Here is a 54174-nt window from a genome sequence, read left to right as displayed (position 1 = left end):
CGCATCCTGTTCCTCGAGGGCCTGCCCAATCTGCAGGATCTGCACAAGCTGAAGATCGGCGAGACGATCCCCGAGTGCCTGGCCTCGGACCTGTCGGTCGAGATCGGTGGCCGCGAGACCCTGATCCCCGGCATCATCCAGTGCGAACAGGCCCGCGACTATGTCAGCCGCGAACTGCTGCGCGAGATCCTGACCGACACCGAGGAGCACATCGACTTCCTCGAAATGCAGCTGGGTCTGGTCAGGGCGCTGGGCGAACAGAACTACCTGCAGAGCGCCGTAGGCGAACTGCCGGCGTAGTTCCTCCGCGCGGAGAGCCCTATCGCCGGCCATCTGGAACCAAGGTGCAGCTGAAAGGGTTACAGCCATGTTTCGCGAGGAGTCCCGGCATGCACATCCCGAACGGTAGATCCCACGGGAGGCGGGCCCACGCCGGCCGCGAGTCGTTCGAGATCGACATGAAAGACGATACCCCGACCTCGGCGGGCGCCCAGCTGGCCCTCGGCCTGGCCTTGGCTGGCGGGGCGATCCTGGTGTCCACCCTGCTGGGGCGCCGTCACGAGCGGATGATCGACGACGAGGAATACGCCGTCGGCTACGCCGAAATGCACGAGCCGGTGGCGCACCAGCCCAAGAAGCTGACCAGCCTGATCCTCCCGCCGCTGTTCATCGCCATGACCCTGTCGGGCCTGCGGATCTGGAACGCGCCGTCCAGTCCTACCCGCACTCGGGCGCTGACCCTGTGGAGCCTGGTCCAGGGCTTCAACGCTCTGTGGCTGGCCCTGGGGGCCAAGCGTCTCGGCGGGCAACTGGGCGCCGCGGCGGCGTCGCTGGCGGCCTCGGGGGCCTATGCGATCCAGGCGCGCAAGCTGGTCGTCCCGGCCTCGGGCTTTTCCAGCCCCTATCTCGGCTGGCTAGGCTTCGCCAACGCTCTGACCGAAGAGCTCTGGAAGCGCCCACGCGTTACGGTGCATTAAAATAACACGGTTCATCGACCGTTCATGCGGTCAAGCTTTAGCTTCCTCCAACATCGTTTGGGGGGAGGGTTTCCATGCGTCCTTTGTTGCTGATCTTGATCCTGGCCGGCACGCTGCTGCTGGCCAGTTGTGAAACCATGAGCAAGGACGCCTGCCTGCAGGGCGACTGGGCTGGCGTGGGCTTCAAGGACGGCGAGGCGGGGCGTCCGCAGAGCCGGCTGGACGACCACGCCAAGGCCTGCGCCAAGGCGGGCGTCGCCCCCGATCCCGCCCCCTATTTCGCGGCCCGCGACCAGGGCCTGAAACTTTATTGCACGCCGCCGCGCGGCTTTCAGGAAGGTCGCCAGGGCAATGGTTATGCCGGGGTCTGTCCGGAACGGATCGAAGGCGACTTCCTGGCGGCCTATGCCGACGGCAAGCTGGTCCACGCGGCCGCCTCGCGGCTCAACCAGGCGATGTCCGACCGCGACAGCGCCGATCGCCGGGCAGAGAAGCGCGACCGTGACGCGAGGGGCGTCGAGGACGAACTGCGCAATCCCAAGCTCAACGACGAGCAGAAGCACGAACTGCGCGACCGCCTGAACCGCCTGCGCAGCGAACAGCGCTCCGCCGTCGAGGACGGCCGCCGGGCGGAGTGGGCGCGCCGCGACGCCGAACGCGAGGTCGATGCCCTGGAGCACCGGTTCGGGCCGGTTTACGGCGGCTGGTGAAGTCCAGAAGCGGCCTTGCCGTTCCGCCCCGGTCAAGGGCGATCAAAAATATCCGAAGCCGACCTGGAGGCGCTGATGCTGCTGGGCCTGGACGGCGACGCCCCGGCCTATCGGTTGTTGCTGTCGCAGCTTGGTGGTCGTCTGCGCGCCTATTTCGAGCGCCGCATGCGCGACGCGCCCGGCGATGTGGAGGACCTGGTGCAAGAGACCCTGATGGCGGTGCATACGCGGCGCGCGACCTATGATCGCGCCCAGCCGTTCACCCCCTGGGCCTTCGCCCTGGCGCGCTACAAGCTGATCGATTACTGGCGCCGCCGCCGCATTCGCCTGACCGTGCCGCTCGACGACGATGTTGAGATCCTGGCCGCCTATGCTCCCGACCCCGGCTCGACGCTGGACCTGGGTCGGGCGTTGGACACCCTGCCCGAACGCCAGCGCGACCTGGTGCGCGGCGTCAAGATCGACGGCCTCAGCCTTGCGGAAGCTGGCGCACGCGCCGGGGTTTCGGAAGGCGGGGCCAAGGTCGCCCTGCACCGGGCGCTCAAGTCTCTTCGCGAAAGGATGCGTGGTCGTGCGGACGGATGATCTGATCGATCAGCTGGCCACCGCCCCGCGCGCCATTCCGGGCCGCGCGGTGCAGCGCCGCCTCGTGGGGGTCGCGGGGGCTGGCGCCCTGGCGGCCCTGGTGCTGGCCTGGCTGCACACCCGCGCCGACCTGGCGCAGGCGATGACCGGCCGGATGTTCTGGATGAAGGCCAGCTACACGGCGCTGTTGGCGATCGCTGGCTTCTGGGCGCTGGAGCGCCTGGCCCGGCCGGACGGCGCGCCTCGCCGGGCCCTGACCTTCGGGGCGGCGGTGCTGACGCTGTTCCTGGTCGCCGGCTTGACACAGGGTGTGCTCAGCGAGCCCGACCAGAGAATGGCCATGTTGCGCGGCGACTCTTGGACGGTCTGCGCCCGCAATATCCTGATGCTGGCCTTGCCCGGCCTGGCGGCGACCCTGCTGGTCTTGCGCGGCATGGCCCCGACCCGGCCCACCTTGACCGGCTTCGCGGCGGGAGCCTTCGCCGGCGGCGTGGCGGCCACGGTCTACGGCCTGCACTGCGGCGAGAGCACCATGGTGTTCGTGGGGGTCTGGTACACGCTCGGCGTGCTGGGAACCGGGGCGCTGGGGGCGTTGCTCGGGCGGTGGGTGCTGAAGTGGTAGCAGCTCACGCACTTGCCCCCACCTGAGCGCTTCGCGGTCTGTCCGCCCCCATAGGGGGCGGAGCTCGCCCGGTTGGGCTCCGCTCCCTATGGGGGCGGACAGGAGACGAAGTCGCCAGGTGGGGGCAAGTATTCGCCGCCCTCCGGTCTGACGATTAGTCCTTCGCCCGTTCCTGATACGAGCCGTCTTCCGTCAGGATGACCACTCGCGTGCCGGCGGCGATATAGGGCGGCACCATCGTGCGCACGCCGTTGCTCAGGATCGCCGGCTTGTACGACGACGACGCCGTCTGGCCCTTCACCGAGGGTTCGGTCTCGACGATTTCCAGGGTCACGGTGCGCGGCAGTTCCAGCGAGATCGGCAGGTCGTTGTGGGTCGACAGCTGAACGACCATGCCCTCCTGCAGATAGGCGCCCAGGTCGCCGATCACTTCAGGCGTGGCCACCAGTTGGTCGAAGCTTTCCGGGTTCATGAAGTGATAGCCCTCGCCGTCCTGATACAGGAAGGTGTGGTCGCGCTGGTCGACGAAGGCGCGCTCGACGGTCTCGGTCGTGCGGTAACGTTCCGACACCTTCACGCCGTCGGAGATGCGGCGCATGTTCAGCTGGGTCACCGGGGTGCCCTTGCCTGGGTGAATGTTTTCGACGTTGAGAACGACGTAGAGCTTGCCGTTCATATCGACGACGAAACCCTTCCTGAGCGAGCTGGCGGCGACTTTCACTTATCTTGTCCTTAGGTCTCGCGCCGGCCCGAGAGCGCGCGAATTGCGTTAGATATCGCCCTCCTATAGCGATCCCCGCCAAGTTCGCCACCCCGCCCGAGGGACTTTCCAGTGCCGCTTGCCTCCGCCTCGCCCTGGTGGCGCCCAGAAAGCCACGCCGACCGGCGGCCGTTCCTGTTGGTCCGCAACCGGATCAAGGCCGCGTTCCGCGCCTGGTTCGAGGGTCAGGACTTCATCGAGGTCGAGACCGCCGCCCTGCAGGTGTCGCCCGGCAACGAGGCCCATCTTCACGCCTTCGAGACCGCCGCCGTGACCCTTTCGGGGGAGGCCGCGCCGCTTTACCTGCACACCTCGCCGGAGTTTTCCTGCAAGAAGCTGCTGGCGGCGGGCGAGCGGCGGATCTTCGATTTCGGCAAGGTCTGGCGCAATCGCGAGCGCGGGGCGCTGCACCATCCCGAGTTCACCATGCTGGAATGGTACCGGGTGGACGCGCCGTACCAGACGCTGATGGACGACTGCGCCGCGCTGGTGGCCTTGGCGGCCGAAACCGCCGGAACGCGGGAATTTCGCTTCCGGAGCAAGATCTGCGATCCTTTCGCCGCGCCCGAGCAGGTGACGGTGGCGGAGGCCTTCGCGCGCCACGCGGGGGTCGATCTGCTGGCCTCGATCGGCGCGGACGGTTCTACGGACCGCGACGCTCTGGCCGCTTCGGCGACCGCCGTCGGGATCCGCGTTGCAGGAGATGATAGTTGGGCCGATGTGTTCAGCCGGGTGATCGTCGAGAAGGTCGAGCCTAATCTCGGCGTCGGCCGCGCGACGATCCTCTGCGAATACCCCGTCGCCGAGGCCGCCCTCGCTAGGCCCAAGCCCGGCGACCCCCGCGTGGCCGAACGGTTCGAGCTCTATGCCTGCGGCGTCGAGCTGGCCAATGCGTTTGGCGAACTGACCGACGCCGCCGAACAGCGCCGCAGGTTCGAGGCCGAGATGAACGAGAAGGCCCGGGTCTATGGCGAGCGTTACCCGCTGGACGAGGACTTCCTGGCGGCCCTGGCGATCATGCCCAACGCCTCCGGCTCGGCCCTAGGCTTCGACCGGCTGGTGATGCTGGCGGCCGGGGCGAGCCGGGTGGATCAGGTGATGTGGACGCCGGTGGCGGGCGGCTAGGTGCTAGCACCTCCAACTGACGGGGACACGCCCAAGGGCATGTCCCCGAGTTCAGGCGTGATGTCGGGGATGCGACTGGGGACACGCCCAAGGGCATGTCCCCGTCAGTGGGCCGCATTGCGTCAGTCGCTTCAATCCGCCATACCGCCGGCCTCATGACCCCCGCCCGCACCCTCCGCAGCGCCCAGGCGCTGGCCGACGCCGGCCTGATCGCTCCGGAGCGACTGCCCGCGCTCGAGCAGGTGGCGGCCCGGTACGCGGTGGCGATCACGCCGGCCATGGTCGAGCTGATCGACCCGGCCAACGAGAGCGATCCCATCGCCCGCCAGTTCCTGCCGCACGAGGCCGAACTGATCCAGACACCGGCCGAGACCGCTGACCCCATCGGCGACCTGACCCACAGCCCGGTCGAGGGGATCGTCCACCGCTATCGCGATCGGGTGCTGCTGAAGCCCACCCACACCTGCGCGGTCTATTGCCGGTTCTGCTTTCGCCGCGAAATGGTCGGGCCGGAAGGCTTGCGAAGCCTGACGCCCGCCCAGCTGGACGACGCCTTCGCCTATATCGCCGACCGCCCGGACATATGGGAGGTCATCGTCACCGGCGGCGACCCGCTGGTGCTGTCGCCGCGCCGGCTGCGCGACATCGGCGAGCGGCTGGCGGCCATCGACCATGTCAAGGTCGTACGTTTTCACACCCGCGTGCCGGCGGTCGATCCGGCGGCGATCACCGCTGAGATGGTCGCAGCCCTCAAGGTCCCCGGCAAGGCGGTCTATGTCGCCCTGCACGCCAACCATGCGCGGGAGCTGACGCCGGCGGCGCGAGCGGCCTGCGCGAGGATCATCGACGCCGGGATCCCCATGCTGAGCCAGACCGTGCTGCTGCGCGGCGTCAATGACGACCCCGAGACGCTGGGCCTGCTGATGCGTGCGTTCGTGGAGGCGCGCATCCGACCCTACTATCTTCACCATGGCGACCACGCGCCGGGCACCGGCCATCTGCGAACCACCGTGGACGAGGGCCGCGCCCTGATGCGCCAGATCCGGGGCCGGTTCTCGGGCCTGTGTCAGCCGACCTATGTGCTCGACATCCCCGACGGTCACGGCAAGGTCCCGATCGGGCCCGACTACCTGGCCGCCCCGGGCGCGGTCGAAGACCCCAACGGCGGGGCGCATGCCTATCCTCCGCTTTAAATCCGCCTTCCCGGCGAAGGCCGGGGTCCAGATGGAATGGCGGCGGGGCTGACGCCAGAAGCTCTGAGCTCTTGCAACCCACCACACCGCTCCGGGATCTGGGCCCCGGCCTTCGCCGGGCAAGCGGATTTTAGTCAGGCCAACGCCTCTCCATCCTTGTGCGGATCGCGTCAAGCACGGTGGCTTCGGCGCCCGTCAGCGACAGGTCTGCTGGGATGGCGAAGGCGGTGACGCCATGGGCGGCGGAAAGCTCGGCGGCCAGGGCCTCCAGCCGGGTGGGCCGGCGGGCGACCAGCGCCAGGTCGTGGCTTCGCGCCGCCAGGGCCCGGGCGAAGGCCTCGCCGATCCCCGACGAGGCCCTGGTGACCAAGGCCAGGGAGGCCTTGGCCGGCGCGCCGGGAAAAGTGGTTTGAACCTCGGCCATAACCCGTCCCAATCCCTGCGGCGTCGCCGACTAGAGCATTTCCCGACCTGACTGCGTCAGGCCGTGAGCTCTAATCTTTTGTTTTGACGCATTTTTCTTCACGCGAAGCGGAACCACTTCGCTCGAAAAATGCTCTAGAACGCGGCCGCCCAGCCCGCAGAGCACTTCAAATCCAGGCGAGAAAAAGGCCTCCCAGATTGCTCTGGGAGGCCTTTTTGCCGGGCGCAGGCGCCGGTCAGGCGTGGGCGATGGCCGTGGCGATCGCGTCGGCGGATTGGCCGGTCAGGTCCTTGGCGAGTTCGCCGACCAGCTTGGCTTCCAGCGCCTTGTGCCAATGCTTGCGCAACTCGCCGAGCGTCTTGGGGGCGGCGACGACGAACAGGTGCTCGAACTGGTTGGTCAGGGCCTGCTTGTTCAGCGCGGCGGCGACGCCGGCGGCGTAGCCATCCTCCGACTTGGTGCTTTCGTCGGGATTGGCCGAGCTGGAGGCGTGGCCGCCCGTACCGCCGCCGTCGCCGTCGATATCGGGGGTGGGCAGGGCCGTCAGTTCGGGCGTCTGGTCGCCGGTGTTCTTGAACATCACCAGTTTCTCGCCATCGACGACGGCCACGAGGGCGCCCTTGGGAAGTATCATCGTGCGTATCCTTGAAACCAATGGGGAAAGGTAACGGCCGGCGAGGGTGGGGGTTGCCTTGAGGCGCACGGAAAAGGCCTCCCCGGTCGCCCGAGGAGGCCTGATTGTTCACCCCGATCTCCGCTCGGGGTTTTTGGGCGGGTTTGAACCCTAAGCCCTACTCTGCCGCCGCCTTCTTGGCCGCCTCGCCGAACTTGGCGTGCAGTTCGCCGGACGCATAGCGCTTGGCCATGGTCGCGGTGGACAGGGCCTTGACCTTGTCGGCATGGCCGGCCGAGCCGAACTCGACGAACCGGGCCTGGCAGACCTTGCGCATGGCTTCCTTGGCGGGCTTCAGATAGGCGCGCGGGTCGAACTCGTGCGGGTGCTCGGCCAGGATCTTGCGGATCGCGCCGGTGATCGCCAGGCGGTTGTCGGTGTCGACATTGACCTTGCGAACCCCGTGGCGGATGCCGCGCTGGATCTCTTCCACGGGCACGCCCCAGGTCTGGGGAATGGCGCCGCCGTACTGGTTGATGATGTCCTGCAGGTCCTGCGGAACGCTGGAGCTGCCGTGCATCACCAGGTGGGTGTTGGGCAGGCGGTGGTGGATGTCCTCGATCACGTTCATCGCCAGGACGTCGCCGTCGGGCTTGCGCGTGAACTTGTAGGCCCCGTGGCTGGTGCCCATGGCGATGGCCAGGGCGTCGACGCCGGTCTGCTGCACGAAGTCGACCGCCTGGTCGGGGTCGGTCAGCAGCTCGTCGTGGCTGAGCTTGCCCTCGAAGCCGTGGCCGTCCTCGGCCTCGCCCATGCCGCTTTCCAGCGAGCCCAGGACCCCCAGCTCGCCCTCGACCGAGACGCCGCAGCTGTGGGCCATCTGGACCACCTTGCGGGTGACCTCGACATTGTACTCGTAGGTGGCGGGAGTCTTGGCGTCCTCCAGCAGCGAGCCGTCCATCATCACCGAGGTGAAGCCGTACTGGATCGCCGTGGCGCAGGTGGCCGGGCCGTTGCCGTGGTCCTGGTGCATGCACACCGGGATGTTGGGGTAGATCTCGGCCAGGGCGTCGATCATCCGGGCCAGCATGATGTCGTTGGCGTAGTTCCGCGCGCCGCGCGAGGCCTGGATGATGACCGGGGAATTGACAGCTTCCGCCGCCTCCATGATCGCCAGGCCCTGTTCCATGTTGTTGATATTGAAGGCGGGCAGGGCGTAGCTGTGCTCCGCCGCATGGTCCAATAGCTGTCTTAGCGTGATCCTCGCCACGTGGTGTCTCCTGCAAGCGTGAAGTGGTTGGGCCGTTTCTTGTTTTTGGGGCTTTTGACGCTTTGCGTTCTTCGCCCATCTATCATCCGCTCATCCCGGCGCATGCCGGGACCCAGGTGAAGCCCGCGAGCCGCTCCAGATGAATCTGGGTCCCGGCATTCGCCGGGATGAGCGGTCCGTGGGGGACCCGGTAAGTCTTTTTCCTGCCTATGCCTCCAAGACCGAGACACCCGGAAGCGTCTTGCCTTCCATCCATTCAAGAAACGCGCCGCCGGCCGTCGAGACGAAAGTGAAATCGCTCGACACGCCCGCGTGGTTCAAGGCCGCCACGGTATCACCGCCACCGGCCACGGCGACGATCTTACCCGATTTCGCGAGTTTGGCGGCGTGTTTTGCCGCCGAAACAGTCGCTTCGTCGAAAGGTGGCACTTCAAACACGCCTAGCGGGCCGTTCCAGATCAGGGTGTTGGAGGCGTCCATAGCCTCGATCAGGCGCTGGGCGCTCTTGGGACCGGCGTCCAGGATCAGGTCGTCGGGCTGGACATCGGCCAAGTCGCGGGTCTCGGCGTCGACGCCGGGGGCGACCTTCTTGGCCACCACCACGTCGACCGGCAGCAGCAGTTCGCAGCCCGACTTTTCAGCGGTGGCGATGATCTGGCGGGCGGTGTCGGCCAGGTCCTTCTCGCAGAGCGACTTGCCGACATCGTGGCCCTGGGCGAACAGGAAGGTGTTGGCCATGCCGCCGCCGATCGCCAGGCGGTCCAGCTTGGCGACCAGGTTGTTGAGCAGATCCAGCTTGGTCGAGACCTTGGAGCCACCGACGATGCCCAGCACCGGCTTCTTGGGATTGCCCAGGGCGGCGTCCAGGGCGTCCAGCTCGCGCTGCATGGCCAGGCCCGGATAGGACGGCAGGAGGCGGGCCAGGGCCACGGTGGAAGCATGCGCGCGGTGGGCGGCGCTGAAGGCGTCATTGACATAGAGGTCGCCGTTTTCCGCCAGCAGGGCGGCGAAGTCGGCGTCGTTCTTCTCCTCGCCGGCGTGGAAGCGGACGTTTTCGAACAAAGCCACGCCGCCGTTTTCCATGGCGTCGACCACGGCCTTGGCCTTGGGACCCACGCAGTCGGCGGCGAAGGCCACCTCCTGCTCCAGCAGCTTGCCCAGCGGCTCGGCCACGAAGGCCAGGCTCATCTCCGGCACGACCTTGCCCTTGGGGCGGTCGAAGTGGGCCAGCAGGATCACCTTGGCGCCCTTGGTCGACAGATAGTGGATCGTGGGCAGGGCCGCGCGGAGGCGGGTGTCGTCGGTGATCTTGCCGCCATCGACAGGCACGTTGAAGTCCACCCGGACCAGGGCGCGCTTGCCGGCGAGATCGGCGGTGTCGAGGGTGCGGAACTTAGTCAAAACGGCTTTCCTCGCGTGTTGCATGCATTTTTGAGAGCTGCGAAGAATACGACGTGTTCGTATTCGTCTAATCTCTCTGGATGCTCTGATATAAATTTATTGAAAATCAGCATGATTTGTTCGTCAGTCATTCCGACGACACAATGCTGAAGATTTGTTACGTTCTGCTCTGGGGATCCGAGTAAGCCGGATAGGAGCATTCCCTCGACCAAGCCCATAACGCGCGATCGCTGGACGTTTGGAGCCTGCCCACGAAAATCCAGGGCGGTCGAAAATCCGTCGGGGACAAGAACCCCTCTGGAAAGCGGCTTAGGTGGCGTGGCCGCCCAGACTGAAAGGCTAAAGGTGCTCGCCGCGAATGCGGCGAGCACCGAGATCGAAATCGCTAGGGAATGCCTTCGCGAATTCATCAGTTTTTACAGGAACTTCGCCATCACCAGGGCGGTGTCGGCCATCCGGGTCGCGAAGCCCCATTCGTTGTCGTACCAGCTGAGCACGCGGACCAGCTTGCCCTCGATGACCTGGGTCTGGGGCAGGGCGGCGGTCGAGCTGGCGGCGATGTGATTGAGGTCCGACGAGACCAGCGGCTCGGTGGTGGTGAACAGCACGCCGTTCATCTCGCCGTCGGCGGCGGCCTGCAGGGCGGCGTTGACCTCGTCCACCGTGGTGTCGCGCGACGGCACGACCTTCAGGTCGATGACCGAGACGTTGGGGGTCGGCACGCGGATCGACGAGCCGTCCAGCTTGCCCTTCAGGGCTGGCAGCACCAGGCCCAGGGCCTTGGCGGCGCCGGTCGAGGTGGGGATCATGCTCAGACCGGCGGCGCGGGCCCGGTAGAGGTCCTTGTGCATGGTGTCCAGCGTCGGCTGGTCGCCGGTGTAGCTGTGGATCGTGGTCATGTAGCCACGCTCGATGCCCAGCAGGTCGTTGAGCACCTTGGCCACCGGGGCCAGGGCGTTGGTGGTGCAGGAGCCGTTCGACACGACGATGTCGTCGGCGGTCAGGACCTCGTGATTGACCTTGTAGACGATGGTCTTGTCGGCGCCGTCGGCGGGGGCCGAGACCAGCACGCGCTTGGCGCCGGCTTCCAGGTGCAGGGCGGCCTTGTCGCGGGCGGTGAAGATGCCGGTGCACTCGAAGGCGATGTCGACGTTCAGCTCTTTGTGCGGCAGGTCCTTGGGGTCGCGGATCGCCGTGACCTTGATCTTGCCCATGCCCACGTCGATCCAGTCCTCGCCCGAGGTGACGACGCCGGGAAAGCGGCCGTGAACGCTGTCATAGCGCAGCAGGTGGGCGTTGGTCTCGACCGGGCCCAGGTCGTTGATCGCGACGACCTCGATGTCGCGGCGCGCGTGCTCGGCGATGGAGCGCAGGACGAGACGTCCGATCCGGCCGAAACCGTTGATGGCGACGCGAAGAGCCATGAGGTCTTTCTCCTAACGAGCGTTCGGCCGGGTCGACCGACGTTACCTTGATTTTACGGGGCGTTTTGCGACGCGGGGCGGGGAAGTCAACCCCAGGAACGCAGCCTCGTCGTTTGGTAATGTGATGAACACCGTTTCGTCGCCCAATTGTCGCCATGGCGGGTGGCGAAGCGGGCGCTGATCTATATGTTGCGCCGGATGATTGGACCCTCTCGATGACCCCTGGCGAAGGCAACGCCCTGGAGCTCGCCGCGCGCCGCCTCGAGCGCGCCGTGGCCCAGCTGGAACAGAAGCTGGCCGCCGACCGCGCTGCGCGTCCGACCGCGCCAGTCGAGGCGTCCGCCGGCCTGTTCGACGCCAACGCCGAGTTGAAGGCCGAGGCGCTGGCCGCCGAGCTGGAAACCGCCCGCGCTCGCGAAAGGGCTCTGGAAGAAGCCGGCGAACAGGCGTCCGAAGCCCTCGGCCGCGCCATCGCCGAGATCCGCGCCGCCCTGGGCGACGAGAGCCTGATCACCGAGGGCGTCCATGACGACGACGAGGAGGCGCTCGAAGACCAGAGCGACGACCTGTTCGGCGGCCATCTGGACCGGCCGGAAAAGGAGGCCTGAGCATGGCGCAACTGACCGTCCAGGTGAACGGCCGCCCCTACAACGTCGGCTGCGAAGACGGGCAGGAAGCCCACCTGCTGGAGATCGCCCGCCTGTTTGACCGCCAGGTCCGCCAGGTCAGCCAGGATGTCGGCCAGCTGGGCGAGACCCGGCTGTTCCTGATGGGCGCCCTGCTGCTGGCCGACGAGCTGTCGGATTTGAAGCTGCGCCTGGCCCACGCCCAGTCCGAACTGGCCCGCCTGCAGACCGAACAGACGCGGGTGGAGATCCGGGCGGTCAAGGCGCTGGACGCGGCGTCCGAGCGCATCGAGGCGCTGGCGCAGGGGTAGGGAGCAGTCCTCCCCCCGTGGGGGAGGCGGCGCGAAGCGCCGGTGGGGGGAGGCTTAGGATCGTCGATCCTGACTTTGGCCATCTCCCAAACACTCCCCTCTCCGTCGGCTGCGCCGACACCTCCCCCACAGGGGGAGGATTTACGTCTCCGCGTCACAGCGCGCACTGGCTATCCACCCTGTGAACGCCTATATCCCTCAACGGCGGGTCTGCTGTGGCCCTCGTCGAAGATTTCTATTCCCAGGGACCGTAATCTACCTCTAGGGAGTTGTTCCCTCCCGTGGCCGTGGCTGCGGGAACACGACGCCCACCTGTCAAACCAGGTTCGAGTGGATTGAAACGTCTTCACGGTTCTTCACGGCGCCGCCACCTTCCCTCATATAGGCATGATGGCCATCAAAGATCCCGCCGTCGCCAAGGCCGCCCTGCGCCTGCTGGTCCGCAACCGCCGCAAGGCGCTGGCCCTTGAGCACCCTGAAGCCGACTGGATGATCGTCGAGGTGGCGCGGAGCCCCCTGAGCGCCCGCTTCCCCGATGCGGCCGGCAAGGTCGCGGCGCTCTATGCCGGCGTCGGCGCCGAGATCGACCCCCGCCGCCATCTGGCCGCCTGGTTGCTCGAGCAAGGCTGGGCCCTGGCCTTGCCCCGCGTGGAAGCGGAGAACGGCCCGATGGTCTTCCGCCAATGGACGCCGGGCGACACGCTGACCCGCGACGAGGCCGGCATGAACGCGCCCGAGCCGGTCAAGCCCGCGCTCGATCCCGACCTGGTCATCACGCCGCTGCTGGCTTTCGACCGCGAAGGTCGCCGGCTGGGGCAGGGCGGAGGCTATTACGACCGGGCGCTGGAGGCGCTGCGGGCCAGGGGCGACGTGTTCATGCTGGGGCTGGGCTATGTGGGCCAGGAGACACACGGCCTGCCTGTCGAACCCCACGACCAACGATTGGACGCCATCCTGACCGAAAGCGCGTATATCGCGGTCCGAAAGGACTAATTCCGCATGCGCTTTGCCTTCTTCGGGGATGTCGTCGGCAAGTCCGGCCGCGACGGCCTGTCCGACCATCTGCCCGCCCTGCGTCGCCATCTCCAGCTGGAGTTCGTGATCGTCAACGCCGAAAACGCCGCCGCCGGCTTCGGCATCACAGAAAACACCGCCCGCGAGCTGTTCGAGGCCGGGGCCGACTGCCTGACGCTGGGCAACCACAGCTGGGACCAGCGTGAGGCGCTCACCTACATCGTCCGCGAACCGCGGCTGATCCGTCCGGCCAACTATCCGGCCCTGTCGGACGCGCCGGGCAAGGGCAGCCACCTGTTCCAGACCGAGGGCGGCCGGACGATCATGGTCATCAACCTGCTGGGCCGGGTGCACATGGACGCCATGGACGACCCCTTCGCCGCCGCCGACCGCGAGCTGGACAAGGCGCCGCTGGGTCAGGTGGCCGACGCGGTGGTGGTCGACATGCACTGCGAGGCCACCTCCGAAAAGATGGCCATGGGCCACTATTGCGACGGCCGCGCCTCGCTGGTGGTCGGCACCCACACCCACGTGCCCACCGCCGACGCCCAGATCCTGCCGGGCGGCACCGCCTACCAGACCGACGCCGGGGCCTGCGCCGACTATGACAGCGTGATCGGCAACCAGAAGGAAGAGCCCCTGCGGCGCTTCACCACCAAGATCAGCGGCGGCCGCTACCAGCCCGCCAGCGGCCCGGCCACGATCTGCGGCGTGTTCGTCGAGACCGACGACCGCACGGGCCTGGCGGTCCGCGTCGAGCCGATCCGCATGGGCGGGCGTCTGAAGGAGACGGTGCCGGAGGTTTGACAGCCCTCTCCCGGAGGGGAGAGGGAGGGGCCCGCGCGAAGCGTGGGAGGGTGAGGGGTCACGCCGTCAACCGGAGCGCCGCGCCTGTGGCCTCGGCGACGCCGCCTGGGTCGGCAAGTACGACCTCGTTGCCGAACCGTAGGACCCGATAGCCGCAGCGCTGCAGCGCCTCGGTGCGCAGAGCGTGATGGTCTTCGCGGCCTTCATGGGTTGGACCATCGAGCTCGACGATTAGATGCGCGTCCCGGCAGGTAAAGTCGGCGAAGTAACGATCGATCGGAACCTGGCGGCGAAACTTGTAGCCCCCGAGGCGACGGCCACGAACGATCGTCCATAGCTTTTCCTCGGCCAGGGTTTGGCCGCGTCTCAGACGGCGAGCGGTTGCGATCGGATCCATGGAACGAGCTTGGCCTTGTGCGCGGCTGTGGCAAGCAAAGTAACCAGGGTTTCACTTTAACGGCGTCACCCCTCACCCTCCCACCGCTCTGCGGCGGGCCCCTCCCTCTCCCCTCCGGGAGAGGGTTTCATTCAGCCACGCTTGTGTCCGTCACGCCTTCGGCCAACAATCGCCGCGCAACCTTGTCCGCCCCAGGAGCCCTCCCATGACCGACGCCATCTATACCGCTCACGCCCACGCAATCGGCGGCCGTCAAGGCACGGCCAGGACCGACGACGGCCATCTGGACGTCAAGCTGGGCTATCCCAAGTCGATGGGCGGCGATGGCGAGGGGACCAATCCCGAGCAGCTGTTCGCGGCCGGTTACGGAGCCTGTTTCCTCGGCGCGCTGGGCTTGGTGGCCCGCAGCCAGGGCGTCAAGCTGGGTGAGCACAGCCTGGACGTCGAGGTTGACCTGATCAAGGACGACACCAGCTTCCACGTCGGCGTACGCTTGATGCTCAACGCGCCCGGTCTCGACGCCGAGACGGCGCTGAAGGTCTTGCACGCCGCCCATGAGGTCTGCCCCTATTCGAAGGCGACGCGCGGCAATATCGAGGTCGAGCTGAAGGTGGCGTGACGCCGAAAGTTCCGTCCCCTGTGCGGGAGGCCCTATTTGCGCGCCAGGCTACAGCCGGCAGCGGGCCACGACTCCGCGACGAACGACGTAGGTGTCGGTGCGCGAATTGTAGCTGCGATAGCGGGTCTGGCAGGCGCGCACATGCTGGTACCAATTGCCATGGCGCGAGTAGGACTTGGGCGGGTGCGGCGGGCGCGAGCCCCAATGATCGTCCCAGCGGCCATAGTCGCCCCGGCCCATGTGGTCGCCGCGATCCATGTCGTGGCCCATGTCATGGCCCATGCCGCGATCCTGGCTATGGTCTTGATGATCCATGTTGGATGAGCCCATGGACCCCATGGGCGAATTGGAACTGGGCGCGGGGTGGCGGTCGCCGGGCGGTCCCATCGGCTGGCTGCTTTGGGCGGACACCGCCAGGGGCGTCGCCGCCAGTAGCGCCGTCGAGACGGCGACAAGCATGAAGTTGCGCATGATCTTGGCTCCTGGCGCCCGAAGACGCGGCGGCGTCCGGGGGAGCCTGATCGCGATAGGGACACCCCACCTCAACCGCTGGGCCGGGGCGCGGTTCCAGCCGGCGAGCGGCTTCCGAAGCGACGCGGGGTGACAAAACCCCGTTTCAGACGGTAGAAGCGCGCCCTACCTTTCCATTCCAGATCAGAGAAGAGCCTCCGAATGGCCGGCCACTCGAAATTCAAGAACATCATGCACCGCAAGGGCCGCGCCGACGCCGCGCGCTCCAAGCTGTTTTCCAAGCTGTCGCGGGAAATCACCGTGGCCGCCAAGGCCGGCTTGCCCGACCCCAACATGAACCCGCGCCTGCGCCTGGCGGTCAACAACGCCAAGGCCGAGAGCCTGCCCAAGGACGTCATCGACCGGGCGATCAAGAAGTCGCAGATGGGCGACGCGGCCGACTATGCCGAAATCCGCTACGAAGGCGTGGCGGCCGGCGGCGTCGGCGTCATCGTCGAGGTGCTGACCGACAACAAGAACCGCGCCGCCGCCAATGTTCGCTCCTACTTCACCAAGCTGGGCGGAAACATGGGCGCCACCAACTCGGTGGCCTTCAACTATGACCGCGTCGGCCAGGTCTCGTACCCCGCGAAGGCCGCCAGCGAAGACGCCATGATGGAGGCCGCCATCGAGGCCGGCGCCGACGACGTGGTGTCGGACATGGACGAGGAGGGCGAGGGCCACACGGTCTATACCGCCTTCGAAAGCCTCAACGAGGTCGCCGCCGCCCTGGAAGCCAAGTTCGGCCCGGCCTCCAACACCAAGATCGCCTGGCGCCCAAAGATGCAGGTGCCCGTCACCGGCGAGGCCGTGGTCACCCTGATGAAACTGCTCGACGCCCTCAACGACGACGACGATGTGCAGGCGGTCTATTCCAACGAAGAGATCAGCGACGAGGACGTGGCGAGGCTGGGGTGATTTCCTTCTCCCCTTGCGGGAGAAGGTGTCGCGAAGCCGACGGATGAGGGGTCTCTCAGACATCTGACGCGGCGTTCGTCCTCACCGCTGGGCGCGGCGTTAGGCGGTCTTCGACCCCTCACCCGACCCGCTTCGCGGCCCCCCCTCTCCCGCAAGGGGAGAGGGATTTTGCGTCTCGGACTTTCCGCGACGAGGCCGACCGCGCTACACTCCCCCCATGCCGTTGCGCCTGCACATCGACACCGACTGCGGCGTGGACGACGCCCTGGCCCTGGCCCTGCTGGCGCGCGCGCCCGACGCGGTTGACGTGGTCTCGGTGTCGGCGGTGTTCGGCAACACCTATGTCGACCAGGCCGCAGCCAACGCCCGGGGCGTGCTGCGGCTCGCGGGCTGCGCGGCCGAGGTCTATATCGGCGCCGGCTCGGGCCTGGCCAAGCGGCGGGTCGAACGGATGCGACCGGCCCATGGCGTCGACGGCCTGAACGGCGCGGGTTTTTCGCAGCGCTGGAAGCTGCCGGAACTGGACCACGGCCACGGCGCCAGCCTGCTGGCCTATTGCGCGCGTCGCAAGCTGACGGGTCTGTTCCTGGGCCCGCTGACCAATCTGGCCCAAGGCCTGTTGGAGGAGCCCGGCGCCTTTCGCGGCTGGGGTCCGACGGTGATGGCCGGAGCCTTCGCGGTCGAGGGCAAGGCGGCCGGCGGCGCCGACTTCAACAGCTGGAGCGACGCCGATGCCCTGGCTCGGGTGCTGGCGGCCGGGGTCGCTCCGCGCCTCATTCCGCTGGACATCACCTCCCAGGTGACCCTGACCCTGGAGGCCATGGCGGCTGGCGCGGCCAGTTGCGGCACACCCTTGTCGGTCCGGCTGAACCGGGCGCTGGGTCCCTATGCCGCCTTTCACCACAAGGCCTGGGGGATCGACGGCTGCCATCCTCACGACGCGGTGGCCGCCGTCAGCCTGATCGCGCCTCGGCTGTTCGGCTTCGAGCCGGCGCGCGTGCGGGTCATCACCGATGGCGCGGGCATGGGCCGGTTGCAGCGGATCGAAGGCGAGCCCAATGCCGAGGTCTGCGTCGCCGTCGAGGCCCTGGCGGTCGAACGCCTGCTGCTGGAGCGGCTGTTCTGCCAGCCGGTGCTGAGCCCGGCCTAGAGCAAGCCGCGCGATGTAGGAGTCGCACGGCTTGCTCTAGACTTTTGTTTTAGCATCGCTTTTGCGGAAAACCGGTGGCCACTTTTCCGCGCGATGCCTAGGCCGGGACCGCGCTCGCCGCCGGCTTGGCCAGCCGGGCGAGGCAACTGCCCCACAGCACCACCGCCGCAGCCAAACCGATCGCCAGCGGCCGGTGAGCGGCATCGAGGGCCAGGCCCCCCAGGCCGATCAGCACCAGCAGCAGGCCGGTGACATAGTAGATCGGGGCCGGGATCCACTTGGCCAGCGGCAGGAAGTGCAGGCCGACGATGACCGCGCAGACCGGGAACAGATCGTCCAGCCGGCCCAGATTGAGCAGCACGTTGGCGGCCACGAACATCGCCAGGCCCTCGCCGGCCCCGGCCAGGGCGAGCACGCGGCCCGCCCGCTTCTTGTCGGCGGGGGCGCGAGCGGGCTCGCCCTTCATCCGGCCGCGCGCAAAGACGACCAGCAGGACGGAAATCACGGGTCCCACCAGGGCCAGGCCGACCGGCGCGTGACCAAACTGCACGCCGCCGACCCACCAAGCGGCGGCGAAAAAGGAAAGGAAGACGATGGCTGCCATCGCAAAGCGCCCCCACACGCGACGGAAGCGTTCTTGTGTGCTGGGAGCCGCGTCTTGGCAACCCTGGGTTCTCTAGCGCGGATTAAGGTTTTGTAAGGCAAGTCGCGCCTTTTCCTGACGGGCAAGACAGGCGATGGTGCGAGAACACATGATGAACGCGAATCGCATCCCGATCCGAATCCTGGGCCTCGATCCCGGTCTGCGCCGCACCGGCTGGGGCGTGATCACCATCGAGGGTTCGCGCATGGGCCATGTCGCCCACGGGGTGATCGCCCCGGACGACAAGGCCGACTTCGCTTCGCGCCTGCTCTGGCTGTTCGAGGGCATCTGCGCGGTGATCGAAGAGCACCGCCCCGACGAGGCGGCGGTGGAGGAGGTGTTCCTCAACACCAACGCCCAATCCACCCTGAAACTGGGCCACGCCCGCGCCGCCGCCCTGATCGCCCCCGCCCGCGCCGGGCTTCTGGTCGCCGAATATTCCACCCGCCTGGTCAAGAAGGCGGTGGTCGGCACCGGGGCGGCCGACAAGGCCCAGATCGGCTTCATGATCGCCCGCCTGCTGCCGACGGCCGGCAAGACCACGGCCGACTGCGCCGACGCCCTGGCCGTCGCCATCACCCACGCCAACCTGCGGATCGCCAACCGGAGGGTCGCATGATCGGTCGACTGAGGGGCGCCGTCGCCGAGATCGGCGAGGAAGAGGCGCTGATCGACGTCATGGGCGTCGGCTATGTCGTGCGCTGCGGGTCGCGGACTTTGCAGCGGCTTCCGGCCCTCGGCGAGGAGGCCCTGTTGCACATCGAGAGCCAGTGGAGCGAAAGCGCCGGCTTGCGCCTCTATGGGTTTGGCGCCCGCGAGGACCGCCGGGCCTTCGTGCTGCTGCAGGCCATCCAGGGCGTGGGACCCAAGGCGGCCATGGCCGTGCTGGACGTGCTGTCACCGGCCGAGCTGGCCAGCGCCGTGGCGCGCGAGGACAAGGCCGCCGTTGGGCGGGCGTCGGGCGTGGGGCCCAAGCTGGCCCTGCGGATCGTCACCGAGTTGAAGGGCAAGCCGATCACCGACGGGCCGGTCTTGATGACCGCGCCGGGCGCCGTAGCGTCGGCCCCCGCCAAGCCGGCCCCGACCGGCGACGCCGTGGCGGCGCTGATGGGCCTGGGCGTGGCCGAGGTCAACGCCCGCCGGGTGGTCGAGGCGGCGGCGGCCAGGCTGGGCGAGGAGGCGACGGTCCAGGCGCTGATCAAGGCGGGACTGCAGGAGTTGGGGCGGTGAGCGTTCGTCTCACTCCTCCCACCGGTCCTTCGGGCCACCTCCCCCACACGGGGAGGATTTGCGCCCCTAAGTCCTCCCCCTGTGGGCGAGGTGTCGGCGCAGCCTACGGAGGGGGGATATGACCCGCATCATTTCCGGCGAAGCCCAGCCCCAAGAGCAGATCCCCACCTCCAGCGACCGCGCCCTGCGCCCGCAGACCCTGGCCGAATTCGTCGGCCAGGAGCAGGCCAAGGCCAATCTGCGGATCTTCATCGAGGCCGCCAAGGGCCGGGGCGAGGCCCTGGACCATGTGCTGCTGTTTGGCCCGCCGGGCCTGGGCAAGACCACCCTGGCCCAGATCGTGGCGCGTGAGCTGGGCGTCAATTTCCGCGCCACCTCCGGCCCGGTGCTCAACAAGGCCGGCGACCTGGCGGCGATCCTGACCAATCTGGAAGCCAACGACGTCCTGTTCATCGACGAAATCCACCGCCTGCCCTCAACCGTGGAGGAGATCCTCTATCCGGCCATGGAGGACCATGTGCTGGACCTGGTCATCGGCGAGGGACCCTCGGCCCGCTCGATCCGCATCGACCTGGCGCCCTTCACCCTGGTGGCGGCGACGACGCGGGCGGGCATGCTGGCGACGCCGCTGCGCGACCGTTTCGGCATCCCTATCCGCCTGGAATTCTACACGCCCAAGGAGCTGCAGCTCGTGCTGCTGGGCGCCGCCCGCAAGATGGGTGCGCCGCTGAATGAGGAGGGCGCCGCCGAGATCGCCGCCCGGGCGCGGGGCACGCCCCGGGTCGCCGGCCGCCTGCTGCGCCGGGTGCGCGACTTCGCCGAGGCCGACGGCGCCAGCGTCATCGACCGCAAGGCGGCCGGCATGGCCCTGGCGCGGCTTGAAGTCGACGAACTCGGATTGGATTCTCTCGACCGCCGCTACCTGCGCGCCCTGATCGAGAACTATGGCGGCGGCCCGGCCGGGGTCGAGACCCTGGCCTACGCCATCGCCGAGGCCCGCGACGCGGTCGAGGACGTCATCGAGCCCTATCTGATGCAGCAGGGCTTCATCCAGCGCACCCCGCGCGGGCGGATGGCCTGTGGCAAGGCTTATCTGCACCTGGGCTTGCAGGAGCCGGTGAGCGTGCCGAAGATCGTGCAGGGCGGGCTGTTTGGGGAAGAGGCGTGATGGAGCGCGGAGAGGCGACCTTCGAATTCGCCGGCGGCGACATCGCCCTCTGGGATGACGACGGCGTCTTGATGCTCAAACTCAAGGAACCGCACAGCGACCCGGTCGAGCTCGTTGCGCGCCAAGCTCTGGAGCTCGGCGAGTTCATCGTGACCTAGGCCAAGGCCCAGACCCATTAGAGCATTTTTCGAGCGAAGTGGTTCCGGTTCGCGTGAAGAAAAATGCGTCAAAACAACAGATTAGAGCTCACGGCCTGACGCAGTCAGGTCGGGAAATGCTCTAGTCTGGCTCTTGTGCGCCATGGCGGATGCGCAGGATGACCACGGTCTCACCGGAAAACCGATAACGGATCAGATAGGGATGGATTGCGGCCAGTTCGCGTAACCCGCGCGAAGCGGGGCGCCCGCGTTCGGGATGATCGATCAGGCTATTGGCCGCCGTCTGCAACCGCTGCGCCAGGCGCGCGGCGGCCGACGGGTTGAAGCCGGCGATATAGCGGAAGATATTGTTGAGATTGGCGATGGCCTCGCTCGTCCAGATCACCCGACGCAAGGCCTAGTCACCTGGCTTGGGAGGCACCGTAGGTGCGCCGCTGGCCCAGGACGCCAGCCAGCGCGTGACCGCCTCATGGCTAATCGTGCGGCCCGCCGCGACGTCGGCCTCGGCCCGCGCGTCGGCGGCGGCCTCGGCGTCGTCATCAATCTCATCGAACAGGGAAGGCTCGATTTTCATGGGGCCAGCGTAGCACTACAAGGGCGGGAGCCCAAGATGTCGCTCAAGCCGGAGTCCAGGATGATCGAACCCACCGCCGGCGTTTTCGAGGGCCGCGAGCACCGACTGCCGGTGCGCATATACTACGAGGACACCGACTTCTCCGGCCTCGTCTATCACGCCAATTATCTGCGCTATTTCGAGCGCGGGCGGAGCGACTTCTTTCGGCTGGTGGGGATTTCGCACACCGAGCTGGCGGCGGTCGATACGGCCTTCGCGATCACCCGCATGGCGCTGGACTTCAAGAAGGCCGCGCGGGTCGACGACGCCCTTCTGGTGCGCACTTGTTATGACCGGATCAAGGGCGTGCGGCTCTATTTCACCCAGACGATCACCCGCGGCGACGACCTGATCGCCCAGGCGGCGGGCGAGGCGGTGTGCATCACCCTGGGCGGCCGGCCGCGCAAGCCCGCGCCGGAGATGGCGGCCAAGCTCGCGCCGTGGCTTGAGGTTCAAGCTTGAGCAATCAAAAACCATCCCGCCCGCCAGGCGTCATAGTTTCACCATTGCGCCGCTTCATGCCAGTAAGGCGCAACGGAACCTGAGCGGGTGCGCTATGACCTGCTCCTACGATTAGACGCCCCGACGGAGCTGACCCCGCATGGACGCCGCCGCAGGCCCCCAGAGCTTTTCCTTCATCTCGCTGTTCCTCCAGGCCGACTGGGTGGTCAAGGCGGTGATGATCGGCCTGATCCTGGCCTCGCTGGGCTCGTGGGCGGTGATCATCGACAAGCTGTTCCGTTTCGCCGCGTTGAACGGCGCCGCCAACCGGTTCGAGGACCAAGTCGGTTCCGGCCAGGGGCTGGAGGAGGTCGCCGCCCAGGCCGGGGCCAATCCGCGCCATCCCCTGCCGCGCATGCTGCAGTCGGCCCTGAAGGAATGGCGCGACGCCAAGGCCAAGGGTCCGATCGGCGAGAGCCAGGCCGCCTTCCTGATCCAGCGCATCGACCGGATGATGGACACGCTGATCTCGCGCGAGACCGGCAAGGCCGAGGAGGGCCTGGGCAGTCTGGCCATCGTCGCCACCGCCAGCCCGTTCATCGGCCTGTTCGGCACGGTGTGGGGCATCATGCACGCCTTCCAGAGCATCGCCCTGTCGAAGAACACCTCGCTGGCCGTGGTGGCGCCGTCGATCGCCGAGGCGTTGTTCGCCACCGCCATCGGCCTGATCGCCGCCATTCCGGCCTATATCGCCTACAACAAGTTCTCGACCGACGCCGGCAAGTACGCGGGCCGGCTGGAGAACTTCGCCGACGACCTGTCGACGGCCATCCAGCGTCGCCTGAGCGAGCGGGTCTAGCCTCATGGCGATGTCAGCCAATGACGCCTTCGCCACCGGCGGCCGTCGCGGTCGCCGTCGTCGCGGCCGCCGGGGCAAGGGCGCCCTGTCGGAGATCAATGTCACGCCGCTGGTCGACGTGATGCTGGTGCTGCTGATCATCTTCATGATCAGCGCGCCGCTGCTGACCGCCGGCGTGCCGCTGGAACTGCCCAAGACCGAGGCCGCCGCCCTGCAGAACCAGCAGGAGCCGATCACCGTCTCGATCAAGGCCGACGGCTCGACCTTCGTGGGCGAGGCCCCCGTGCCCTTCGCCGACCTGGCCCCGCGCCTGAACGCCGTCGCCGGCGACGGCTATGACAAGCCGATCTTCGTGCGGGCCGACGGCAAGGCCAACTACGCTACGGTGGCCCAAGTGATGGCGGCGCTGTCCAACGCCGGCTTCAGCAAGATCAACTTGCTGACCGACACCGGCGGGCCGTCGTCGGGCGTCGCGCCGAAGGCCGCCGCGAGCGGCGCCGGCGCGTTGCGCCCAGCGCAGTAGGATTCGGCAGTGCCCGGCCCCTTTCTCTCCACTCATCCCGGCGAAGGCCGGGACCCAAGCGGGATTGCCGGTCCGAACTCAGCACGAAACCCCAAGCTCGGCTTGGGTCCCGGCCTTCGCCGGGATGAGTGGAATTGGGGTGGCCCCTCATGAGCCGCCACGACCGCAACAACACCTCGCCCGCCCTGGTCGGCTCGGTCATCCTGCATGGCCTGGTGGTCGCGGCGATCCTGGTCGGCCTGCCGTCGAAGCCGCCCAAGCCGATCATCATCGGCGAGAGCGTGCCGGTGACCCTCGTCACCGCAGGCCCTACCAATGTCCGCCCGGCGCTCGAAGCGCCGCAGGACCAGGTCGCCCAGACCGAGGACCCGGTCCCCGAGGCCGATCCGCAGCCGCCGGCCCCCGTGCCCGCGCCGACGCCGACGCCTGCGCCCGCTCCGCCAAAGCCAACCCCCACCCCGACCCCGACCCCCAAGCCGCCCACGCCAAAGCCGCCGACGCCCCCCAAGCCGGCAAAGCCCGCCAAGCCCGAGCCCGACTTTTTCGCCTCGCTGGAAAAGACCCTGGCCAAGACGCCCAAGGCGGCCGGCAAGCCTGTGGCCAACGCCGCCAAGGGCCCGACCCGCCCGGAAACCGCCACCCAGGCCCGTCCCGGGGCCGGGGCGATGACCGGCCTTCAAGCCGCTGCCATCGCGGGCATGAAGGACGAGATCCAGCGCCGCTGGAACCCCAATTGCGAGGTCGAAGGCGGCGCCAGCGTGCAGGTGCGGGTCGGCTTCAAGCTGCTGCCGTCCGGCCGGATCATCGACAAGGTCACCGCCGACATTCTGACCGGCGGCGGCGCGGTGGGCCGGGTCACCTCGACCGGCCAGTCCAGCAGCAACACCGTCACCGGCGCGGTCGATTCCATGACCCAGGCCGCCGCCGAGCGGGCGATCCGGGCGGTCTATCAATCGGCGCCCTTCGAGGGCTTGCCGCCGGACTATTATGGCCAGCAACTCAATTTGAACTTCAAGGCGCGCGACGCTTGCGCGGCGCGATAGGGAGGACACGACGCATGAACCTCAAGACCCTCTTCTCGAGCTTGGCGACCGCCGCCGTCCTGGCCGTCTCCACGGTCGCGCTCGCCCCGTCGATCGCCCGGGCCCAGATCGAGGTCGATATCGACAAGGGCGCGGTCAAGCCGCTGCCGGTCGCCATCCCGGCCTTCTCTGGGGCCGGCGGCCGCGGGGCCGACATCGCCCAGGTCATCACCGGCAATCTCGAGCGCTCTGGGCTGTTCCAGCCGCTGAACGTCGCCAATGTCGCCGACAAGCTGACCGACGTAAATGTCCAGCCGCGCTTCCCCGACTGGCAGGCGACCGGGGCCCAGGCCCTGATCAACGGCCAGGTGACGGTGGGCGCCGATGGCGTGCTGCGCGTCGACTTCCGCCTGTGGGACACCTTCAGCCAGCAGCAGCTGCTGGGCCTGCAGTTCACCTCCACCGCCGAGAACTGGCGGCGCGTGGCCCACAAGATCAGCGACGCGGTCTATGAGCGGCTGACCGGCGAGAAGGGCTATTTCGACACCCGCGTGGTGTTCGTCGCCGAGAGCGGCACCAAGCTCAATCGCATCAAGAAGCTGGCGATCATGGACCAGGACGGGGCCAACCCGCAGTACCTGACCGACGGCTCCTACATCGTCATGACCCCGCGTTTCTCGGCGACCAGCCAGGAAATCACCTTCATGGCCCTGCGGCCCACGGGCTCGACCATCTATCTACAGAACCTGGAGACCGCCCGCACCGAGACCGTGGGCAAGTTCCCCGGCATGGTCTTCGCACCGCGCTTCTCGCCCGACGGCCGAAAGGTCGCCTTTTCCGTCGAGAAGGGCGGCAACAGCGACATCTATGTGCTGGACCTGCGCACCCGCCAGTCGACCCGGATCACCACCGATCCCTCCATCGACACCTCGCCGTCGTTTTCGCCCGACGGCAGCAAGATCGTCTTCAACTCCGACCGCGGCGGCCAAGCCCAGCTCTATGTGATGAACGCCGATGGCTCGGGCGTGCGCCGCATCTCCTACGGCGGCGGCCGCTACACCACCCCGGTCTGGAGCCCGCGCGGCGACTTCATCGCCTTCACCAAGCAGACCGGCGGCGAGTTCCATATCGGCGTGATGAAGACCGACGGCGGCGACGAGCGCCTGCTGACCACCAGCTATCTGGACGAGGGCCCCACCTGGGCGCCCAACGGCCGGGTGCTGATGTTCTTCCGCGAGGGCCCGGCTGGCGTGCCGAAACTGTGGACCGTGGACATCACCGGCCGCATCCTGCGCCCCGCCGCCTATCAGGGCGCGGCGTCGGACCCGGCCTGGTCGCCGCTGTTGGACTAGGGCGCGATCATCGAAACCTGAGCCGGCGCCGCGCGTTGCCCTTTTGACGTTCATCTGGCGTTCACCTGCCGGGTGAACGAGGTGGCCCTTCGACAATCTGACGCCATTGTGAGGTTCAGGTGGCGTTTTCGAGGGGCGCCACAAAGACTCCGCGCGTATAAAGTATGGGCCTTGGCCGTGGACTTGAGGAGAAACTGGATGAGCTTCGACACCCAACGCGTCGCTAGACTGGCGATGATCGGTCTGGCGGCCGCCTCGCTCGCCGCCTGCGCCTCGCGGCCGAAGCCCCAGGGCCCGGTCGCCACCACCACGCCCTCGCAACCTTCGACGCCGCCCTATAGCCAGCCCACCGGCCCGAACTCGCCGGTCAATACCGGAGCCTTGCCCGGTACGGTGCAGGATTTCGTCATCAATATCGGCGAGCGGATCTATTTCGACACCGACAGCTACGAGGTTCGCAGCGACGCCCAGCCGACGCTCGGCGCCCAGGCCCAGTGGCTGAACCGCTATCCTGCCGTGCGCGTGCGTATCGAGGGCAATGCCGACGAACGCGGCACCCGCGAATACAACCTGGCGCTCGGCGCCCGCCGCGCCAACGCCGTCCGCGAGTTCCTGGTTTCACAGGGGGTCTCGGGCGCGCGCATCGAGACCCTTTCGTATGGCAAGGAAAAGCCGATCGACGGCGGCTCGGGCGACGACAGCTGGGCCAAGAACCGCAACGCCCGCACCGCCATCACCGACGGCGCGCGCTAGATAATCTTGCCCCTTGCCCCTTGCCCCTTGCCCCTTCCCCCTTGCCCCTTGATGGGGGAAGGGCCGGGGATAGGGGTACAGCGGCGGTTCAGCCGGGGGGGGCGCGTCACCCCCACCCAAACCTCTCCCATTAGAGGGGGAAGGGCTTTTGTTTTGGCCGCACTTTCGTCCGCAATCAGGGCATAATCGCCGACATGAAGCTGAAAGCCGCCTTGCTGGCCTCCGTCCTGACCCTCGCGATCTTCGCGCCGGTCATGGCCCAGACCCCGATGCCCGACCCGCTGGACGATCGCTCGGCCAAGCGGTTGGAGCGCATGGAGAAGGTGGTGCGCGAGCTGCGCTCGATCGTCTTCCAGGGCCGCGACACCGGCAAGCCGGTGGTCGTGCAGCCCGCCGAGACCGACGCCCAGATCGCCGCCCTGTCCGAAAAGCTGGGCGACCTGGAGCAGACTCTCACCCGGATGAACGGGTCCAACGAGACCCTGACCCATGACCTGGACGAGGCTCGCCGGTCCAGCGACGTCCAGAAGGCCCGCGCCGAGGCGCTGGACCAGCGCCTGGCCGCCCTCGAAAAGCGCCTCGCCGACCAGGCCGCCGCAGCCGTTCCCGCGCCCAGCGCCGCCGCCTTGCCCGCCGCGCCCGGCGACGCGACCGCCGCCTTCAAACAGGCCCGCCAACTGCTGCTGGACGGCGACTATGGCGCCGCCGAGACGGCCTTTTCCGGCTATGTCGAGACCTACCCCGACAGCGCCAAGGCTCCCGAGGCGCGCTATTGGCTGGGCGAGACCCAGTTCGTGCGCGAGGCTTACGGCGACGCCGCTGGCTCCTATCTGGGCGCGGTGCGCGGCTGGCCCCAGACCAGCTGGGCGCCCGACGCGGTGCTGAAGCTGTCGCGGGCCCTGGTGGCCCTGCGCAAGCCGGCCGACGCCTGCAAGACCCTGGACGAGCTGGCCAAGCGCTATCCCAAGGCCCCCGCCGCCCTCACCGCCAAGGCCGCCACCACCCGCGCCCAGGCCAAGTGCGCGGCTTGATCTTTTCCGCTCATCCCGGCATTGGCCGGGATGAGCGGATTTTGGTTTGACCTTCCCCCCCTTCACCGCCGCCTTGGACCGCTGCCTGCGCCCTTCGGCCCCCGCGCCGCTGGCCGTCGGCTTCTCCGGCGGCGGCGATAGTCTGGCGCTGCTGATCCTGACCCTGGACTGGGCCCGCGCCCACGGGCGGGCGGTGATCAGTCTGACGGTCGATCACCAGCTCAACCCCGCCAGCGCCGCCTGGACCGCCCAGGCCGTGGCCAAGGCTCAGGCTTTGGGCGCCAAAGCGTCCGGTTTGTCGTGGACTGGCGACAAACCCGCGACCGGCCTGCCCGCCGCCGCTCGCGCCGCCCGCCACGCCCTGCTGGCCGACGCCACGCGCGAGGCCGGAGCCAGCGTTCTGCTGTTGGGCCACACTCAGGGCGATCTGGCCGAGGCCGCCGCCATGCGCGCCGAGGGCTCGACGGTGTCCGACCCCCGCGATTGGGCGCCGTCGCCGGCCTGGCCAGAGGGGCGGAGGGTGTTCGTGCTGCGACCCTTGCTGGCGGTGGGGCGCGTGGAGCTTCGCGACTGGCTGACGGCGCGGGGCGAGACCTGGCTGGATGATCCGGCCAATGAGGACGTGACCTATGCCCGGGCCCGGGCGCGGCGGTTGCTTTCCTCCCCCGAGGAGCGCAGCGCAACGGGGGAGGTGGCGGCGAAGCCGACGGATGGGACGTCCGCCGCCGCTGGCGCCCCATCCGTCACGTCGCCTATTGGCGCCGCGCCACCAACCCCGCTGCACGGGGGAGGAGAAGGCTATCTCATCCTCCCCCGCGACGCCCCCGCCGCCCAGGTCGCCGCCGCTTGCCTGTGCGCCGCCGGCACCGCCACCCCGCCGCGCGGCGAGCGTCTGCGGCGGCTGGTCGATCGGCTAAGGTCCGGTGAAACCTTCACCGCCACCCTGGCTGGGGCGCGGATCGAGGCGGGCGACACCGTCGGCTTCTTCCGTGAACCCGGCGAATCGCGGCGCGGCCCAAGTCCTCCCCCTGTGGGGGAGGTGTCGGCGCAGCCGACGGAGGGGGGCGTGATCCCGCGCCCGACGACTCCCCCCACCGCTCCTGCGGACCGCCTCCTCCTAGGGGGAAGGACCTTGGTTTGGGACGGTCGTTATGAGATCACGGCGACAGAGCCCGGCCTCTCCGTCCGCCCGCTGCAAGGCCTGGCCGCCCGCCTGCCGCCGGCGCAACGCCAAGCCCTGAAAGGCTTTCCGGCCGCTGCGCGCGCCTCGCTGCCGGCCATCGTCGACGCCACCGGACGGGTGACTTGCCCGATCCTTGCAGACACCGATCAGGCGCGAGCGCGTTGTCTTGTCATGGATCGTTTCGGTGCGGCGACGGGCCGTGTCGATCAAGAACCCGCGACATGATATCCCGCGCGTGGCGAAACCGGTCCGACCATCCTATCTTGGAAGGTCAGAGATTATCGTTGGGAAGACAACGCGTATGAATTTCAAGACCCTGGGCATCTGGCTCGCGATCGCGATGGTGCTGTTGGCGGGCTACGTCTTCACCCAAGGCGGCAAGGCCGCCGGCGGCGGCGGCGAGGTCAGCTATTCGCAGCTGCTGCGCAACATCGACAACAACCAGGTCAAGAAAGCCGACATCAGCGGCGACCTGGTCAAGGTCGAGCCGCGCCAAGGCAAGCCCTACACCGTCAACGTGCCGCCCGACTCTCAGGACATGGTCAAGCGGCTGGAAGGCCGCAACGCCGAGATCGTCTATCAGCGCGGCGGCATCAGCCTGCTGGGCATTCTGCTGAACATGCTGCCGATCCTGGTGCTGGTCGGCGTGTGGATCTTCTTCATGCGGCAGATGCAGGGCGGCACCAAGGGCGCCATGGGCTTTGGCAAATCCAAGGCTCGTCTGCTGACCGAGAACAAGAACCGGGTGATGTTCGACGACGTCGCTGGCGTGGACGAGGCCAAGGAAGAGCTGCAGGAGGTCGTCGAGTTCCTGAAGGACCCGGCCAAGTTCCAGCGCCTGGGCGGCAAGATCCCCAAGGGCGCCCTGCTGATCGGCCCTCCCGGCACCGGCAAGACGCTGATCGCCCGCGCCGTGGCCGGTGAGGCCGGCGTGCCGTTCTTCACCATCTCCGGTTCTGACTTCGTCGAGATGTTCGTCGGCGTCGGCGCCAGCCGCGTGCGCGACATGTTCGAGCAGGCGAAGAAAAACGCCCCCTGCATCATCTTCATCGACGAGATCGACGCCGTCGGTCGCCACCGCGGCGCCGGCCTGGGCGGCGGCAATGACGAGCGCGAGCAGACCCTTAACCAACTGCTGGTCGAGATGGACGGCTTCGAGGCCAATGAAGGCATCATCCTGATCGCCGCCACCAATCGTCCCGACGTGCTGGACCCGGCCCTGCTGCGTCCGGGCCGCTTTGACCGCCAGGTCGTGGTGCCAAACCCCGACGTGATGGGTCGCGAGAAGATCATCCGCGTGCATATGAAGAACGTGCCCCTGGCCGCCGATGTCGACGTCAAGACCCTGGCCCGCGGCACCCCCGGCTTCTCGGGCGCCGATCTGGCCAATCTAGTCAACGAGGCGGCCCTGACCGCGGCGCGAAAGAACCGTCGCATGGTCACCATGCACGACTTCGAATACGCCAAGGACAAGGTGATGATGGGCGCCGAGCGTCGCTCGATGGCCATGAGCGAAGAGGAAAAGAAGCTGACGGCCTATCACGAGGGCGGCCACGCCCTGGTGGCCCTCAGCGTCGCCGTCGCCGACCCCGTGCACAAGGCCACCATCGTGCCGCGCGGACGGGCTCTGGGCATGGTCATGCAGCTTCCCGAGGGCGACCGCTACTCGATGAGCTTTGACATGATGACCTCGCGCCTGGCGATCATGATGGCCGGCCGGGTGGCCGAGGAACTGATCTTCGGCAAGGAGAAGATCACCTCGGGCGCCTCCAGCGACATCAGCGCCGCCACCAGCCTGGCCCGCAACATGGTCACCCGCTGGGGCTTCTCCGACGAGCTGGGCACGGTGGCCTATGGCGACAATCAGGACGAGGTGTTCCTCGGCCATTCGGTGGCCCGCACCCAGAACGTCTCGCCCGACACCATGATCAAGATCGACACCGAGGTGCGCCGCCTGGTCAAGGGCGGCGAGGACGAGGCGCGGCAGATCCTGGGCGACAAGCTCGACAATCTGCACGCCATCGCCAAGGCTTTGCTGGAGTTCGAGACCCTCAGCGGCGACGAGATCATCGGCGTGATGAAGGGCGTCCAGCCCACGCGCATCGAGGACGAGAGCAACAAGATGCCGACCGGGCCGGTGGCCTCGGTGCCGGTGTCTGCGGGCGTCACGGCCTAGGATTTCCGGGCCTTCGCGACCTGAGAGAAGCCGGACCGGTTCGCCGATCCGGCTTCTTCTTTTATTGACTGGCAGGCGCCAAAAATCCGCTCATCCCGGCGAATGCCGGGACCCAGATGGAATGACTTTGAGGCTGACGCCAAAAGCGTTGAGCCTGTCCAATCATCCACCCCGCTCGCGGATCTGGGTCCCGGCATTCGCCGGGATGAGCGGATCAAGGGGTGCGCTTCGATGTAGAGCAAACCTGTTCTAGAACGCTCCCATGACCCCCACCCCACACCGCCCCCGCGTCATGGGGATCGTCAATGTCACGCCCGACAGCTTCTCCGACGGCGGCCGGTTCCTGGATCACGCCGCCAGCCTGGCCCACGCGCGGCGGCTGATCGCCGACGGCGCCGACATCCTCGACATCGGGGGCGAAAGCACCCGGCCCGGCGCCACACCCGTCCCTGCCGACGAGGAGATCGCCCGCGTCGCGCCGCTGATCGCCGCGATCCGCGCGGAGAGCGATGTCGCGATCTCGATCGACACGATGAAACCCGCCGTGGCCCGCGCCGCCGTCGCGGCCGGGGCCACGATCTGGAACGACGTCGCCGCCCTGCGTTGGGCAACCGACGCGCCCGAGGTCGCCGCCGAACTGGGCTGCGAAGTGGTGCTGATGCACATGCTGGGCCAGCCGGGCACGATGCAGGACGCCCCGCGCTACGACGACGTCGTCTCCGAGGTCGAGGCCTTCCTGTTGGCCCGCGCCCTGACCGCCATGGCCGCCGGCGTGGCGCGGGAGAAGATCTGGTTGGATCCGGGCATCGGCTTTGGCAAGACGCCCGCCCACAATGTCGCCCTGCTGGCCGCCTTGCCGCGTTTCGTGGCCCTGGGCTACCCGGTGCTGCTAGGGGCCAGCCGCAAGCGCTTCATCGCGGCGTTGGATCCGCTGGGGGCGGCGGCCGGGGAGCGGCTCGGCGGCTCCCTGGCGGCCTGCCTGCACGGCGCGAGCGCCGGCGTGGCGGCGGTGCGGGTGCACGACGTGCGGGAGACCGCGCAGGCGCTTGCGGTTTGGGGGGCGGTTGGATCATGAGTAAAGGTTTCGTCTGCCCCGTCTGCAGCTTCGGCGACGCGGCGTTGGCGCCCTATGATGCTGATGCTTGGTACCAGGAGATCTGCCCGTGCTGCGGCACGCAGTTCGGCTACGACGACTCGACGCAGCCGCATGCCGTCTTACGAGAGGGGTGGATCGTCGCCCGACTCAAAACTCGTGCTGACGACAAGCCAGGGTGACCAACTTGCATCCGTTCCGGGTGGACTTGTAAGGGGCTGGGCATCAAGCAAACGCTCCGTCCCTCCCCCTCGCGGGGAGGGTGGCCCCGAAGGGGTCGGGTGGGGGGACCTGGCCGCATTGAGCGCCGAGCGCCGCAGCCCCACCCCTCGGCTTCGCCGCCACCCTCCCCACAAAGGGGAGGGAAGGAGGGCGAACAAGTTGACGCGAGTGGCCATGAACTAATCTTCAGCGAAATCAACGCTCAAAACTCTTTCAATGTTTTTGACGCTCACCCCCTCTGACCACCCCGATAATGATCTCACCCCATCGCACGGGGAGGGACGTCGGCCGGCGACCTGACGGGCGGTGGGGAGTGGTCGAGCGGGAAGGCTTGGCCGCCGTGTCTTCTTCGGGAGACGCGCCAAGGTCGGTTCGGAGCAGGTTCGCCCCCGCGGCGACAAAACTCCGGCGCCCGGGGCAGGCGGTCTCGCCAAAAGGTACGGGCTGAAATCGCCTGTACGGTCCGGACGGGTTAGCCGCCCTTCCGCCCGCCGGGGGCCCACTTCGGAAGCGGGTTAAGACCCCGCGCTCCGATGGCTCCCGTCTGAAGGCCACGCGAAGCGCTCGTCTTCGTCGAAACGGTATTCAAAACTGCAAATCCTCCGGGCGGAGCCCGGGCGCTTCGCACCCTCCCCATCCATCGCAGCCGCCAGGCGCGTGAGCGCGAAGCCGCGCCTTGTCGCAGAGCCAGTTGAGACGCGTTGTGCGCTACCCCCATCCTCGACTCCCCGCTAGAACCCTGGTCATGACCCAAGCGCCCTCCCATGCCTCCGCCTTCCGGGGCCGCGTGCTCGTCCTCGCCGGATCGGATTCCGGCGGCGGGGCGGGGATCCAGGCCGACATCAAGACCATCACCGCCCTCGGCGGCTACGCGGCCACGGCGATCACCGCCGTCACCGTGCAGAACACCCTGGGCGTCACCGGCGTCCATCCGATCCCGCCGGACATCGTCGAGGCCCAGGCCCGGGCCGTGCTGGACGACATCGGGGCCGACGCCTTCAAGACCGGCATGCTGGGCGACGTGGCCATGGTCGAGACCGTGGTGCGGGTGCTGGCCAGCGCGCCCCAGGTTCCCGCCGTGGTCGACCCGGTGATGATCGCCAAGGGCGGGGCGTCCCTGCTGGCCGAGGCGGCGATCGGCGCGGTCCGCACGCTGATGATCCCCCGCGCCGCGCTCTTGACCCCCAACGCCCCCGAGGCCGCCGCCCTGACAGGCCTGACCGTCGAGACCACCGACGACCTGCGCAGGGCCGGCGAGGCCCTGCTGGCGCTGGGCGCCCAGGCGGTGCTGATGAAGGGCGGGCACGTGTCGGGCGACCGGGTCATCGACCTGCTGATCACGCCCCAGGGCGAAACCAGCTTCGAGGGCGAGCGCATCGACACCCGCCACACCCACGGCACCGGCTGCACCCTGGCCTCGGCCTGCGCCACGGGCCTGGCCCAGGGCCTGAGCCTGACCGAGTCGGTGGCGCGGGCCTGGAACTATGTCCATGAGGCCATGTTGCGCGCGCCAGGCTTCGGGGCTGGGCACGGGCCGCTGGATCACGGCTGGATGGTGCGGAAGTGAGCGCGGACCTCGAAGTCCGCCTCGTCGAGATTATCCGCAACGTCCCCACCACCATGCAGGTGCTGCGGGTGGTGCGCGACCTCCAACTGCCCGACGCCATGGTGTTTTCCGGCGCGGTCTATCAGCCGGTCTGGAACCACCTGACCGGCCGGGCGCCGGACTATGGGATCAAGGACTACGACGTCGCCTATCACGACGATTCCGACACTTCCTACGAGGCGGAGGACGTGGTGATCCAGCGGGTGGCGGCTCGGTTCGAGGAGCCGCTGCGCAGCCTCGTCGAGGTGCGTAACCAGGCCCGGGTGCATCTGTGGTTTGAGCAGAAGTTCGGGGCCGACGAGCCCTATCCCCCCCTGCTGTCCAGCAGCGACGCCCTGAAGCGCTTCGTGGCCACGGCCTTCTGTGTCGGGGTGCGGCTTGAGGCCGATGAGCGCCTGTCGGTCTGGGCGCCGTTCGGGCTGGAGGACCTGTTCGCGATGCGCCTGCGGGCCAATCCGCTGCGGGTGAAGAGCGCGGGCGGCTGGGAGCGCACGACCGGCTCGGCCAAGGGGCGCTGGCCGGAGATCACGGTGGAGGGGGCCTAGGCAAGGCTAGGGACAGGCGCATGCGCCTATCCCCATCAGCATCCACGAACATTGTCCCGCGTGACAATTTTCGAATTGATCAAGGACAGGGGGCTCGCTAGGCCTCGCGAAACAGGAGCTCCGCCATGCGCCAGTGGACCATCGACGCCTTCGCCTCGGGCCCGTTCAAGGGCAATCCGGCCTGCGTGGTCGAGCCGCTGGACGCCTGGCCCGACACCGGCTGGATGCAGACCCTGGCGGCCGAGAACAACCAGGCCGAAACCGCCTTTCTGCTGAAGACCGACGGTCCGGCGCGGTTTGGCCTGCGCTGGTTCACGCCGACGGTCGAGGTTCCGCTCTGCGGCCACGCCACCCTGGCCTCGGCCCACGCCCTGTTTTCCGAGATGAACGTCGAGGCGCCGTTGCTGACCTTCGAGACCCTGGCTGGTCCGCTGACGGTTCGGCGCGACGGCGACGGACTTGAGATGGACTTTCCCGCCGACCCGCCAAGGCCCGTCGAGATCCCGGCGGGCCTGGCGGAAGCCCTGGGCGCGGCGCCGGTCGAGACCCTGGCCGCCGGCTATCTGCTGGCGGTGATGGCCGACGAGGCGACGGTGCGAGGCTTGGCGCCGGATCTGGCGGCCCTGAACAAGATCGGCGGCGAACTGGCCTCAGGTGGTCCAGGCCAGGTGATCGTCGCGGCCCTGGCCGATGCGGGGCGGCCCTATGACGTGGTCAGCCGGTTCTTCGCCCCGGGCTGCGGCATCCCCGAGGACCCGACCACCGGCTCGGCCCACTGCATCCTGGCGCCGCTGTTCAGCGACCGCCTGGGCCGGCGGATCCTGCGCTATCACCAAGCCTACCCTGGCCGGGGCGGCGACCTGGAATGCGAAAACCGCGGCGCACGCGTTCTGTTGCGTGGCCGCGGTTTCACGATGGTCGAGAGCCGGCTGAGGGCAGGGCCAGCGCTCGGTTAGGGCCTAGCCAAGGCGAGGCTAGAGCATTTTTCAAGCGAAGTGGTTCCGGTTCGCGTGAAGAAAAATGCGTCGAAACAAAAGATTAGAGCTCACGGCCTGACGCAGTCAGGTCGGGAAATGCTCTAGTAGCGGCGCGGACCGTCGTCATGACCGCGGCCATAACCGTTGCCGTAGCCATAATCGCGGTCCCGGTCTTGGTCGTGACGCTCGTAGCGGATCTGGGCGCCGATACGGTCGAAGCGACGATCCAGGTCGGCGCGCTCCCAGCCGTTCAGGCCGTCCGAGCGATAGCGGTATTCCAAGCGGGCGGTCTGACGCAGCTCGCCCTTCAGGCGATAGGCTTCGTTGCGGGTCAGGCTGCCGTTGCGGATGCCGATGTCGATGCGCTGATCGAGCCGTGCGACCCGGTCACGGCCGGTGTTCCAGCCGCCGCGATCCTCGGGGCCGCGTCGATCGTCATAACGATCGCGCCGATCGTCGTAACGATCGCCCCGATCATCGTGACGATAGGATTGGGCCATGGCGGCGGCGGGAACGGTGGCGGCGGCGACGGCCGAGACCGCGGCGATCGAAAGCAGGATCTTTTTCATCGTACGGTTCCTCTTATAGATTGTCCGGCGCCCAACGGGACGACGTTGATCTCAAGAAACCACAACCAGCCTGAAGCCGTTCTGAGCCGCTCGTTATGTTGCGTTCAGGTTCGTCATCAGGCCGCGGCCACCTTTGAACCATCCTTGCGGGACGCCGCCACGGCGGTTTCAATGGCGTCGTAGAGCTTGGTCACCTCGATGGGCTTGGCCACGTGGCCGTCCATGCCAGCGGCCATATAGCCCTCGACTTGATGGGCCAGGGCGTTGGCGGTGACCGCCACGATCGGTGTACGCTTGCGGCCCTCGCTGATCTCCAGGCTGCGGATGGTGCGGGCGGCCTCGACGCCGTCCATCACCGGCATGTGGATATCCATCAGCACGATGTCGTGGCCGCCGCGCTTCCAGGCCTCGACGCAGGCGGCGCCATCGGCGACGATCTCGACCTCGGCGCCCAGCGGGGCCAGGACGGCGGCGATGACCTTCTGATTGGTCGGATTATCGTCGGCGGCCAGCACCCGCAGGCGGCGCTCGGACTCGATCGGCGGCGCCGCTGGCTCGACGGGCGGAGCGATGCGGGCCTCGCCGCGGGGCATGGCGACCACGACGGTGAAGGTCGAGCCCTGGCCTTCGCGGCTCTGCACATGCACGCCGCCGCCCATCAGCGCTGCCAGCTCGTTGCAGATCGACAGGCCCAGGCCCGAACCGCCGAACCGGCGAGTTGTCGAGCTGTCGGCCTGCACGAACTTGTCGAACAGGCGCGGCAGGGTCTCGGCGGCGATGCCGATACCGGTGTCGACCACGTCGACGCGCAGGCCCGAACCGTCGTCCGCCGAAGCGAAGCGGACCGAAACCGAACCCTTGAGCGTGAACTTCAGTGCGTTGGAGACCAGGTTGCCGAGGATTTGCCGCAGGCGATCGGCGTCGCCGCGCCACGCGCCCAGGGCCTCGGGGGCGACGAAGACGCCAAACTCCAGGCTCTTCTCGTGCGCCAAAGCGGCGTAGGATTCTCGCATCGACAGGGCCAGGGCCGCCAGGTCGAAGTCGCGTTCCACCAGGTCCAGGCGACCGGCCTCGATCTTGGAGAGGTCCAGCACGTCGTTCAGCACCGACAGCAGCAGGCCGCCCGATTCGCGGATCACCGACAGGCGTTCGCGCTGCTGGGCGTTCAACTCGCCCATGGCCATGACCTCGGTCATCGCCAGCACGCCGTTCAGCGGGGTGCGGATCTCGTGGCTCATATTGGCCAGGAAGTGCGACTTCAGGACATTGGCGGCGTTGGCGTCATCGCGCGCCTTGACCAGTTCGGCCATGGCCCCGCGCAGGTCGTGGTCATTGGCCTCGAGCCGCGAGACCAGATGGTTGAAGCTGTCGGTCAGGCTGTGGAAGACCTCGTCGTCGGCCGCCTGCACGACCGGCTTGAAGCGGCCGTCGGCGGCGACTTCGCGCATGGCTTGCGACAGGCGCTCCATCGGCTTGGTCATGCGACGCGCCAAGCCGTTGGCCAGCAGGATCGCCAAGCCGGCCGAGCCGAAGAACAGCGTGCCGGTGAGGGCCAGGTCGCGGGCCAGGATATCCACCAGGCTGGGGCGGCGGGCGATCAGGGCCAGGGTTCCGACCTGCCGCGAGCCGAGCATGATCGGGCGGACAAGGGTGTCGACGTCCGTGCCGACCGCCCCGACCTGCGCGATGACCTGGGCGTGCATGTCGGTCAGACGCACGGCGGTGACATTGGGGGCCTTGGCCACGGCTTCGAGCGCGCGATAGGCCCCGACGGTGTTGTGATCAGCCATGGGGGCAGCGGCGCCGGCCGCGACCATCTGGGCGAGAATCTCGTGGTTGGCTTGGGATTCCTGCCGCGCCACGCTCCATTGCTGAAGCATGAAGCACAGGCATGCGGCCAGAAGCGCGACCACCGTCGTGGTCAACGCGACGGCCGCGATTCGCGCCTGCAAAGGCGCGTGGGTCGCGGCCCCGGTGCTGCGGCTTTCGTCGATCATTTCGCGTCCCAGGAGATCCTAGAGGACCACCATGCCACCATCTTCCTAACGCTTCGCTTCCAAGACACGACTTTAGCAGCACAAAACAACGTTGACGCGCATTTCTCCATTGCCTTCTTCTTAACTTTTCGTTTACCTCTTTTGTTAGTTTTTCATTAGGGAGATGGGCGTGGAAAAGGTTTTCGTTGCTAAGCGTGTGGCGTCAAAGCTGCACGGAACCGAAGTCGCGATCGATGCGGCGATGGTGCAAGCCGCCGAGCTGATGGCCGACATGGTTCAAGGTCGTAAGGACCTGAAGCTCTCGGCTACCGTCGGCTCCGCCGCGACCGCCAAGGTCATGGCCGCCCTGGCCGCCCTGTCCGACGCCCGCACCGCCATGGTCGAAGCGCACGGCGAAATGGAACAGACCGCCCTGCGCCTGGGTGTCCGTACCAAGATGTTCGGCTTCGATTCCAAGGAAGGGTCGCTTCAAGCGCCCGAAGTGACCGAAGAGCGCTTCTCCGAAGCGAGCTAAGCAATATTGCAATAGTTTAATCCCTAGAGTCTCTAATTCACGTTAGAGACTCTAGGGATGCACATTCAATTCGCCCTCATTCTGGGACTGATCGTCACCTTGACGGTGTGCGGCTTGGCCTGGGCTCGTGGCGCGCCCGCAGAGCGCTGGGGCGCGTTAATCGTGCTAGTGGGCACGATTGTTTATCCCCTGATCCAACTCCTATTGCCGCCCGCCTCGCAGCCAGTGGTCTATCTTCTGTGTGAGGGCATCTACGGCTTGAGCTTCCTGCTGCTCGCCCTGCGCTACGCCAGTCTTTGGCTCGGTGGCGCGATGCTGTTGCAGGCCATGCAGTTTAGCCTGCACGCCTACTATATCGTCGGCGAGCGTCCGCATGATCGCACCTATGGTCTGGTCAATAACCTGAACTCGATCGGCGTGCTGATCTGCATTCTGCTGGGCATCGTCGTAAGCTGGCGCAAGCGCGCGCGCGGCGCAAAATAATTGCCGCACGCGGATGATTCGTTCTCCCCGCGGCAAAATCTCTCCTTGCCTTTGCCAGCGAAACGCGGTCTTTCGCCGGCGGGCCACGTCCCCCCAACGGGGCGCTGTCCATCTGTAAGGATGGGAGACATCGCTATGACCACCCCCCTCGCCAAGCCGGCGATCCGCCCGGCTCGTCCCGAGTTCTCTTCCGGCCCCTGCGCCAAACGGCCTGGCTGGACCCCCGAAAATCTCAGAAACGCCGTGCTCGGCCGGTCGCACCGCTCCAAGCTGGGCAAGGGCCGCCTGAAAGCCGCCATCGACCAGACGCGCGAAGTGCTGGAAGTGCCCGCCGACTTTCTAATCGGCATCGTCGCCGGTTCCGACACCGGCGCCGTCGAGATGGCCATGTGGTCGATGCTGGGCGCCCGCCCGGTGCAACTGCTGGCCTTCGAATCGTTCGGCAAGGACTGGGTCACCGACGTGACCAAGCAGTTGAAGCTGCCCGACGTCGAGGTGCTCGACGCCCCCTACGGCCAGCTGCCCGACATCTCCAAGGTCGATCCGGCCAAGGACCTGGTCTTCACCTGGAACGGCACCACCTCGGGCGTCCGCGTTCCGAACGCTGACTTCATCTCGGCCGATCGGGAAGGCATCACCATCTGCGACGCCACCAGCGCCGCCTTCGCCCAGGACCTGGACTGGACCAAGCTGGATGTCGTGACCTTCTCCTGGCAGAAGGCCCTGGGCGGCGAAGGCGCGCACGGCGTGCTGATCCTGTCGCCCCGCGCCGTCGCTCGCCTGGAGAGCTACACGCCGCCTTGGCCGATGCCCAAGCTGTTCCGCATGACCAAGGGCGGCAAGCTGGCCGCCGACATCTTCGAGGGCGCGACCATCAACACGCCCTCCATGCTCTGCGTCGAGGATGCGCTGGACGCCCTGAAATGGGCCGCCTCGATCGGCGGGCTGGAAGCCATGCAGGGCCGCGCCGACCAGAACCTGGCCGTGCTGGCCGACTGGGTGGCCAAGACCCCGTGGGTCGAGTTCCTGGCGGCGACGCCGGACATCCGCTCCAACACCTCGGTGTGCCTCAAGGTTGTCGATCCCACGATTTGCGCCTTGTCGGACGACGCCCAGGCCGACTTCGCCAAGAAGCTGGCCAGCCTGCTCGAGAAGGAGGGCGCCGCCCTCGACATCGGCGGCTATCGTGACGCTCCGGCCGGCCTGCGCATCTGGTGCGGCGCCACCGTCGAGGCCTCCGACGTCGAGGCCCTGACGCCCTGGCTCGATTGGGCCTTCGCGTCTGTTTCGGCTGAGTTGGCCGCCGCTTAACCTAGCGCTACTCCCCCTCCGTCGGCTGCGCCGACACCTCCCCCACAGGGGGAGGACTTCGAGATCAGTCCTCTCCCTGTGGGGAAGGTGGTCCCAAGGATCGGAGGGGGGAGTGTCCCCACCAAATTCTCCGCAAGGAACTCCAAATCATGACCGCTCCCCGCGTCCTCATCGCCGACAGCCTGTCCCCCGCCGCCGTCGCGATCTTCACCGCCCGCGGTGTCGAGGCCGACGTCAAGACCGGCCTCACCAAGGCCGAGCTGCTGGAAATCATCGGCGACTATGACGGTCTGGCCGTCCGCTCGGCCACCAAGGCCGACCCCGAGGTCATCGCCGCCGCCAAGAAGCTTAAAGTCATCGGCCGGGCCGGCATCGGCGTCGACAATGTCAACATCCCGGCCGCCACCGCCGCCGGCATCGTGGTGATGAACACCCCGTTCGGCAACTCGATCACCACCGCCGAGCACGCCATCGCCATGATGTTCGCCCTGGCCCGCCAGCTGCCAGCGGCCGACGCCAGCACCCAGGCCGGCAAGTGGGAAAAGAACCGCTTCATGGGCGTGGAGCTGTACGCCAAGACCCTGGGCCTGATCGGCGCCGGCAACATCGGCGGCATCGTCGCCGACCGCGCCTTGGGCCTGAAGATGAAGGTCGTGGCCTATGACCCCTTCCTGTCGCCCGAGCGCGCCGTCGAGATGGGCGTCGAGAAGGTCGAGTTGGACGAGCTTCTGGCCCGCGCCGACGTCATCACCCTGCACACCCCGCTGACCGACAAGACCCGCAACATCCTGTCGGCCGACGCGCTTAAGAAGACCAAGAAGGGCGTGCTGATCGTCAATTGCGCCCGGGGCGGCTTGGTCGATGAGGTCGCCCTGCGCGAACTGCTCGACAGCGGCCATGTGGGCGGCGCGGGTTTCGACGTCTTCACCGAGGAGCCGGCCAAGGCCAATCCGCTGTTCGGCTCCGACCGCGTGGTGGCCACCCCCCACCTGGGCGCCAGCACCAACGAGGCCCAGGAGAACGTCGCCCTGCAGGTCGCCGAGCAGATGAGCGACTATCTGCTGACCGGCGCGGTGACCAACGCTCTCAACAGCCCCTCGGTCAGCGCCGAGGAGGCCCCCAAGCTGAAGCCCTTCGTGGCCCTGGCCGAGAAGATCGGCGCCCTGGCCGGCCAGATGGTCGACTTCGGCATTCTGGCGATCGACATCGCCTATGAGGGCGAGGTGTCCAACCTCAACGTCAAGCCGATGACCTCGGCCGCCCTGGCCGGCATCCTCAAGCCGATGCTGGCCGAGATCAACATGGTCTCCGCGCCCGCCGTGGCCAAGGAGCGCGGCATCACCGTCTCCGAGAGCCGCCAGGAGGTCAGCCCCACCTATGACAGCCTGATGCGCATCACCATCACCACCGAAAAGGGCAAGCGCGCCTTTGCCGGCACGGTGATCGCCGGCGCGCCGCGCATGGTCGAGGTCAAGGGCATGGAACTGGACGCAGGCTTCGCCCCGGCCATGCTCTATATCAACAACCTCGACAAGCCGGGCTTCATCGGCGCGCTGGGCATGCTGCTGGGCGAGGCGGGCGTCAACATCGCCACCTTCAACCTGGGCCGCTTGTCGGCCGACGAAGACGCCATTGCTCTGGTCGGCGTCGATCAGGCGCCGGACGAGGCCCTGCTGGCCAGGATCCAGGCCCTGCCGCACGTCAAGGAAGCCCGCGCCCTGACGTTCTGATCGCCCTGTCCTTCTCCCCTTGCGGGAGAAGGTGGCGGTGTAGCCGCCGGATGAGGGGTCTCTCAGAAGCCTCCGCCGCGTCCAGCCTGACCGCTGGGCGCGGCGGTTTTCGTTGGCGCGACCCCTCACCCGACGGCCTTCGGCCGCCACCCTCTCCCGCAAGGGGAGAGGGAAAAGAGTGCAGATGCCGTGCACTCTGCGAGGGGATGCGGCCAAGGCCCCGCTTGGCCATTTTCAAGCCGCACGGGACCGGCTAGGTGCGAGCGTCCAGCCAGGAGTTTCGATGTCCCTCCGCGCCCGCAAGATCAACCGCCTGATCTTCATCGTCTTCCTGGCCGCGTCGGTCTGCGCCCTGGCCCGGGCCCTGCTGCCGGACAATGACAGCATCGGCCTGATCCCCTGGGACAAGGCCAAGCACTTCATCGTCTTCTATGTACTGAGCATCCTGGCAAGCCTGGCCCTGCCGCTGAGCCGCTTGCACCGCATCGGCCTGGTGATCCTGGCGTTCGGCGGGGCGATCGAGATCCTGCAGGCCTTCGTCGGCCGCGACGCGTCGTGGTTCGACCTGTTCGCCGACGCCTGCGGCATCAGCGCCGCGTTCGGTCCGATGCTGGTCAGCAAGTGGTGGAGGACCGAGGCGCGGTTTTAGGACCCACGCCGCCCGCGCTCCCCCCGCCGTGGAAGCCTCGTCTCCTGGCGGCTTCACACGGCCATTTTGACGCACAATGCAGGGCTCCGCTTGACTCTCCAAGTCCGTAAGGCCAGAACAAAAGTGGAACATTGGAGTGTGAGATATGGCCGGGGCGACCGACGCCCTTCCGGCTTTGAGAGCCCAGATCGCCGCCTTGCAAGCGGGGACTCGGACTCCACCTCCCGTCCTGCCATTCGGCGATCCGCGCATCGACGGCTGTTTTCCAGCTGGCGGTCTTCCGCGCGGGGCCTGGCACGAAGTGGGCGGCGCGGGCTTGGGGGAAGAGACCAGCGCGGCCCCGACGGCGTTTTCCGCCTTGCTGCTCCGACCCCTGGCCACCCAAGGCGCGGTGGTCTGGGTGATGCGGCGCGACGACCTGCACGTCCCGGGCTTGGTGAACCTGGGCTTTCCGTCCGAGCGGCTGATCCTGGTCAAGGCCCGCGACGAGGCCGAGGTGCTGGCCGTGCTGGAAGACGCCCTCTCCACGATCGGCGTGGTTGCCGCCGTGGGCGAGGCTGAAGCGCCAGACCTCAAGGCGGGCCGCCGTCTCCAGCTAGCCTGTGAGAAGCGAGGCTCGATCGGCGTGCTCCTGCGTCGAAGACCGTTTGGCGGGCCAGTGGGCAAGATGCGCGAGGTCTCTGGCTCGGCCGCCCAGACCCGCTGGCGCATCACCGCCGCGCCCAGCCAGCCGCCGCCAGGCGACCTTGGCCTGGGCCCGCCGCGCTGGCGGGTCGAACTCGAACGGTGCCGGGGCGGACGTCCCGGGGCCTGGATCCTCGAAAAAGCGGAGGCCGCCCATGGCCCGCATCCTTTCCGTCTGGTGTCGCAACTGGCCGATCACGACGTGGTTGAGGAAGACTCCGAATTTCAGCGGGTCGGGTGAGTCCTCCCCCTATGGAGGAGGTGATCGCGTAGCGATCGGTGGGAGGAATGATCGGAAGGTCGATCCAGCCACGGGCCGTCGGCATAATTCTCCCCCCACCGTCGGCTTCGCCGACACCTCCCCCAGGGGGGGAGGACCTATAGCCCTGATCGCCATCGAGGGCGGGACCCGACGTCTGGCCGCCGTGGACGAGGCGGCGGCCGCCTGCGGTCTCTATGTCGGCCAGAAGGCCGCCGACGCCGCGGCCCTGGTCCCGGATTTGCACGGCGACGATTACGATCCCGTCGGCGACCGCGCCGCCCTGGAGATTCTCTGCGACTGGTGCGTGCGCTTCTCGCCGGCCGTGGCCATCGATGGGCCGGACGGCCTGTTCCTCGACATCGAAGGCGTCGCCCACCTGTGGGGCGGCGAGGCGGCGATGCTGGACGACCTGCTGGCCCGCCTGAACCGCTGGGGCGCGCCGGCGAGGGGCGCGATCGCCGACACCCCGGGCGCGGCCTGGGCCCTGGCCCGCTTCGCCCCCGACCGCACCATCGCCCCGCCCCGCAGCCAGGCGCCGCTGCTGGCCCCCTTGCCGGTCGCCGCCCTGCGCCTGGACGCCGCCGCCCAGGCCCAGCTGCCGCGGCTGGGACTGTTCCATGTGGGGCAACTTCTGGGCCTGCCGCGAGCCCAACTGGCGCGACGGTTTGGCATGGCCCTGACCCTGCGGCTGGACCAGGCCCTGGGCGCGGCGAGCGAGGCCTTGCGCTTTCAGCGGCCGGCTACGCCCTGGTGCGACCGGCTAGCCTTCTTCGAACCGATCAGCGCGCCGGATGACCTGGGGCGCGTTGTTGGCGACGCCGTGGCCCTGATCTGTCGGCGGCTTGAAGAGGAGGGGCAGGGCGCGCGGCGCTTCGAGATCGTTTTCCACCGTCTCGATGGCAAGGCCATACCGATCCGGGCCGGCTTGTCGCGACCTGGCCGCGACGCCGGACGCGTGACACGGCTGCTGACACCCAAGCTCGATACGGTCGATCCCGGCTTTGGCGTCGAAGTGGTCACGGTTTACGCCCACGAGGTCGAACGCCTGTCGACTGTCCAGGTGCGCCTGGACGCAGAGGCTGGCGCGGGGATTGACGAGAACCTGGCCCCCCTGGTCGATCGGCTGGTCAACCGCTTGGGCGGCAAGGTCTGGCGCGACGAGCCCCGGGAAAGTCATGTTCCCGAGCGGTCGGTGACGCGCCGCGCGCCGCTGGGGCCGCCGTCCGGCAAGACCTGGAATCCCGACCGTCCCCGCCCCACGCGGCTTTTCAAGCGCCCGGAGGCGATCGCGGTGATGGCCAAGCTGCCTGACGACCCGCCCATCCAATTTCAGTGGCGAGGCCAGGCCCATCGGGTGCGCCGCGCCGAGGGGCCCGAGCGGATCGGCCAAGAATGGTGGCGATCCGATTTCAACACCATCGGGCCGGCCAAGATCCGCGACTATTACCGTGTGGAGGATGAGGCCGGGGAACGGTTCTGGATCTATCGCCAGGGCTTCTACGGCGTTGGCGACGATCCCAAATGGTGGCTGCATGGCCTGTTTGGTTAGGCTGTTTCGCCCATGAGCCTCGCCTATGCCGAGCTTCAGGCCACCACCAATTTCTCCTTCCTGCGCGGAGGCTCCCACGCCAAGGAGTTGATCACGGTCGCTGAGGCCTATGGCTTGAAGGCCTTGGGCGTCACCGACCGCAACACCCTGGCCGGGGTGGTGCGGCCCTGGACATTTGCAAAGGAGAACAGGCTTAAGGTCCGCGCGCTGACCGGCTGTCGCCTGGACTTCGCCGACGATACGCCGAGCCTGCTCTGCTACCCCTCGGATCGCGAGGCGTTCGGCCGATTGACCCGCTTGCTGACCGTGGGCCAGCGGCGTGGCGACAAGGGCGAATGTCAGCTCTTCTGGGAGGACTTCCTGCAGCACGCCGAGGGCCAGTTGGCCTTGATCGTGCCGCCCAGCACGCTGGATGACGCCTTCGAGAGCAGGCTTGGCGCGATGGCCAGTGAGTTGCGCGGTCGGGTCTGGCTCACGGCCAATCGCGCCTATGCGGCCCAGGATCTCCGGCGCCTGGCGCGCCTGGCCGACCTGGCGCGGGACGCGCGCGCGCCGATGGTCGCCACCAACGACGTGCTGTACCACGCGCCCGAACGCCGAACCCTGCAGGACGTCCTGACCTGCATCCGTGAAGGCTGCACGATCCAGGAGGCGGGCTTTCGCCTGGAAGCCAACGCCGAGCGCCATCTGAAGCGCCCCCAGGAAATGGCCCGCCTCTTTGAGCGCTGGCCCCAGGCGGTTGAGCGCACGCTGGAGATCGTCGAGCGCATTGACTTCGATTTGAGCGACGTCAAGGAACACTATCCCGACGAGCCCGTGCCGGCGGGGAAGACGGCGATGCAGCACCTGGCGGACCTGACCTGGAAAGGCGCGGCCTGGCGCTATCCCGAGGGGGTCTCGGCCAAGGTCGCCGACCAACTTCGCGAGGAGCTGCGGCTGATCCAGAAGATGGAGTATCCCAACTACTTCATCACCGTGCATGACATCGTCCAGAAGGCGCGGGAGATGGGCATCCTGTGCCAGGGGCGCGGCTCTGCGGCCAATTCCTCGGTCTGCTTCTGCCTGGGGGTGACGTCCATCGATCCCACCGAGCACCGCCTGCTGTTCACCCGCTTCATCTCCGAGAACCGCGGCGAGCCGCCGGACATCGACGTCGATTTCGAACACGAGCGGCGCGAGGAGGTGATGCAGTATATCTATGAGCGCTATGGCCGCGAGTACGCCGCCATCTGTGGCACGGTGATCCATTACCGGCCGCGCAGCGCCATCCGAGACGTCGGCAAGGCCCTGGGTCTGACCGAGGATATCACCGCCATCCTGGCCAACACGGTGTGGGGCAGTTGGGGCGATGGCCTGCCCGAAGACCACATCCGGCAGACAGGGCTGGATCCGGCCAATCCGCAGATCAGGCGGGCCATAGTGTTGGCCACCGAACTGCTGCAGTTCCCACGCCATTTGTCGCAGCATGTCGGCGGCTTTGTCCTGACCAAGCGGCGGCTGGACGAAACCGTGCCCATCGGCAACGCGGCGATGAAGGACCGCACCTTCATCGAGTGGGACAAGGACGACATCGACAGCCTGAAACTGATGAAGGTCGACATCCTGGCCCTGGGCATGCTGACCGCCATCCAGCGCGCGTTCGGCATGCTGCGGGCCGATCACGGCGTGGCGATCACCGACCTGGCCGACGTGCCCAAGGAGGTGAAGGGCGTCTACGACATGCTGACCGCCGCCGACAGCGTGGGCGTGTTCCAGGTCGAGAGCCGGGCGCAGATGTCGATGCTGCCGCGTTTGAAGCCCAACCGGTTCTACGACCTGGTCATCGAGGTGGCGATTGTCAGACCTGGGCCGATCCAGGGCGACATGGTGCATCCCTACCTGCGGCGAAAGAACGGGCAGGAAAAGCCCGAATGGCCGTCGCCCTCGCCGGAGCACGGCGACCCTGATGAACTCCAGCAAATCCTCGGCGAGACACTCGGCGTGCCGCTGTTCCAGGAACAGGCCATGAGCCTGGCCATCACCGCCGCCAAGTTCACGCCGGACGAGGCCGATGGCCTGCGCAAGGCCATGGCCACCTTCAAGGACCTGGGCGATCCGGCCGAATATCGCGATAAGTTCGTCGGCGGCATGGTGCGGCGCGGCTATGAACACGACTTTGCCAGCCGCTGTTTCAAGCAGATCGAGGGTTTCGGCCATTACGGCTTTCCCGAAAGCCACGCGGCCAGCTTCGCCAAGCTGGTCTATGTCTCCGCCTGGATCAAATGGGCCTGGCCAGACGTGTTCTGCGCAGCCCTGATCAACTCTCAGCCGATGGGGTTCTACCAGCCGGCTCAGTTGGTGCGCGATGCGCGAGAGCATGGGGTCGAGGTGCGGGGGCCGGACGTGCTGATGAGCGACTTCGACTGCACCCTGGAGCCTCCCTCCCCCTCCAGCGGAAGAGGAGAATTTCGAAGCGATAGGATCAATGACCCCGAGACGCGGCCTCACTGGAAGGCCGTCCGCCTGGGTCTGCGCCAGGTCAAGGGCGTCCAGGACAAGGAGGACATCGCGATCCTGCTCGAGGCCCGCGCCGCCGGGGCCCGCTCGCCGGCCGACTTCGCGCGGGCCGGAATGTCGCAACGCGTCCTGGAACTGCTGGCCGAGGCCGACGCCTTCGCCTCGATGGGCCTGTCGCGGCGCGACGCCCTATGGGCCGTCAAGGGGCTGAAGGGCGAGGTCAAGGTCGGGAGCCAGGCGCCGCTGCTGGCCGGCCTGCCGCTATTCGAAGCCACCGTGAACCTGCCGGCCATGGGCCTGCCCCAGCAGGTGGCCGAGGACTATCGCACCACCAGCCTGTCGCTGAAGGCCCACCCGCTGAGGTTTTTCCGCCCGATGATGGACGCGATGGGGATCATCCCCGCCGAGGGGCTGAAGAGTTTGCGCAACGGCCGCAAGGTCTCGGTCGGTGGTCTGGTGCTGATCCGCCAGCGGCCGGGCACCGCCAAGGGCGTGGTGTTCGTCACCCTGGAGGACGAGACGGGCGTGGCCAATGCGGTGGTCTGGAAGGACTGTTTCGACGCCAACCGCCGCACCGTGATGAGCGCCTCGTTCCTGGTGGTGCACGGCAAGGTCCAGCAAGCCGATGGCGTGACCCACGTGGTCGCCGACAGTTTCACCGATCTGTCGGCCGAGCTGGCGCGGATCAAGGAGGACCCCAACGCTGCGCCGCCCGTGATGCGGTCGCGGGTGTCGGGGCGGCTGCTGCGGAGCCGGGATTTCCACTGAGCGTCATCCGTTCGAACACGTTGGCCCTGAATATTCTTCTCCCCCTTGCGGGAGTAAGGCTGCCTCCGACGGCTACAGCGCCACCTTCTCCCGCAAGGGGAGAAGGAAAACGAATACGACGCTGCGGCATCTTTTCGAGATGTGCGCATCCCTTTGGGCGTTTGCCGGGATAGGCGGACTTTAGATCAAACCTTCGTCCTTGCCTTGGCCGGCTTCGGCGGCGCGACCGTCCGCAACCCCTCCACCATGGCGAACAGCTGGGCGCGGACGCCGAACTCGTCGCCGGCCAGGGCGGCGGCCTCGAGCTTGGCCAAGGCCTCGGCGGCGATCGGCGCGGCCGGGGTCAGGGGCGCGGCCTCGGTGACGCCCGGGGCCTTGGGGCGGGCGGCCTCGTTGATGTCAACCAGGGCCTCGGTGAGCTTCTCGCCAGGGCGAAGGCCGGTGATGCGGATCTCGATGTCGCGGTCGGGGACCAGGCCCTGCAGCTCGATCATCCGCCGGGCCAGATCGATGATCTTGACCGGCTCGCCCATCTCTAGCGTCAAGACGCCTATTGGGGGTTCCACGTCGGCCGCCGACAGGGCCACGGCGCGCAGCACCAGTTGCACCGCCTCGGGGATGGTCATGAAATAGCGCTCGACCTGCGCGTCGGTCAGGGTGACCGGGCCGCCGCGGGCGATCTGGTGCTGGAAGATCGGCACCACCGAGCCGGCCGAGCCCAGCACATTGCCGAACCGCACGATGCTGACGCGCGGACCCGGCTCGCCCGGTCCGCCAGCCCCGAACTGCCGGACCACGGTCTCGGCCACGCGCTTGGTGGCGCCCATCACACTGGCCGGGGCCACAGCCTTGTCGGTGGAGATCAGGGCCAGGTGGGCCGCGCCGCAGGCCTTGGCGGCGGCGGCGACATTGCGGCTGCCCAGCACATTGGTGCGCACGCCCTCGCAAGGGTGGTTCTCGACAAGTGTGACGTGCTTGAGGGCGGCGGCGTGGAAGACGATCTCGGGCTTTTCGGCGGCGAACACCAGGGCCAGGCGGGCCGCGTCGCGCACGTCGCACAGCACGTCGCGGCGGGCCATCTGCGGCCAGGCCTCGCCCAACTCGCGGTCGATGTGGAAGAGGTTGGCCTCGGCGGCGTCCAGCAGAGTCAGTTGGGCGCAGCCGCTGGCGGCGATCTGCCGCGCCAATTCCGAGCCGATGCTGCCGCCGGCCCCGGTGACCAGCACCCGTCGGCCGGCCACCAGGGCGCGGACGGGTTCGGGATCGAGCCGCACCGGCGCGCGGCTGAGCAGCTCCTCGAGGCTGATCTCGCGCAGAGCGCCGCCGCCGGTCGCGCCCATGTCGACCACCCCGTGGTGACGCAGCAGACGCACGCCCTCGGTCTTCAACCGGCCCAGGCGCTCGGCCCCAAAGGCGCTGAGCGGGCCCTCGGTCAGGAACAGCAGGGCGGCTGGCTGCAGCCCGCCGTCGCGCAACTGGGCCATCACGGCGTCGAAATCGGCGATCACGCCCAGCACGCAGACGCCGCTGAGCTCATCGCCGGTCTCGCGGGCCTCGGGGGTCAGCACTCCGACCGGCGCGTAGCGCTCGCCGACGGTGGCGGAGGCGCGCAGGAAGGCCTCGGCTTCGCTGGCCGAACCGACGATCAGCAGGCGGGGCAGGGCGGGCGAGGCGGGGGCGGGGCGCAGGCGAAGCAGCGACTCGACCAGAATGTCCTCGTGCACTGTGCGGCGTACAATTCGCAGACCGGCCAGCAGGGCGGTCTGCAGCAGGAAGGCGACGGCCAGGGTGCGCAAGCCGCCAGGCTGCCAGACGCCGGCCAGGCGGGCCAGCAGGGCGAAGGTCAGGGTGGTCAGCAAGGCCGAACGGGCCAGGCGAAGGCCGTCGCTGGCGGCGAAGAACCGCCACGGCGAACGCTCGACCTGGAACAGGATCTCGACCAGCAGGGCCGCCACGGCGAACAGGGCGGCATGGGCCAGGGCCGAGGGGGCAAGGGGGGCGACGCCGGCGCTCAGCACCTGGGCCAGGAGCAGGGCCATGAAGGCCAGCACCACATGCGCCGCGATCTTGCCCATTCGACCCATTGACGAAACTCCGCCGCGACCGCCGTCAGGCCGCTTCGCAATGGGCTTAGCATGCTCGTCGCGTGGCGTCGCGGTTGCGGCGCCAGATGGCGTCAGGGGCCGTGGGCGACCGCCTTTTAACCCCGCGCCAGCGGCAGCAGCCTCACCACATCTCCAACCTCCGCCGCCGGAGAGCTGGCTGGTCTGACCACCAGGCAGTCGGCCCGTGAAAACACCCCTATCAGCGAGGAGTCCTGGTCGGGGAACGGCGTGACCCTCACCCGACCTTCATCGTCGATCGTTCGCACGGCGCGCATCCAGTGTTCTCGCGGGCCGTTGGCGGGCAGGGGCGTGGCCAGGGCGCCGGCGCTGATCGGCAGGGCCGGATCGGCGCCGGTCAGGGCGGCCAGTAGCGGGCGCAGGAACAACTCGGCGCAGACCAGTGCCGAGGCGGGATTGCCCGGCAGGCCCAGCACACGCCGACCGTCGGCCAGGCGCCCGAACCAGGTCGGCTTGCCGGGGCGCACCGCGACGGTCTCGACGCGCAAGGCCAAGCCGAGCGTCTTCAGCGCCGGCTTGACCAGGTCGTGGTCGCCGACCGAGGCGCCGCCGACGGTGACGATCAGGTCGGCCGAGCATTCGGCGACCGCGTCGGCGATGGCGTCCAAGTCGTCGCCCCGAGCCTTAAGCCGCTCGGCCTCGCCGCCCCAGCCCTCGACCAGGGCCGCCAAGGCGAAGGAGCCCGACTCGAAGATCTGGTCGGGAGCCGGGATGTGGCCGGGGGGCACGAGTTCGTCGCCGGTGGCCAGGATGGCGACGCGCGGCCGTCGCGCGACACTCAGTCGGGCCCGGCCGGCCGAGGCGGCCAGGGACAGCGTCCAAGCATCCAGCCGCGCGCCGGCCGGCAGCAAGGTGTCGCCGGACCTGAAGTCGCCGCCGGCTGGGCGGATGTTGCGGGGCGGCGGATCGCGGTCGATCTGGAAGGTCACCACTCCGCCGTCGCGTGAGGCGCTCTCCTGGATCACCACCGTATCGGCGCCGGGCGGCACGGGGGCGCCGGTGAAGATCCGCACCGCCTGGCCGGCCTCGACGGGGCGGGCATGGGCATGGCCGGCGGCGCTCTCGCCGGCCACCTGGAAATGCGCGCCAGGGGCAAGGTCGCCGAAGCGCACCGCCCAGCCGTCCATGGCCGAAGCGTCGAAGGGCGGCTGGTCACGGTCCGCGACGATGGCGGCGGCCAGCACCCGGCCCAGGCCCGCCTCCAGGGTCACCGCCTCGAAGCCCAGCCGCCCGGCGTCGGCCAGCATGCGGGCGCGGGCCTCTTCGACGGTGAGGTTCTTGAGTGGAGGAACGTCGTCGCTCACGAGCCATACTCCCGGATCAGATCAGCCCACAAACGCCCGCTCGATCACGAAGTCGCCAGGCTCGGCGTTGGAGCCTTCCTTCAGCCCGTGGGCTTCCAGCAAGGCGGCGGTGTCCTTGATCATCGCCATCGAGCCGCACAGCATGGCGCGGTCGTGCTCGGGATCAAACTTGACGGCGTCCAGGCCAAGGTCGCGGAACAGTTGGCCGCTCTCGATCAGGTCGGTGAACCGGCCCTGACGCTCGAACGGCTCGCGGGTGACGGTGGGGTAATAGACGAGCTGAGCCCTGGCCTCGTCGCCGACCAGCGGGTCATCGTGAATTTCCGAGGTGAACAGGTCGCGATAGGCCAGTTCCTGCACCTCACGCACGCCGTGGGCGACGATCACCTGCTCGAAGCGGCTATAGGCGTCGGGGTCGCGGGCCACGGCCAGCCAGGGCGCCAGGCCCGTACCGGTGCCGAACAGGAACAGGCGCTTGCCCGGCCGCACGGCGTCCAGCACCAGGGTGCCGGTCGGCTTCTTGCCCAGCAGCACGTGATCACCCGGCTGGATCTGCTGCAGGCGCGAGGTCAGGGGGCCGTCGGGGACCTTGATCGAGAAGAACTCCAGTTCCTCGGCGAAACTGGGTGAGCCGATCGAATAGGCGCGCAAGATGGGCTTCTTCTCGCCCAGCTCCTCACGGGGCGGCAGGCCGATCATCACGAACTCGCCGGAGCGGAAACGGAAGCTGGCCGGACGGGTTATGGCGAAGCTGAACAGACGGTCCGTCCAATGCTTGACCCACAGGACGGTCTCGGTGTGCTGGGCGGCTTCCTTGGGCGGGGGCGCAATCGTCGTGGCCGTCATGGTGCGTGTCTTCTAAGTCCTTGCCGCGCGGCGAGGCGCGAGATTCTAGAGGGTGTCGCCACGGCCCTGAGGCGACCCACGTCTCATGTGAGCACAGCCATGCCGATGTCAACTTTCGAGGTCTGAAAGGGCCTTGAGAAAATCTTCCTCAAAAGCGTCAAAAACCGTGACGCCTGTTTTTTGAACCGTGTCAAAATTGTGTTGCCGCCTCCCTAAACCGGGCGCACTCTTCCTTTGTCTCGTCGCCTTTGGCGCGAGGCCAATGATACGGAGGAACGTATGCGGGTAAGGTTCGTAAAGGCCGCCGCGGCGGCCAGTCTGTTAGCGTTAAGCTTGGCGGCTTGCGGCGAGAACGCGGCCACCAAGGCCGAAAAGGCCCAGCCGGTGGCCCTTGAAGGCAAGTCGGTCACGGCCTCGGGCTGTGTTCGACCCGTCGAATCGACATCGTGCATCGTGGTGCGCGGTCCGGGCGGCGGTTATTATGACATCTCTGGAGCTTCCCCGGCGCCAGACCCCGCCAAGGGCGTGGCCGTGTCGCTGCAAGGTCGCGACCTGGGCAAGAACACCGAGTGCGGACGCCAGCTCGTCGACGTGAAGTGGTCCTATCTCAATATCCAGTGCGCGGCGCCCGCCGCAGCGCCGGCGCCGGAAAAAGCTGGCTGATCGCTCAGGCCTCGCCCGAACCCGGATCCGTCTGGGTTTTTGGCGAGGTTGAGCTATCTTCGGCGCCTCGCGGCTCCGTCGCGGGGCGTGGGGCCTTGCCACCCCCATCGCCGGCCTCTGAAGGTCGCTGATTCTCGTTCTCGACCTCGCGGTTGGACGGCCGATCCTGCGTCGGGCTGGTTGGTGTCGGCATGGCGAAATCCTCCGTCTGGTCGGTTGTTGGTCATCTCCAACGCGCCGCCTGCGCCCTTGATCCGGGTCCGGTCCGGCAAAGAACGCCGCCGCGCCGAACGCCGAACGCCGCGAACCCGCTCCGGGCCGCTTGCCCGGCTCGAACGACCCTGCTAAACGACGCGGCTCTGGCGATGAGACCAACGCGCTGGCGGGCTTTTGAACAGCCTACCGGCGCGATGTTCATTGTCGGAAAGCCAAGATCCCCGCTAAAGGGATCGCGGTTCTGCAGGAGTGTAGCTCAGCTGGTAGAGCATCGGTCTCCAAAACCGAGGGTCGTGGGTTCGAGTCCCTCCACTCCTGCCACTATATGTCATCGGTCGGTCCGGCTTTTCGGGCTGACCCACCGAAAGTCGCGAGCCTCTTAAGTCATGGCCAGGAAACCGGGTTCGAGCCCGTCAGCGATCAAGAGCCGCGCCGCCAAGACGGCCGCGGCCCTCGCACCCGCGGGCGGGGCGTCCAACGTCGCCAAGACCGCGGCCCCGGCCGCGCCCAAGAAGCCGTTCAACCCGATGCGGTTCGCTCAGGAAGTGCGGGCCGAGGCGCGCAAGATCACCTGGACCACCCGCAAGGAGACCTGGATCACCTCGGTGATGGTCTTCATCATGGTGGTGATCAGCGCGCTGTTCTTCACGTTCGCCGACTGGATCCTGGGGATGGGCGCCAACCTCCTCCTCAAGTTCGCCGCGGGATAAGAAATCACCATGAGCACCGAAACCGCGTCCAACCCGAACCACAAGTGGTACATCGTCCACGCCTACTCGAACTTCGAGAAGAAGGTGGCCGAGAGCATCCGCGAACAGGCCAAGAGCCACGGCCTGGAAGACAGCTTCTCCGAAATCCTGGTGCCCACTGAGGACGTCGTCGAGATCCGTCGCGGCCGCAAGGTCAATGCCGAGCGCAAGTTCTTCCCCGGCTATGTGCTGGTGAAGATGCACCTGTCG

Annotated in this window: 58 protein-coding genes and 1 tRNA gene (2 of these 59 running past the window's edge); 43 read left to right on the top strand and 16 right to left on the bottom strand. The window is 67.8% G+C overall.

Annotated features, from left to right (window positions below):
• The 5 genes from bfr to ACP696_RS12435 form a co-directional block, all read left to right on the top strand.
• Positions 1-300, top strand: the 3' portion of a protein-coding gene (gene bfr / locus ACP696_RS12455; protein ID WP_426014546.1) for a bacterioferritin. The gene continues 180 nt to the left of window position 1, outside the view; 300 of the gene's 480 nt are visible here — the last part of the coding sequence; the start codon falls outside the window, past its left edge; the stop codon is at positions 298-300.
• A 158-nt stretch (positions 301-458) separates the two neighbouring features.
• A complete protein-coding gene (locus ACP696_RS12450) occupies positions 459-977 on the top strand; it encodes a tryptophan-rich sensory protein (protein ID WP_426014548.1) in 519 nt (172 codons plus the stop codon).
• Positions 978-1051: 74 nt separating this feature from the next.
• Positions 1052-1687, top strand: a complete 636-nt coding sequence (locus ACP696_RS12445) for a DUF2799 domain-containing protein (RefSeq protein ID WP_426043843.1) — start codon at positions 1052-1054, stop codon at positions 1685-1687.
• 75 nt (positions 1688-1762) lie between these two features.
• Positions 1763-2272: a sigma-70 family RNA polymerase sigma factor gene (locus ACP696_RS12440; RefSeq protein ID WP_426043842.1), complete on the top strand. Its 510-nt coding sequence runs from the start codon at positions 1763-1765 to the stop codon at positions 2270-2272.
• Positions 2259-2894 carry an NrsF family protein gene (locus ACP696_RS12435; RefSeq protein ID WP_426043841.1) on the top strand — a complete coding sequence of 212 codons (636 nt, stop codon included), beginning with the start codon at positions 2259-2261 and terminating at the stop codon, positions 2892-2894. Before ACP696_RS12440 ends, ACP696_RS12435 begins: the two co-directional genes overlap by 14 nt.
• Positions 2895-3048: 154 nt before the next feature.
• Here the strand turns inward: ACP696_RS12435 and efp are convergent, their stop codons facing one another.
• A complete protein-coding gene (gene efp / locus ACP696_RS12430) occupies positions 3049-3615 on the bottom strand; it encodes an elongation factor P (RefSeq protein WP_426043840.1) in 567 nt (188 codons plus the stop codon).
• A gap of 111 nt (positions 3616-3726) precedes the next feature.
• On the opposite strand from efp, the gene epmA reads away from it, so the two are divergent.
• Positions 3727-4779, top strand: a complete 1053-nt coding sequence (gene epmA / locus ACP696_RS12425; RefSeq protein ID WP_426031783.1) for an EF-P lysine aminoacylase EpmA — start codon at positions 3727-3729, stop codon at positions 4777-4779.
• A gap of 155 nt (positions 4780-4934) precedes the next feature.
• Entirely contained in the window at positions 4935-5972 is a 1038-nt protein-coding gene (locus tag ACP696_RS12420; protein WP_426014559.1) for a lysine-2,3-aminomutase-like protein, read from the top strand.
• Positions 5973-6102: 130 nt separating this feature from the next.
• Here ACP696_RS12420 and ACP696_RS12415 read toward each other — a convergent pair whose 3' ends face one another.
• The 5 genes from ACP696_RS12415 to gap all read right to left on the bottom strand — a co-directional run bounded on the left by ACP696_RS12415 (position 6103) and on the right by gap (position 11104).
• Positions 6103-6396 carry an SDR family NAD(P)-dependent oxidoreductase gene (locus tag ACP696_RS12415; protein ID WP_426014561.1) on the bottom strand — a complete coding sequence of 98 codons (294 nt, stop codon included), beginning with the start codon at positions 6394-6396 and terminating at the stop codon, positions 6103-6105.
• Positions 6397-6631: 235 nt separating this feature from the next.
• Positions 6632-7030: a host attachment family protein gene (locus tag ACP696_RS12410; protein WP_426014563.1), complete on the bottom strand. Its 399-nt coding sequence runs from the start codon at positions 7028-7030 to the stop codon at positions 6632-6634.
• Positions 7031-7187: 157 nt separating this feature from the next.
• Positions 7188-8279 carry a class II fructose-bisphosphate aldolase gene (fba, locus tag ACP696_RS12405; protein WP_426014565.1) on the bottom strand — a complete coding sequence of 364 codons (1092 nt, stop codon included), beginning with the start codon at positions 8277-8279 and terminating at the stop codon, positions 7188-7190.
• A gap of 207 nt (positions 8280-8486) precedes the next feature.
• Positions 8487-9680 (bottom strand): phosphoglycerate kinase, encoded by a 1194-nt coding sequence (locus ACP696_RS12400; RefSeq protein WP_426014566.1) that lies wholly within the window; start codon positions 9678-9680, stop codon positions 8487-8489.
• A 416-nt stretch (positions 9681-10096) separates the two neighbouring features.
• Positions 10097-11104, bottom strand: coding sequence for a type I glyceraldehyde-3-phosphate dehydrogenase (gap, locus tag ACP696_RS12395; protein ID WP_426014568.1), 1008 nt, complete (start codon positions 11102-11104; stop codon positions 10097-10099).
• A gap of 215 nt (positions 11105-11319) precedes the next feature.
• Between gap and ACP696_RS12390 the strand changes: the two genes are divergently transcribed.
• From ACP696_RS12390 to ACP696_RS12375, 4 genes are all read left to right on the top strand, one after another.
• A complete protein-coding gene (locus tag ACP696_RS12390) occupies positions 11320-11712 on the top strand; it encodes a hypothetical protein (RefSeq protein ID WP_426014570.1) in 393 nt (130 codons plus the stop codon).
• Between the two features lie 2 nt (positions 11713-11714).
• Positions 11715-12041: a cell division protein ZapA gene (locus ACP696_RS12385; protein WP_426014572.1), complete on the top strand. Its 327-nt coding sequence runs from the start codon at positions 11715-11717 to the stop codon at positions 12039-12041.
• 387 nt (positions 12042-12428) lie between these two features.
• The gene (locus ACP696_RS12380; protein WP_426014574.1) at positions 12429-13034 is read left to right on the top strand and encodes a 5-formyltetrahydrofolate cyclo-ligase; all 606 of its coding nucleotides are present in this window, start codon (positions 12429-12431) and stop codon (positions 13032-13034) included.
• A gap of 6 nt (positions 13035-13040) precedes the next feature.
• On the top strand, positions 13041-13862 hold the full coding sequence (locus ACP696_RS12375; protein WP_426014576.1) for a TIGR00282 family metallophosphoesterase: 822 nt from the start codon (positions 13041-13043) through the stop codon (positions 13860-13862).
• Between the two features lie 58 nt (positions 13863-13920).
• On the opposite strand, the gene ACP696_RS12370 is transcribed toward ACP696_RS12375, so the two are convergent.
• The gene (locus ACP696_RS12370) at positions 13921-14259 is read right to left on the bottom strand and encodes an endonuclease domain-containing protein (RefSeq protein WP_426043839.1); all 339 of its coding nucleotides are present in this window, start codon (positions 14257-14259) and stop codon (positions 13921-13923) included.
• A gap of 205 nt (positions 14260-14464) precedes the next feature.
• Between ACP696_RS12370 and ACP696_RS12365 the strand changes: the two genes are divergently transcribed.
• Positions 14465-14878, top strand: coding sequence for an organic hydroperoxide resistance protein (locus ACP696_RS12365; RefSeq protein ID WP_426043838.1), 414 nt, complete (start codon positions 14465-14467; stop codon positions 14876-14878).
• A 48-nt stretch (positions 14879-14926) separates the two neighbouring features.
• Here ACP696_RS12365 and ACP696_RS12360 read toward each other — a convergent pair whose 3' ends face one another.
• Complete coding sequence (locus tag ACP696_RS12360) at positions 14927-15349, bottom strand: BA14K family protein (RefSeq protein ID WP_426043837.1); 423 nt, start codon at positions 15347-15349, stop codon at positions 14927-14929.
• A 201-nt stretch (positions 15350-15550) separates the two neighbouring features.
• Between ACP696_RS12360 and ACP696_RS12355 the strand changes: the two genes are divergently transcribed.
• Positions 15551-16306 carry a YebC/PmpR family DNA-binding transcriptional regulator gene (locus tag ACP696_RS12355; protein WP_426014583.1) on the top strand — a complete coding sequence of 252 codons (756 nt, stop codon included), beginning with the start codon at positions 15551-15553 and terminating at the stop codon, positions 16304-16306.
• A 217-nt stretch (positions 16307-16523) separates the two neighbouring features.
• Positions 16524-17456, top strand: a complete 933-nt coding sequence (locus tag ACP696_RS12350; protein ID WP_426014586.1) for a nucleoside hydrolase — start codon at positions 16524-16526, stop codon at positions 17454-17456.
• Positions 17457-17553: 97 nt separating this feature from the next.
• Here the strand turns inward: ACP696_RS12350 and ACP696_RS12345 are convergent, their stop codons facing one another.
• Positions 17554-18060 carry a hypothetical protein gene (locus ACP696_RS12345; RefSeq protein ID WP_426043836.1) on the bottom strand — a complete coding sequence of 169 codons (507 nt, stop codon included), beginning with the start codon at positions 18058-18060 and terminating at the stop codon, positions 17554-17556.
• A gap of 136 nt (positions 18061-18196) precedes the next feature.
• Here ACP696_RS12345 and ruvC point away from each other — a divergent pair, with 136 nt between their 5' ends.
• The 4 genes from ruvC to ACP696_RS12325 all read left to right on the top strand — a co-directional run bounded on the left by ruvC (position 18197) and on the right by ACP696_RS12325 (position 20655).
• On the top strand, positions 18197-18718 hold the full coding sequence (gene ruvC / locus ACP696_RS12340; RefSeq protein WP_426014752.1) for a crossover junction endodeoxyribonuclease RuvC: 522 nt from the start codon (positions 18197-18199) through the stop codon (positions 18716-18718).
• Entirely contained in the window at positions 18715-19329 is a 615-nt protein-coding gene (ruvA, locus tag ACP696_RS12335) for a Holliday junction branch migration protein RuvA (protein WP_426032971.1), read from the top strand. The genes ruvC and ruvA overlap by 4 nt, the downstream gene beginning before the upstream one ends.
• Before the next feature lie 118 nt (positions 19330-19447).
• On the top strand, positions 19448-20497 hold the full coding sequence (ruvB, locus tag ACP696_RS12330) for a Holliday junction branch migration DNA helicase RuvB (RefSeq protein WP_426043835.1): 1050 nt from the start codon (positions 19448-19450) through the stop codon (positions 20495-20497).
• Entirely contained in the window at positions 20494-20655 is a 162-nt protein-coding gene (locus tag ACP696_RS12325) for a hypothetical protein (RefSeq protein WP_426014594.1), read from the top strand. Before ruvB ends, ACP696_RS12325 begins: the two co-directional genes overlap by 4 nt.
• A 121-nt stretch (positions 20656-20776) precedes the next feature.
• On the opposite strand, the gene ACP696_RS12320 is transcribed toward ACP696_RS12325, so the two are convergent.
• A complete protein-coding gene (locus tag ACP696_RS12320) occupies positions 20777-21040 on the bottom strand; it encodes a type II toxin-antitoxin system RelE/ParE family toxin (protein WP_426014755.1) in 264 nt (87 codons plus the stop codon).
• Positions 21041-21052: 12 nt separating this feature from the next.
• Positions 21053-21229: a CopG family transcriptional regulator gene (locus ACP696_RS12315; RefSeq protein ID WP_426014595.1), complete on the bottom strand. Its 177-nt coding sequence runs from the start codon at positions 21227-21229 to the stop codon at positions 21053-21055.
• 60 nt (positions 21230-21289) lie between these two features.
• Here ACP696_RS12315 and ACP696_RS12310 point away from each other — a divergent pair, with 60 nt between their 5' ends.
• The 13 genes from ACP696_RS12310 to ACP696_RS12250 all read left to right on the top strand — a co-directional run bounded on the left by ACP696_RS12310 (position 21290) and on the right by ACP696_RS12250 (position 35030).
• The gene (locus ACP696_RS12310) at positions 21290-21730 is read left to right on the top strand and encodes a YbgC/FadM family acyl-CoA thioesterase (protein WP_426014756.1); all 441 of its coding nucleotides are present in this window, start codon (positions 21290-21292) and stop codon (positions 21728-21730) included.
• A 139-nt stretch (positions 21731-21869) separates the two neighbouring features.
• Positions 21870-22568 (top strand): protein TolQ, encoded by a 699-nt coding sequence (gene tolQ / locus ACP696_RS12305; RefSeq protein WP_426014596.1) that lies wholly within the window; start codon positions 21870-21872, stop codon positions 22566-22568.
• Positions 22569-22572: 4 nt separating this feature from the next.
• Positions 22573-23091 carry an ExbD/TolR family protein gene (locus ACP696_RS12300; RefSeq protein WP_426014598.1) on the top strand — a complete coding sequence of 173 codons (519 nt, stop codon included), beginning with the start codon at positions 22573-22575 and terminating at the stop codon, positions 23089-23091.
• Positions 23092-23240: 149 nt separating this feature from the next.
• Positions 23241-24134: an energy transducer TonB gene (locus ACP696_RS12295; RefSeq protein WP_426014601.1), complete on the top strand. Its 894-nt coding sequence runs from the start codon at positions 23241-23243 to the stop codon at positions 24132-24134.
• Between the two features lie 14 nt (positions 24135-24148).
• Complete coding sequence (tolB, locus tag ACP696_RS12290) at positions 24149-25465, top strand: Tol-Pal system beta propeller repeat protein TolB (RefSeq protein ID WP_426014603.1); 1317 nt, start codon at positions 24149-24151, stop codon at positions 25463-25465.
• A 198-nt stretch (positions 25466-25663) separates the two neighbouring features.
• Complete coding sequence (pal, locus tag ACP696_RS12285; RefSeq protein ID WP_426014604.1) at positions 25664-26218, top strand: peptidoglycan-associated lipoprotein Pal; 555 nt, start codon at positions 25664-25666, stop codon at positions 26216-26218.
• Between the two features lie 194 nt (positions 26219-26412).
• The gene (gene ybgF / locus ACP696_RS12280; protein ID WP_426014607.1) at positions 26413-27249 is read left to right on the top strand and encodes a tol-pal system protein YbgF; all 837 of its coding nucleotides are present in this window, start codon (positions 26413-26415) and stop codon (positions 27247-27249) included.
• A gap of 46 nt (positions 27250-27295) precedes the next feature.
• Positions 27296-28657 carry a tRNA lysidine(34) synthetase TilS gene (tilS, locus tag ACP696_RS12275; RefSeq protein ID WP_426014609.1) on the top strand — a complete coding sequence of 454 codons (1362 nt, stop codon included), beginning with the start codon at positions 27296-27298 and terminating at the stop codon, positions 28655-28657.
• A 76-nt stretch (positions 28658-28733) separates the two neighbouring features.
• On the top strand, positions 28734-30608 hold the full coding sequence (ftsH, locus tag ACP696_RS12270; protein WP_426014610.1) for an ATP-dependent zinc metalloprotease FtsH: 1875 nt from the start codon (positions 28734-28736) through the stop codon (positions 30606-30608).
• 262 nt (positions 30609-30870) lie between these two features.
• The gene (folP, locus tag ACP696_RS12265) at positions 30871-31683 is read left to right on the top strand and encodes a dihydropteroate synthase (protein WP_426014612.1); all 813 of its coding nucleotides are present in this window, start codon (positions 30871-30873) and stop codon (positions 31681-31683) included.
• 985 nt (positions 31684-32668) lie between these two features.
• Complete coding sequence (thiD, locus tag ACP696_RS12260; RefSeq protein ID WP_426014614.1) at positions 32669-33490, top strand: bifunctional hydroxymethylpyrimidine kinase/phosphomethylpyrimidine kinase; 822 nt, start codon at positions 32669-32671, stop codon at positions 33488-33490.
• A gap of 53 nt (positions 33491-33543) precedes the next feature.
• Complete coding sequence (locus tag ACP696_RS12255; RefSeq protein ID WP_426014757.1) at positions 33544-34074, top strand: nucleotidyltransferase family protein; 531 nt, start codon at positions 33544-33546, stop codon at positions 34072-34074.
• A 125-nt stretch (positions 34075-34199) separates the two neighbouring features.
• Positions 34200-35030, top strand: a complete 831-nt coding sequence (locus ACP696_RS12250) for a PhzF family phenazine biosynthesis protein (RefSeq protein WP_426014616.1) — start codon at positions 34200-34202, stop codon at positions 35028-35030.
• Positions 35031-35152: 122 nt separating this feature from the next.
• Here ACP696_RS12250 and ACP696_RS12245 read toward each other — a convergent pair whose 3' ends face one another.
• Both ACP696_RS12245 and ACP696_RS12240 read right to left on the bottom strand, forming a co-directional pair.
• Positions 35153-35620, bottom strand: a complete 468-nt coding sequence (locus ACP696_RS12245) for a hypothetical protein (protein WP_426014618.1) — start codon at positions 35618-35620, stop codon at positions 35153-35155.
• Between the two features lie 116 nt (positions 35621-35736).
• Entirely contained in the window at positions 35737-37617 is a 1881-nt protein-coding gene (locus ACP696_RS12240) for an ATP-binding protein (protein ID WP_426014620.1), read from the bottom strand.
• 169 nt (positions 37618-37786) lie between these two features.
• On the opposite strand from ACP696_RS12240, the gene ACP696_RS12235 reads away from it, so the two are divergent.
• The 8 genes from ACP696_RS12235 (at position 37787) to ACP696_RS12200 (ending at position 48063) form a co-directional block, all read left to right on the top strand.
• A complete protein-coding gene (locus ACP696_RS12235) occupies positions 37787-38131 on the top strand; it encodes a hypothetical protein (protein ID WP_426014622.1) in 345 nt (114 codons plus the stop codon).
• Between the two features lie 57 nt (positions 38132-38188).
• Positions 38189-38614, top strand: a complete 426-nt coding sequence (locus tag ACP696_RS12230) for a hypothetical protein (protein WP_426014624.1) — start codon at positions 38189-38191, stop codon at positions 38612-38614.
• Between the two features lie 135 nt (positions 38615-38749).
• Positions 38750-39925 carry a phosphoserine transaminase gene (locus ACP696_RS12225; protein ID WP_426032943.1) on the top strand — a complete coding sequence of 392 codons (1176 nt, stop codon included), beginning with the start codon at positions 38750-38752 and terminating at the stop codon, positions 39923-39925.
• Between the two features lie 149 nt (positions 39926-40074).
• Positions 40075-41655, top strand: a complete 1581-nt coding sequence (gene serA, locus ACP696_RS12220; RefSeq protein ID WP_426043834.1) for a phosphoglycerate dehydrogenase — start codon at positions 40075-40077, stop codon at positions 41653-41655.
• A 283-nt stretch (positions 41656-41938) separates the two neighbouring features.
• Positions 41939-42304: a VanZ family protein gene (locus tag ACP696_RS12215; protein WP_426043833.1), complete on the top strand. Its 366-nt coding sequence runs from the start codon at positions 41939-41941 to the stop codon at positions 42302-42304.
• A 145-nt stretch (positions 42305-42449) separates the two neighbouring features.
• Positions 42450-43229, top strand: coding sequence for an ImuA family protein (locus tag ACP696_RS12210; RefSeq protein ID WP_426014632.1), 780 nt, complete (start codon positions 42450-42452; stop codon positions 43227-43229).
• Positions 43144-44799 (top strand): Y-family DNA polymerase, encoded by a 1656-nt coding sequence (locus tag ACP696_RS12205; protein ID WP_426031625.1) that lies wholly within the window; start codon positions 43144-43146, stop codon positions 44797-44799. Before ACP696_RS12210 ends, ACP696_RS12205 begins: the two co-directional genes overlap by 86 nt.
• 12 nt (positions 44800-44811) lie before the next feature.
• The gene (locus ACP696_RS12200) at positions 44812-48063 is read left to right on the top strand and encodes an error-prone DNA polymerase (RefSeq protein ID WP_426014636.1); all 3252 of its coding nucleotides are present in this window, start codon (positions 44812-44814) and stop codon (positions 48061-48063) included.
• A gap of 185 nt (positions 48064-48248) precedes the next feature.
• On the opposite strand, the gene ACP696_RS12195 is transcribed toward ACP696_RS12200, so the two are convergent.
• From ACP696_RS12195 to ACP696_RS12185, 3 genes are all read right to left on the bottom strand, one after another.
• Positions 48249-50147, bottom strand: coding sequence for a polysaccharide biosynthesis protein (locus tag ACP696_RS12195; protein WP_426014637.1), 1899 nt, complete (start codon positions 50145-50147; stop codon positions 48249-48251).
• Between the two features lie 116 nt (positions 50148-50263).
• Positions 50264-51490, bottom strand: a complete 1227-nt coding sequence (gene glp / locus ACP696_RS12190; RefSeq protein WP_426014639.1) for a gephyrin-like molybdotransferase Glp — start codon at positions 51488-51490, stop codon at positions 50264-50266.
• Between the two features lie 21 nt (positions 51491-51511).
• Entirely contained in the window at positions 51512-52336 is an 825-nt protein-coding gene (locus ACP696_RS12185; RefSeq protein WP_426014642.1) for a ferredoxin--NADP reductase, read from the bottom strand.
• 279 nt (positions 52337-52615) lie between these two features.
• Between ACP696_RS12185 and ACP696_RS12180 the strand changes: the two genes are divergently transcribed.
• The 4 genes from ACP696_RS12180 to nusG all read left to right on the top strand — a co-directional run.
• Complete coding sequence (locus ACP696_RS12180) at positions 52616-52999, top strand: hypothetical protein (protein WP_426014644.1); 384 nt, start codon at positions 52616-52618, stop codon at positions 52997-52999.
• A 461-nt stretch (positions 53000-53460) separates the two neighbouring features.
• A tRNA-Trp gene (locus ACP696_RS12175) sits at positions 53461-53536 on the top strand.
• A 65-nt stretch (positions 53537-53601) separates the two neighbouring features.
• Positions 53602-53925 carry a preprotein translocase subunit SecE gene (gene secE, locus ACP696_RS12170; RefSeq protein WP_426014645.1) on the top strand — a complete coding sequence of 108 codons (324 nt, stop codon included), beginning with the start codon at positions 53602-53604 and terminating at the stop codon, positions 53923-53925.
• Between the two features lie 9 nt (positions 53926-53934).
• Positions 53935-54174 carry the start of a transcription termination/antitermination protein NusG gene (gene nusG / locus ACP696_RS12165; protein WP_426014647.1) on the top strand. The gene runs 318 nt beyond the window's last position, so the window shows 240 of its 558 coding nt (coding positions 1-240); the start codon lies at positions 53935-53937; the stop codon falls past the right edge of the window.

This window comes from Caulobacter sp. DWR3-1-2 (genome assembly GCF_049896225.1).
GTDB lineage: Bacteria > Pseudomonadota > Alphaproteobacteria > Caulobacterales > Caulobacteraceae > Caulobacter.
This window is presented reverse-complemented; position numbering and strand designations above follow the sequence as displayed.

Excerpts from the sequence above, each read along its gene's own strand:
- ACP696_RS12450 (WP_426014548.1), top strand. The coding sequence starts at position 459 with ATGAAAGACGATACCCCGACCTCGGCGGGCGCCCAGCTGGCCCTCGGC.
- ACP696_RS12445 (WP_426043843.1), top strand. The coding sequence starts at position 1,052 with ATGCGTCCTTTGTTGCTGATCTTGATCCTGGCCGGCACGCTGCTGCTG.
- ACP696_RS12440 (WP_426043842.1), top strand. The coding sequence starts at position 1,763 with ATGCTGCTGGGCCTGGACGGCGACGCCCCGGCCTATCGGTTGTTGCTG.
- ACP696_RS12420 (WP_426014559.1), top strand. The coding sequence starts at position 4,935 with ATGACCCCCGCCCGCACCCTCCGCAGCGCCCAGGCGCTGGCCGACGCC.
- ACP696_RS12415 (WP_426014561.1), bottom strand. The coding sequence starts at position 6,396 with ATGGCCGAGGTTCAAACCACTTTTCCCGGCGCGCCGGCCAAGGCCTCC.
- ACP696_RS12410 (WP_426014563.1), bottom strand. The coding sequence starts at position 7,030 with ATGATACTTCCCAAGGGCGCCCTCGTGGCCGTCGTCGATGGCGAGAAA.
- gap (WP_426014568.1), bottom strand. The coding sequence starts at position 11,104 with ATGGCTCTTCGCGTCGCCATCAACGGTTTCGGCCGGATCGGACGTCTC.
- ACP696_RS12390 (WP_426014570.1), top strand. The coding sequence starts at position 11,320 with ATGACCCCTGGCGAAGGCAACGCCCTGGAGCTCGCCGCGCGCCGCCTC.
- ACP696_RS12385 (WP_426014572.1), top strand. The coding sequence starts at position 11,715 with ATGGCGCAACTGACCGTCCAGGTGAACGGCCGCCCCTACAACGTCGGC.
- ACP696_RS12380 (WP_426014574.1), top strand. The coding sequence starts at position 12,429 with ATGATGGCCATCAAAGATCCCGCCGTCGCCAAGGCCGCCCTGCGCCTG.
- ACP696_RS12375 (WP_426014576.1), top strand. The coding sequence starts at position 13,041 with ATGCGCTTTGCCTTCTTCGGGGATGTCGTCGGCAAGTCCGGCCGCGAC.
- ACP696_RS12370 (WP_426043839.1), bottom strand. The coding sequence starts at position 14,259 with ATGGATCCGATCGCAACCGCTCGCCGTCTGAGACGCGGCCAAACCCTG.
- ACP696_RS12365 (WP_426043838.1), top strand. The coding sequence starts at position 14,465 with ATGACCGACGCCATCTATACCGCTCACGCCCACGCAATCGGCGGCCGT.
- ACP696_RS12360 (WP_426043837.1), bottom strand. The coding sequence starts at position 15,349 with ATGCGCAACTTCATGCTTGTCGCCGTCTCGACGGCGCTACTGGCGGCG.
- ACP696_RS12355 (WP_426014583.1), top strand. The coding sequence starts at position 15,551 with ATGGCCGGCCACTCGAAATTCAAGAACATCATGCACCGCAAGGGCCGC.
- ACP696_RS12350 (WP_426014586.1), top strand. The coding sequence starts at position 16,524 with ATGCCGTTGCGCCTGCACATCGACACCGACTGCGGCGTGGACGACGCC.
- ACP696_RS12345 (WP_426043836.1), bottom strand. The coding sequence starts at position 18,060 with ATGGCAGCCATCGTCTTCCTTTCCTTTTTCGCCGCCGCTTGGTGGGTC.
- ruvA (WP_426032971.1), top strand. The coding sequence starts at position 18,715 with ATGATCGGTCGACTGAGGGGCGCCGTCGCCGAGATCGGCGAGGAAGAG.
- ruvB (WP_426043835.1), top strand. The coding sequence starts at position 19,448 with ATGACCCGCATCATTTCCGGCGAAGCCCAGCCCCAAGAGCAGATCCCC.
- ACP696_RS12315 (WP_426014595.1), bottom strand. The coding sequence starts at position 21,229 with ATGAAAATCGAGCCTTCCCTGTTCGATGAGATTGATGACGACGCCGAG.
- ACP696_RS12310 (WP_426014756.1), top strand. The coding sequence starts at position 21,290 with ATGATCGAACCCACCGCCGGCGTTTTCGAGGGCCGCGAGCACCGACTG.
- tolQ (WP_426014596.1), top strand. The coding sequence starts at position 21,870 with ATGGACGCCGCCGCAGGCCCCCAGAGCTTTTCCTTCATCTCGCTGTTC.
- ACP696_RS12300 (WP_426014598.1), top strand. The coding sequence starts at position 22,573 with ATGGCGATGTCAGCCAATGACGCCTTCGCCACCGGCGGCCGTCGCGGT.
- ACP696_RS12295 (WP_426014601.1), top strand. The coding sequence starts at position 23,241 with ATGAGCCGCCACGACCGCAACAACACCTCGCCCGCCCTGGTCGGCTCG.
- tolB (WP_426014603.1), top strand. The coding sequence starts at position 24,149 with ATGAACCTCAAGACCCTCTTCTCGAGCTTGGCGACCGCCGCCGTCCTG.
- pal (WP_426014604.1), top strand. The coding sequence starts at position 25,664 with ATGAGCTTCGACACCCAACGCGTCGCTAGACTGGCGATGATCGGTCTG.
- ybgF (WP_426014607.1), top strand. The coding sequence starts at position 26,413 with ATGAAGCTGAAAGCCGCCTTGCTGGCCTCCGTCCTGACCCTCGCGATC.
- ftsH (WP_426014610.1), top strand. The coding sequence starts at position 28,734 with ATGAATTTCAAGACCCTGGGCATCTGGCTCGCGATCGCGATGGTGCTG.
- folP (WP_426014612.1), top strand. The coding sequence starts at position 30,871 with ATGACCCCCACCCCACACCGCCCCCGCGTCATGGGGATCGTCAATGTC.
- thiD (WP_426014614.1), top strand. The coding sequence starts at position 32,669 with ATGACCCAAGCGCCCTCCCATGCCTCCGCCTTCCGGGGCCGCGTGCTC.
- ACP696_RS12255 (WP_426014757.1), top strand. The coding sequence starts at position 33,544 with ATGCAGGTGCTGCGGGTGGTGCGCGACCTCCAACTGCCCGACGCCATG.
- ACP696_RS12250 (WP_426014616.1), top strand. The coding sequence starts at position 34,200 with ATGCGCCAGTGGACCATCGACGCCTTCGCCTCGGGCCCGTTCAAGGGC.
- ACP696_RS12245 (WP_426014618.1), bottom strand. The coding sequence starts at position 35,620 with ATGAAAAAGATCCTGCTTTCGATCGCCGCGGTCTCGGCCGTCGCCGCC.
- ACP696_RS12240 (WP_426014620.1), bottom strand. The coding sequence starts at position 37,617 with ATGATCGACGAAAGCCGCAGCACCGGGGCCGCGACCCACGCGCCTTTG.
- ACP696_RS12230 (WP_426014624.1), top strand. The coding sequence starts at position 38,189 with ATGCACATTCAATTCGCCCTCATTCTGGGACTGATCGTCACCTTGACG.
- ACP696_RS12225 (WP_426032943.1), top strand. The coding sequence starts at position 38,750 with ATGACCACCCCCCTCGCCAAGCCGGCGATCCGCCCGGCTCGTCCCGAG.
- serA (WP_426043834.1), top strand. The coding sequence starts at position 40,075 with ATGACCGCTCCCCGCGTCCTCATCGCCGACAGCCTGTCCCCCGCCGCC.
- ACP696_RS12215 (WP_426043833.1), top strand. The coding sequence starts at position 41,939 with ATGTCCCTCCGCGCCCGCAAGATCAACCGCCTGATCTTCATCGTCTTC.
- ACP696_RS12210 (WP_426014632.1), top strand. The coding sequence starts at position 42,450 with ATGGCCGGGGCGACCGACGCCCTTCCGGCTTTGAGAGCCCAGATCGCC.
- ACP696_RS12205 (WP_426031625.1), top strand. The coding sequence starts at position 43,144 with ATGGCCCGCATCCTTTCCGTCTGGTGTCGCAACTGGCCGATCACGACG.
- ACP696_RS12200 (WP_426014636.1), top strand. The coding sequence starts at position 44,812 with ATGAGCCTCGCCTATGCCGAGCTTCAGGCCACCACCAATTTCTCCTTC.
- ACP696_RS12195 (WP_426014637.1), bottom strand. The coding sequence starts at position 50,147 with ATGGGTCGAATGGGCAAGATCGCGGCGCATGTGGTGCTGGCCTTCATG.
- ACP696_RS12185 (WP_426014642.1), bottom strand. The coding sequence starts at position 52,336 with ATGACGGCCACGACGATTGCGCCCCCGCCCAAGGAAGCCGCCCAGCAC.
- ACP696_RS12180 (WP_426014644.1), top strand. The coding sequence starts at position 52,616 with ATGCGGGTAAGGTTCGTAAAGGCCGCCGCGGCGGCCAGTCTGTTAGCG.
- secE (WP_426014645.1), top strand. The coding sequence starts at position 53,602 with ATGGCCAGGAAACCGGGTTCGAGCCCGTCAGCGATCAAGAGCCGCGCC.